This is a genomic window from Halomonas sp., assembly GCF_052095695.1.
Lineage (GTDB): Bacteria > Pseudomonadota > Gammaproteobacteria > Pseudomonadales > Halomonadaceae > Vreelandella.
Genome location: NZ_JBQDLQ010000028.1, coordinates 1 through 41,292, shown reverse-complemented (window position 1 = coordinate 41,292; position 41,292 = coordinate 1). Strand labels below are relative to the sequence as shown.

Here is a 41,292-nt window from a genome sequence, read left to right as displayed (position 1 = left end):
GCTGCGCGAGGTCGATAAACAACATCGCCTGACTCGCCGACTAGCCTCGGTACTGCACGATCACCGAAATCCAGAACAAGTTCGCCTCCGGCGAGACACCATGGTTCGTCAACGGGTGTTTGGCGTGGCCGCTGGATACGGAGACCTGAACGATCATGAAGCCCTTCGCTTTGATCAGATGCTGCAAACGGCCGTTGGCGGCATTACGACCTATTTATGCAGCTCATTGCGGTGCAGTGAGAAATCCGGGCTAACCCGACAGCGAAAGAAAAAACAGAATTAGCGGAGGGGAGAGCAGCGAGAGGATAAACCCGCTGACCACGGCAATGGGCACGCAGGCTACGCCGCCGTGCTGCTGGATGACGGGCAGCGTGAAGTCCATCGAGGTGGCGCCGCCGTAGCCGATAGCAAGTGCGGTGTGGCGATGAATCACCAGCGGAATCAAGATAAAGGCGAGAAGCTCCCGGATGAGGTCGTTGAAGAACGCCACGCCGCCCATCAGCGGGCCTAGCTGGTCGCCGATAAGGATGGCGGAAAGCGAATACCAGCCAAAGCCTGATGCCATGGCAAGACCTTCATTCCAAGTCAGCGACAGCAGCGGGGCGGCAACTAAGCCGGCTAGCAACGAGCTGATCGCCAGCGTGACGGCAATCGCCAGCCCCATCTTGTTAAGCAGTATTTGTTTTAGCGGCATGCCGGAATTGCGCAGTTGGCAGCCAATCAATACCAGCAGCACATAGAGCACCCATTCAGCGAGTAGATCGGCGATGTTGAACAGCGTTTCGCCAACGTAGGGGCCTGCCAATAGGCCAACGGTAACGCCGCCGGCCACCACCGCGACCAGCAAAAGCGAGCCCTGCATAGCTGCCAATTTGCTGGTGGGGGCATTTTTTACCACCGGTGAATTAGCGGTATGCAGAGGCAAACGCTGCGATAGCCACCAAAGCGCCGATAGGTTAAATAGCGTGGTAATGCTAAACAGCAGCAGCGCATTGCCGCCTAAGCGGGAAAGCTGGCTGGTGAGATTTTCAAGCCCTGCCAAGCTAATGCCCATAAACAGCAGAATCAAATAAACCGAGCCGCTAACGGCCCGGTTTATTTTTCTCTGTACGCGGGTAGAACGAACCGCCACCAGATAGCCCAGTATCAGCGGGAGTAAAACAATCAGTAAACCCGAAAGCATTTAGAGTGCCGTGCCCCCGTTTGGATTGAAGTTCGTTAATGTTAGCTGTGTTTCTCGGCTACCCTCTTTTTGGTATACAGCTGAGAGAATCAGGCCGGGCCAGTCAGGGTGAAAGCTAAGTTTTAGCAGGCGATCAGGCTTCTCAATATCAATCAGAGATACTTCCAGTGCCTCAAACTCACCGGCGGGCAGTGCCATGCTTGTCGGATCGGTAATGAGCTGTTTCTCAACATAGTACTGAAAATGCTCATCGCGCCCTTTGTTATCCACAAACTCAATCTCGCAGGGCATGCTTTCGGTGCAGTTTTCGTGACCCGCCCGTCGCGAAAGGTCAAACAGCGCCGTTTGGCGATCCAAGCTGGGTATCTCACTCTCGTTTAGCTGATAGCTGTCGCCCATGCCCAGCAGGGAATAGCTGCTGTTATAAAGCAGCGAGTGAGCGGTGTCGTCGCGAAGTGAAAAGCGACTGAACTCATGGCCGCGCACGACGGCAATCGAAAAGCGCATATCGCTTAACCAATGACTACCCTCGTTAGACAGCCGATGCGTAATAGTGGCGCCAGGCCAGCCGTGAACTTCAAGCCGGTACTGGGCTTCAAAGGGCTGAGGATCTTTAAACGTTGGCTCGCTTTGCGCTAGCGCCACAGTGCTTGAACAAAGCCCTATTAGGCTGAGTGCTGCTCCTGCAAACCGCTGGGCAGCGGGTCGTGCTAAGACATTGACCAAAGGCCCTTCCTCCAAAAAAACGTACCGCCTTAAGAGCCTTTCGCTAGTACTTGGTTCATCGTTCGCCAGTATATCGGGGCTGGGAGCGTGCGTCAGTAGCCCGCGTCAGGATTAACCGTCGCAAGGTGATCGCCCGCTTCAAAGGCGTGTAAATAGGAAATCACTTGGTCGATGGCATCGTTAAGCGGCGTAGGGCCAGCCATATGAGGCGTGACGATAACGTTAGGATGCTGCCAGAGGGAATTAGTGGCGGGCAGCGGTTCTTCGTGGAACACGTCCAGGAGCGCACCCCGGATATGGCCCGGCTGGCCAGCGTGCCCCAGCGCTTCGAGCAGCGCCTGTTCATCAATCAAGCTGCCGCGGCCGGGGTTAATAATACTGGCCCCTTTAGGCAGCAGGGCCAGCCGCTCGGCGTTAAGAATGTGTTGAGTGGCGGACGTGTCGGGGAGAATAGTGACAAGGCTCTGCACCTGACCAAGCAGTTCTGTTAGCCCATCGTCGCCGTGAAAACAGCGCACCCCGCTGATCTGCTTGGGTGAACGGCTCCAGCCCAGCACCGGGAAGCCCGCTTGCTGCAAGGCACTGGCCACGAAGCTGCCAATCGCGCCCAGGCCTAATACGCCCACTGGCCACTGGGACTTTTCCACCACCTCTTGCGGTTGCCAAGTGGCGCTTTGTTGCTGTTCTGCGTAACGATCCATGCTGCGGTAGAAATGCAGCACGCCATATAACGCATAGTCCGCGATCAGGTCGCCCATGCCTGCATCGCGAAGTTTTACAATCGGTACGTTGCTGGGAAGCCCGGGCGTTTTAAGCAGATGGTCCACCCCCGCCCCTAAATTGATAATGCCTTTGAGTTGGGTCTGCTCTTGCAATAAATGAGCAGGTGCTTTCCAAACTGCCAGGTAGTCAGCATTTTGGCGCTCTTGCTCGGGTGCTTCGCTGGTCAGTACGGTGGCGTGGGGTAACGCTTCAGAAAGCGCTGTTTGCCACTGCTCAGCCTCATCAATGTGTACGACAATTTTCATTTCGTCTCCGGTTATCTAAGCATGTGATGACTCAGGCTATCATGGTGAGCGACCAATACCGTTGCAAGCTCGCATAGCCCGAAGAGTGCGCATGGTACGAATAATGTGATCATATCCACTTTTTGTCATAAAGCCTTTGACCGCCAACCAAGGGTCGGTGCTAGTATCGGGTCAAGACGACATTGGCGGGGCTGCTGCGGCGGTAGTCAGGTCGATCCTGTGGCTCAGCGTTGCATGTCTTTTTAGGCACAGCGCTGGTTCTTGGTGATCTTTAATGGCGAATTGCCCGATGACTCAGGTTTCCCTGCCTTTCACACGCGAAGAGTACGCTAGTCGCCTGTGGAAAGTGCGCGCCGAAATGGCCAGTCGTGGTATTGACGTATTAATCGTCAGTGATCCTTCTAATATGGCTTGGCTGACCGGCTACGACGGCTGGTCGTTTTATGTGCATCAGTGTGTACTGGTGGGCCTTGATGGCGAGCCTGTATGGTTCGGGCGGCGCATGGATGCCAACGGCGCTCTGCGTACCTGTTGGATCGATCCTAACAACATTACTTACTACCCGGATTACTATGTACAAAATCCGGATATGCATCCCATGGAGTATTTGGCGCAGTCGATCATGCCTGATCGCGGCTGGCACCTGGGTGTGGTGGGCATGGAGATGGATAACTACTACTTCTCTGCCAAGGCCTATTTAAGCCTGCTCAAAGAGCTTCCCCACGCGCGCTTTATGGATGCCAATGCGCTGGTGAATTGGTGCCGAGCGATAAAGTCACCCCAGGAAGTGGCTTATATGCGCATTGCCGCCAAAATTGTCGAAGGCATGCACTCACGTATTTTAGAAGTCATCGAGCCCGGCCTGCCCAAGAGCAAACTGGTGTCAGAGATTTATCGGGTCGGCATTGAAGGCTTTGTGGATGAAAACGGCAAAGTATTTGGCGGTGATTATCCCGCCATTGTGCCTATGCTGCCTACCGGCAAAGATGCGGCTGCGCCTCATTTAACCTGGGATGATACGCCGTTTCGTAAGGGCGAAGGCACCTTCTTCGAGATTGCCGGAGTGTTTAAACGCTACCATGCGCCCATGTCACGCACGGTATTTCTGGGCACGCCGCCCACCGATTTTATCCGCGCTGAATCGGCGCTCTTAGAAGGCATTGAGAAAGGCCTCGCCGTCGCTAAACCGGGTAACCGCACCGCAGATATCGCCATGGCGCTGGGGGCTGCGATGGACAAATACGGTTTTGACCGTGGCGGCGCCCGCTGTGGTTATCCCATCGGTATCTCATATCCGCCTGATTGGGGCGAGCGCACCATGAGCCTACGCCCATCGGATGACACTATCCTGCTGCCCGGGATGACATTTCACTTTATGCCGGGGCTTTGGGTAGAGGACTGGGGGCTAGAAATTACCGAGAGTATTTTAATTACCGACGATGGTTGTGAAACGCTGGCCAATTTTCCGCGCCAGCTATTTGTGAAGTAGTCATTAATGAGCGTCGAGGTTAAATAAATCGTAGCCCGCCAAATAAAGGAATGTTTCATGACGATGCGATCAAGCCCTATTGCCGCCACCGTTGATTTTGATGCTGATGGCGTACAGCACGGTTTTTTAAAACTGCCGATTTCCACTGATGAGTCCGCCTGGGGCGCGGTGATGATCCCCATCACTGTGGTAAAAAATGGTGAGGGTCCGACGGCGCTGCTGACAGGTGGCAACCACGGCGATGAGTACGAAGGCATTACCTCGCTGCTCAAGCTCTCTTCATCGTTGCAGGCGCAAGACGTAATGGGGCGCGTGATTATCGTTCCGTGCATGAACACGCCCGCGGTTATGGCGGGTAAGCGCACGTCGCCGATGGACAAGGGTAACCTTAATCGCAGCTTTCCCGGCGACCCTAACGGTAGCGTGACGCCGCAAATTGCCGACTACTTCACGCGCGTGCTGGTGCCGATGGCGGACGTAGTGCTTGATCTGCACTCCGGCGGCCGCACGCTGGATATTCTGCCGTTTGGCGCCTCTCACGTGCTGGATAATAAGGCCCAGCAGCAGTCCGCTTTGGAAGGTGCAAAAGCCTTCGGCGCTCCGTACGCAATGGTAATGTTTGAGCTGGATGCGGAAAAACTTTTCGACACCGCCTGTGAACGACAAGGCAAAGTGTTTGTGGCCACTGAGCTTGGTGGCGGCGGTACGTCTACGCCTCAAAGCATTGCGATTGCCGAGCGCGGCGTGCGTAATTTCTTAATTCACTATGGCTTGGTAGAAGGCACGGTTGATATGCCGCCAGAAGGGCAGGTTTATCTGGATATGCCCGATGCTAGCTGCTACGTACAGAGTCAGCACTCCGGCGTACTTGAGCTGTTGGTCGCGTTAGGGGATGACGTTAAGAAAGGGCAAACGATTGCCTACGTATACGATATGACTCGCAGCGGCACTGACCCGGTTGCTTACAAAGCTGAGCGCGACGGTATCTTGATGGCACGTCGTGCGCCTTCGTTAATCAATATGGGGGACACCCTGGCGGTGATTGCCGATGTTGTTGAACGCCTGGAGGCGTAACGCCCGGCATGATGAAACTTGACCGTTTTGACCTGAAAATTCTCGACATTCTCTCCCAAGACGGGCGAATCACTAAGTCGAAGCTGGCTGAGGCGATTAATCTATCGATCAGCCCCTGTTGGGAACGTGTAAAACGCCTTGAAAAGGCCGGCATTATTGAAGGCTACAGCGCGCGTATCAATAGCGAGGTGCAGGGGCCTCGCAACACAGTATGGGTGCAGATCGAACTGAAACAGCATAACGCTGAGAGTTTTGCTCGCTTTGAAGCGCTGGTAATGGAGACGCCAGACGTCACTGAATGCGTGGCGGTTGGCGGCGGTGTGGATTACCTAGTGAAGTTTGAAGCCCGAACTATAGATAGCTACCAGCGGCTGATGGATAAGTGGCTAGTGTCCGAAGCTGGTATCGAACGTTACTTTACGTATATTGTGACCAAAACCGTCAAACACGCTCCTATCGGTATTGATACTGATGGGGTCATTTAATAAGCGCTTGCTTTGTATGGTGAGCCACCAAAAAAAACCACTGTTAAGCGCTCACTGACAAAAAAAGTAGCGCGATAAGCCTTGGTTTTCAAAAACACTTCGTGGCTACTCTCCGTTAACCTGTAGGCATTCGATGGCAAGGCTGAAAAGCGCTTGCTGACAATGCCACAGCTATTGCAGCGCTAGGTTAGCCAGGCTGCATGAGGAGAGGTTTCCATGACCACACTATCGACCACGCTCGCCAAGCGCCTGGAAGATCCGCGACTGTTTCGGCAGTACGCCTATGTGAACGGTAAATGGACCCACGGCGAAGGCGGTCGGGAAGAGGCGGTGTATGACCCTGCTACCAATGACACTATTGGTCATATCCCACTGCTTGAAGCCGCGCAGATTACGGCCGCTGTTGATGCTGCTGACGCTGCTTTCGTGCAGTGGCGGGCGCTACGAGCCGATGAGCGCTGCGAGCGTTTGCTAGCTTGGTATGACCTGATTCAAGCCAACCGTGAAGACCTTGCTACGATCATGACGCTGGAGCAGGGCAAGCCTTTGCCCGATGCTCGCGGTGAGGTCGAGTACGGTGCAAGCTTTGTGCGTTGGTTCGCCGAAGAGGGTAAGCGCACCTACGGTGAAACTATTCCTAGCCATATTCCGAACGCGTCGTTGGGCACTATTAAAGAGCCTGTCGGCATCGTGGCGATGATTACGCCCTGGAACTTTCCGCTAGCGATGATTACGCGTAAAGCCGCGGCAGCGCTGGCGGCTGGCTGCCCTGTGATCGTCAAGCCTGCCAATGAAACGCCGTTCTCGGCGCTGGCATTGGCGGAGCTTGCTGAGCGGGCGGGAATTCCGGCCGGTATTTTTAACGTTGTACTGGGTGACCCAGCGGAAGTCTCGAAAATCCTCTGCGCCGAGTCACGTATTCGCGCGCTCTCATTCACCGGTTCAACTCGTGTGGGGCGTCTGCTGATCGAACAGAGTGCGCATACCGTTAAGCGGCTTTCTTTGGAGCTGGGTGGCAACGCGCCGTTTATTGTTGGTCCAGATATGGATCCAAAGCAGGCTGCCTACGCGGCGATTGATGCCAAGTTCCAAACGGCAGGGCAAGACTGTCTGGCGGCCAACCGTATTCTGGTACACGAGTCGATCCATGATGAATTCGTAGAGCAGTTCACTCAGCGTATGGCGGCACTCACCGTAGGCAATGGCCTGCACGGTGAGATAGATCTTGGCCCGCTAATTCATCGTCAGGCGGTGGAAAAAGCCGCTGCGATTGTTGATGACGCTGTTTCTAAAGGCGCCACCATGATTGGCGGTGATCAAAGCAAGGCGCCCGGTGAGAACTTCTTTATGCCGGTATTGCTAACCGGCGTCACGGCGAAGATGAAGGTGTGGCGGGAGGAAAACTTTGCCCCCGTGGCAGGCATTACCGCCTACAGCACGGACGATGAAGTCATTGAAATGGCCAACGACACTGAGTACGGGCTTGCCGCCTATGTCTACACCCATGATATACGCCGTATATGGAAGCTGATGCGGGCGCTGGAGTACGGCATGGTCAGCGTCAACTCAGTGAAGATGACCGGCCCGCCGGTGCCTTTCGGTGGCGTTAAACAGTCTGGTCTTGGTCGTGAGGGCGGCGCTACCGGTATCGATGAGTATCTCGAAACCAAATATTACTGCCTTGGCGCGCTGGGATCCGTCTCGGGTAGCTAGCTGTCAAGCCGCAAATAATTTAAAACACCCTCCCCACAGGTCGGGGAGGTTTACTGTATAGAGAGAACGCTATGAGCTTGCATCAGGATTTGATCGAACGTGATCGTAAAGTCACTTTCCACGCGTCTACCCACCTGCGTGATTTCGCCCATGGCGATTCGCCGGGCCGTGTGATTACCGGTGGTAAAGGTATCAACATCGTGGATAAAGATGGCCGTGAATTTATCGACGGCTTTGCCGGGCTTTACTGCGTCAACATTGGTTATGGCCGCACTGAAGTCGCCGAGGCAATCTACAAGCAAGCCTTAGAGCTCTCTTACTACCATACTTATGTGGGTCACTCTAACGAGCCGCAAATTGAGCTTTCCGAGCGTATTCTGAAAATTGCCGGTATGAACATGTCCAAGGTTTACTACGGCATGTCCGGCTCAGATGCCAACGAAACCCAGCTCAAGATCGTGCGCTACTACAACAACGTGCTGGGCCGCCCGCAGAAGAAAAAAGTCATCTCGCGCATGCGCGGTTATCACGGCTCGGGCATCGCCTCTGGCTCGCTGACCGGCCTGAAAGCGTTCCACGACCACTTCGATCTGCCGATTGATACCATTCGTCACACCGAAGCGCCGCACTACTATCTACGTGCTGCCGAGCAACACGGTATGACCGAGCTTGAGTTCTCCGCGTTCTGTGCCAATAAGCTAGAAGCGATGATTTTGGAAGAGGGCCCGGATACCGTCGCCGCCTTTATCGGCGAACCGGTGCTCGGCACTGGCGGTATCGTACCGCCGCCAGAGGGCTACTGGGATGCCATTCAAACCGTGCTAGCGAAGTACGACGTGCTGCTGATTGCTGACGAAGTCGTCTGTGGCTTTGGCCGAACCGGCTCTGATTTCGGCAGCCACCACTACAACATGAAGCCTGATCTGGTGACTATCGCCAAAGGTTTAACCAGTGCTTATCAGCCGCTTTCTGGTGTGATTGTCGGTGAGAAAGTGTGGCAAGTGCTCGAGCAGGGCACCGGCGAATACGGCCCTATAGGCCACGGCTGGACCTACTCTGGCCACGCGCTAGGCTGTGCCGCGGCGCTTGCCAACCTGGATATCATCGAGCGTGAAAACTTGGTGGGTAACGCCGCTGAAACCGGGGCTTACTTCCAGCAGCAGCTTAAAGCTAACTTCGAAGGTCACCCGCTGTTAGGCGACGTGCGTGGCGTTGGCCTAATGGCGGCGCTTGAGTTCTCGCCCGATGCCCGTGAGCGCTTGCACTTTGACCCGGCATTAAAAGTAGGCCCTCGCGTAGCCGCCGGCGCCATGGAAGAGAACTTGATTGCCCGTGCCATGCCCCAGGGCGATATTCTCGGCTTTGCACCGCCGCTGACCATTAGCCGTGGCGAAGTGGACGAAATGATTGGCCGCGCCAAGCGGGCGATTGATCGTATCACTGACGAGCTTACCCGCTCCGGTGATCTAAAAACCGGCCAACAAGAGGCTGCGTTTACGGTTTAATCACCTGTGTTAACATTTACATCGCCGCTGCCTATGCAGCGGCGTTTTTGTTATTGAAAGTGTCGACTATGCTGAAGGTAGCTTACCTTCAATTGATAGTTAAGGAGTGGCAATGCAACCGGTATTAGCCTTTGATATTTACGGCACGCTGATTGATACCCTGGGTGTCACGGTTGAGCTAGAACGGCGCTTGAAGGATGCTTCTAAAGCAAGCGAGTTTGCTCGCCGGTGGCGGGAAAAACAGCTGGAGTACAGCTTTCGTCACGGTTTGATGGGCGCCTATGTGCCGTTTTCGGAGTGTACCCGCGAAGCGCTGGTCTTCATCGATAGGGCGCTACAGACGGGCCTTTCGGATAACGACCATGACCATCTGATGGCGGTTTATAGCGAGCTGCCCGCTTTTGAGGACGTGGTTCCCGCCCTCGATCAACTTCGTGATGCGGGCATACGCTGCGTGGCGTTTTCGAACGGTACCGCTGAGGCCGTGTCCAAGTTGTTGACTCGCGCGGGCGTTGAGAGCCATATGGATGACGTGATCAGCGCGGATGAAGTAAAGCGCTTCAAGCCGGACCCCGCCGTGTATTCCCATTTGCGTAGCCGCTTAGAAACCCGCCCAGAACATACTTGGCTAATTTCCAGCAATCCATTCGACGTGATTGGCGCCACTCATGCCGGTTTGCGCAGTGCCTGGATCCGGCGCAGCTCTGATGCACCCTTCGACCCCTGGGGCATCGAGCCTGATATGACGGTCACCGATCTAGAAGCATTGGCAGAACGCATTATCCGCTAGGCTGTCAACCAGCCACATGACAGCGCATAATGACGCACGCTAAACGATCTAGGATATAGAAATGTCAGAGAAAATTTATTGTGTTGCCGGTTTTAAGCCCAAGCCGGGCAAAGAAGAAGCAGTATTCAAAGCGCTTCAATCATTAGAGCCGAACACGCACCGTGAAGACGCCTGCATTCACTACACAGTGACGCGTCAGATCGACAATCCCTTCGCTCAGGGCTCCGGCTACCCGATCGTTTTTCATGAAATTTGGGCCAGTCGTGAAGAGTTTGAAGCCCACTGTCAGCGTAAAGAGATTCAGGATTTCTTTGCTAAGCACGTTGAATCGCCGGATGGCGATATTGAAGATGCCAACGTGTGCGTATATACCGATGAACCCTTGAATTTTGACGCGCCTAAGGTTTAATTTTAGCGTGCAGATCAGGCCTAACAGTAACGCTGAAAAGGAGTCAAAATGACTGAGAAAAAAATGAACGTCGAGAGCTTTAACCTGGATCACACCAAGGTGAAAGCCCCTTACGTGCGGCTAGCGGATATCAAAGAAGGCCAGAACGGCGACCGTATCCATAAATACGATTTGCGGATCTGCCAGCCTAATAAAGAGCACATGGAGATGCCCGCACTGCACTCTCTTGAGCATTTAATGGCCGAGCTATCACGCAATCACACGGATAAAGTGGTCGATATCAGCCCGATGGGCTGCCAAACCGGCTTCTATATCGCGATGATTAATCACGATGATTACGACGGTGTACTGGCCATCATCGAACAAACGCTGAGCGATGTACTCGTCGCGACCGACGTACCTGCCTGCAATGAAATGCAGTGCGGCTGGGCCGCTAGCCATAGCTTGGAAGGCGCCCAAGAGCTGGCGCGTAACCTGCTGGCCAAACGCAGCGAATGGACCGAAGTGTTCGCTTGATCAGCGGTTGGTCGTGCAAACTAGAACGCCTCACTTGCAGAGGCGCTTTTCTAGCTTTAGCAAGGCGTATTATCGGCGGGTGAAATAACCGTTGACTTCCTAATATGTTGGTTTTATAAACACCAAACAACCCCTCACGTTAGGCCCCCATGTTCCTCCTGATCTCGATTGCCACGCTTTCGATTGCTCTCTCTTTTGTATGTTCCATCCTTGAAGCAGCGCTACTCTCTATTACGCCTAGCCATATCGCTAAGCTAAAAGAAGATAATCCGAAATTACACGCCTCGCTGACGAAGCTAAAAACGAATATCGACCGGCCACTGGCGGCTATTTTGACGCTCAACACGATTGCCCATACCGTTGGCGCAACGGCGGTGGGTGCTCAGGCCGCGGTGGTGTTCGGTGAAGCTTCAATAGCCTTGGTGTCGGCGGTGATGACGATGCTGATTCTGGTGCTTTCGGAGATCATTCCGAAGACTATTGGCGCGACTTACTGGCGTGGTTTATCTCCTTTTCTACCGCGCTTTTTGAAGCCGATGATTCTCTGCTTGCTACCCTTTATATGGATGTCGGAGCAGATTACGCGCCGGCTAGGTAAGTCAGAGCACGACGTTGATCTGCGCGATGAAATTAAAGTGCTGGCCCGGGTAGGTCTTGAAGAAAATGTTCTGGATGCGGACGAGTCGCGCACCATTATTAATGTGCTTAATTTGCACGATATTGCTGTAAACAACGCTATGACCCCGCGCACGGTGTGCCAAACAGTGCTGCCGAGCATGACAGTTGAAGTGTTTGACGAGCAGCATGGTAAAGCGCCGTTTACCCGCTTCCCGGTGATGGATAACGGCGAGCAGGCCTTTGGCTATGTGCATAAATCAGACATGTACCATGCCGATGACACTAAAACCATGCGCGAACTGATGCACCCGATTGGCAGCGTGGATGTATCGCAGAATGTAGAGCAAGTATTTACATCGATGTTGAAAGATCACCTGCACATGCGCGTGGTTTACGATGATCACGGCACCTTTGTCGGTTTGATTACCTTAGAGGATATTATTGAAACGATCCTCGGCCGGGACATTGTGGATGAGACCGACCACGTCGATAACCTGCGCCAGTATGCCAAACAGCGCTGGCTAAAGCGCATTAAAACTGAAGATAAAATTAAAAAATAACCTAATAAACAGATGGTTAAATGTGTGATGTTTGTAATGACGGTGCTTTCGAGCACCGTTTTTCTATGCTGGATACGGTGATTGAGAGCCGAGGTATGCGCGCTAGTTGAAAATATCAGGAACCCTGTAAAGATATTGACTGTCTTAGCGCTAAATGTTCTATATTAGGTGTGTTGAAAGATCTATAAAGAATTAAGGTGCTAAATACCCCCTAAACTAAAGATCTACTAAGGAGTAGCGCATGTCATTACGTATCAATGCAATTGTCCCCGATTTTAAAGCGGACTCTAGCCAAGGCCCGATTAGCTTTCATGAATGGATTGGCGACAGCTGGGCGATTTTGTTTTCACACCCTAAAGATTTTACGCCGGTGTGCACCACCGAATTTGGTGCCGTTGCGCAGCTAAGCGCTGAGTGGGAAAAGCGCGGTACGAAAGTGATTGGTGTCTCGGTGGATGGCGTTGAAGATCATAAGCGCTGGGCGACAGATATTGAGACCTACAGCGGCAGCCAAGTCGGCTTTCCGATCATCGCCGATGATAGCCTGAACGTTTCTAAACTGTTCGATATGCTACCAGCAGAAGCCTATTTGCCCGATGGCCGTACGCCAGCAGATAGCGCCACGGTGCGCTCGGTATTTATCATTGGTCCGGATAAGCAGCTAAAGCTGTCGATGACTTATCCGATGTCAGTAGGGCGCAACTTTGCAGAAATTCTGCGCGCTCTAGATGCATTGCAGGCCACAGCGAAACACGGTGTTGCTACGCCAGCCGACTGGACCGTGGGCCAAGATGTCATTATTCCGCCGAGCGTTTCGGATGAAGATGCCAAGCAGAAGTTTGGTGAGTTTAGTGCCGTATTGCCGTATCTGCGGAAGACTACTCTGCGCTAGCAAGTAATGGCGCTGTGTTATCTATAACGGTGGTACTGCGTTAAACGACAACGTATTGTGCGCGTCTACTTCTTTATTGATCGCTCACCGGGCTCGTGCTGTCCATGGAAAATACGTTGTTGTTAGGATTTTTAGGTAGCTTAGTCGCCGGCCTTTTAACCGCCGTAGGGGCACTGCCGGTGCTGCTTGGCAAAACGCCTAGTCGCGGCTTTCGTGACCTTGCGTTGGGCTTTGCCGCCGGGGTTATGCTGGCGGCGTCGTTCTTTTCGCTGATTATTCCCGCACTGGATGCTGCCGAGATTTATTATTCCGGTGGCCCGGTGCCGGCGGCGATTGTCTGTATCGCTATCTTGCTTGGTATGGGCGCCATCGCGCTGCTGAACGAGCATTTACCTCACGAGCATTTTGCCCAAGGTCGAGAAGGGCCAGAAGCTGCATCGCTGCGTCGGGTCTGGCTGTTTGTATTCGCTATTACTATCCACAACTTGCCAGAAGGTATGGCGGTAGGAGTTGGTTTTGGTGCTAATGGGCTGGAAGGCGGTATGCCGCTGGCCATCGGTATTGGGCTCCAGAACATGCCGGAAGGCCTTGCCGTCGCGGTGGCCTTAATGGGAGAGGGTTACTCGAAGTGGCGTTCCTGGTCGATTGCCGCGCTGACCGGTCTAATCGAGCCCATTGGTGGCCTTTTCGGCGCGAGTATCATCAGCGTTTCTCAAATTCTGCTGCCCTGGGGCCTGGCGTTTGCCGCCGGCGCCATGCTGTACGTCATCAGCCATGAAATCATTCCTGAAACGCATCGTTGTGGCCATCAGAAAAAAGCTACCTTTGGCTTGGCAGTGGGCCTCGTCATTATGCTGTTTTTAGATGTATGGCTGGGCTAGTTAAGCGCTAGCGTAAGACATCGGCACCGCCGTGTGGCCCCGCTTGGTGGCATAGGCGGTGGTCGCTGAGTACATCAATAATATGGCAATGGCCAATATTGCCTCCTTCGCACTGATGGATCATGCGAGTGAGCTCATCGCGTACCGCGGTCAGCCTTGCGAGCCGTGCCTCAACCTCGGCTAGGTGGCGCTTTGCCAGGGTGTCCACTTCTTCGCAGGGCATCGTAGGGTGGTCTGCCATTTGCAGCAACTCGCGTACCGCCTCAACTGAAAAACCAAAGTCACGGGCGTGACGAATGAACGTCAGCCTGCGGATAGCGGTGGCTGTATAGCGGCGCTGGTTGCCTTCATTGCGCGGCGCTGAAGGCAGCAGCCCGATACCTTCGTAGTAGCGCACTGTTTCGGGCTTGCAGCCTGACTGGCGTGCCAGCTCACCAATGCCAATATATTGCTTTGTGTTCGCCGGTGGTGGATTCTGATCTTGCATTGCTTGACCCTCTAGTCGCTATAGGTATTAAGCTCTTAAGATAGACGAATCTGGAGCACTATGCGATGAGCGACACCCCACTAGCTAAAAATCAACCGGTCACCTTACGCGTGCAAGGCATGGACTGCGGTGGCTGCGAGCGTAAAGTGGAGTCAGCGTTAAAGCGCTTACGTTACGTTGAGTCGGTCTCAGCGAGCGCCGTGGCAGGGTCGGTTCAGTTGACCGCTCAAGACGGAGACGTTTTATTGCGCCAAGAGATTGAGTCTACGATTACGGCCTTGGGCTACCGCATTATTGACGAAACGAGTGCGGCTGATGATGCTGGGGAAGATACTCCTTGGTGGCAGTCGCCCAAAGGGCGTTTAGTGATCGTGAGTGGTGCCTTGCTGGCGCTGGCTTGGGTGCTGAAGTTTATGTGGCCTGATTTAGGCACATGGCCCTTTGTAGCCGCGACCGTTGTTGGCCTTGTGCCGATTGTGCAGCGCGCGTGGCAAGCGCTCAGATTAGGCAATCCTTTTACTATTGAAATGCTAATGAGCATTGCCGCGCTGGGGGCATTGGCGATCAACGCCGCCGCCGAAGCCGCTGTAGTTGTGTTTTTGTTTGCGGTGGGCGAGATGCTGGAGGGCGTTGCCGCTGCCCAGGCGCGGCGCAGTATTTCAGCGCTATCAAAGCTGACCCCTTCTACCGCGCGCCTATTAGAGCAAGGTGACGCGTGTGAGGTCTCCGCTGCCTCTCTTGTGCCCGGCCAGCGGGTGCAAGTCCGCCCCGGCGATCGGCTGCCCTGCGATGGGACAATTGTCGCAGGTCGTTCGCATATTGATGAGTCGCCGGTGAACGGGGAGTCGATGCCGCGAGAGCGGGAGCAGGGCGAGTCAGTGTTTGCCGGCACCGTGAATCTTGATGGCGTGCTAGAAGTTGAGGTAACCCGTAGCGCTGAAAATAACACTATCGCCCGCGTGATTAAGCTAGTGGAAGAAGCTCAGGCGGCTAAAGCTCCGGTCGCGCGCTTTATTGATCGCTTTGCGTTTTTCTATATGCCTGCAGTCGTTGCCGTGGCGCTGCTGGTTGCGATTGTGCCGCCGCTTGTCTCGTCGATGCTCTGGTCAGAGTCTATTTATCGTGCGCTAGCCCTGCTGCTAATCGCTTGCCCATGTGCGCTGGTGATTTCGACGCCTGCGGCGATTGCTGCGGGGCTGTCGGTGGGCGCAAGAAACGGCCTACTAATGAAAGGCGGCGCGGTACTGGAACAGCTAGGCAAGCTCAAGCGGGTGGCGCTAGATAAAACCGGCACGCTTACCGCAGGAATGCCCACTGTTACTGATGTGGAAGGGCTTGACGCTGGCAGTAGTGGTGCCAATGTTCTACGCCTAGCCGCCGCGCTTGAGCAAGGGTCGAGCCATCCGCTCGCCATTGCGATTGGTAACTATGCCCGACATCAAGGTGTGCTGATACCCGCGGTTCAGGCGGGGCATGCCTTATCAGGGCAGGGTGTTGCCGGGCAGGTAGAAGGGCGAGAATTAATGCTGGTTAGCCCGCGCTATCTGCAGCGCTTTGCTGCCCGCCCCAGTGGTTGGGATGCACGTATCGAGGCGCTGGAAACCCAGGGCAAAAGTCTTGCCGTACTGCTGGAGAATGAGCAGCCCTTAGGCTTAATCGCTTTGCGTGACGAGCCTCGCGAAGATGCACGCAGCGGCCTTCAAGCGTTAGAGCGCCTGGGCGTGTCTGTCGTTATGCTCAGTGGTGACAATGCCCGCACGGTGGCAGCCATCGGTGAACAGCTGGGCATTGAGGCCGAAGGCGAACTGATGCCTGAAGGTAAGGCCCAGCGAGTGCGTCAGTGGCAGGCCCAAGGGCTGGGGCCGGTCGGTAAAGTAGGCGATGGTATTAACGATGCGCCGGCGCTCGCCGCGGCTGAGGTGGGCATTGCCATGGGCAGTGGCACCGACGTGGCGCTTGAAACCGCCGATGCGGCGCTGCTTAAAAACCGTGTAAGAGGGATTGCCGAAATGATCTCACTCTCACGGGCGACCATGCGTAACGTCAAAATCAATGTGGTGCTGGCACTGGGTTTTAAAGCATTTTTTCTAGTCTCTACCGCGATGGGCATCACCGGGATGTGGATTGCCGTTATGGCTGACACCGGGGCAACCGTTCTGGTTACCCTCAATGCGCTGTACTTATTACGCTATCGTTTTCACGACATTAGCTAGCGCTAACATACTCCACCAGCACTTGGGCGAGGAAGTCGGTGGCGCTGCTTGCTCGCCAATGTTTGCCCTGGGTGCAGTGAGTGGGAATTGCTGGTAAGATTTCGGTCTATCCACAGGCACCATGGATAGGCATTTTCTTAGCAGCCAGGCATAACGGTAATGACCCGCTCAAACATGACCCGCCTAGAGATAGTATTGGCGCTACCTACGTCAGGGCTGATGACTCCGCCCTAGGTTTCCCTCCCCGTTCGATACGTCCCGGCAAATCTTGCTGTTACGGCGTTGCGGCAAGCTATTGCCATTTTTTCCGCCTTTTGGCGGGTTTAATTATTCGATTCCGTCGTTAATGACGTTAGTAACCCCAGCGTGCGACGTTTGTTGTGCGCGTATTGCGGCGTCTTTTCGGCCAGCGGATCGGCTTATCTAGTATTTCAACGGTGGACTCACATGGCTCTTTTTCGTAAGCAAGAGTGGTTTTCCAATATCAAAGGCGACACGCTTTCGGGCATCGTGGTCGCTCTCGCGCTTATTCCTGAGGCAATTGCTTTCTCCATTATTGCCGGCGTGGATCCTAAAGTGGGTCTTTACGCTTCTTTCTGTATCGCGGTGGTGATTGCGTTTGCCGGCGGTCGGCCAGGGATGATTTCAGCGGCTACCGGCGCCATGGCGCTTTTAATGGTAACGCTGGTCAAAGAACATGGGCTTGAATATCTGCTGGCGGCAACGCTGCTAACCGGCGTGCTGCAAATTGTGGCAGGCTACCTAAAGCTTGCGGACCTAATGCGCTTTGTATCGCGCTCGGTGGTCACCGGGTTCGTCAACGCGCTGGCCATTCTCATTTTTATGGCGCAGCTGCCTGAGCTGACTAACGTGACGTGGCATGTATACGTCATGACTGCCGCGGGCTTGGGCATTATCTATCTGTTTCCTTACGTGCCGATGATCGGCAAAGCTATCCCGTCTCCGCTGGTATGTATTGTGGTACTTACCATCGTTTATATGCTGACTGGCATGGATATGCGCAGCGTTGGTGATATGGGTGAACTGCCGGATACCTTGCCCATATTCCTGTGGCCAGACGTGCCGCTAACGCTAGACACGCTGTGGATTATTTTACCTTACGCGCTAATGCTGAGCGTGGTGGGCTTATTGGAGTCGATGATGACCGCCACGATTGTCGATGATTTGACCGATACGCCAAGTAATAAAAATCGCGAATGTAAGGGGCAAGGGCTGGCCAATATTGGTGCCGGCTTGATGGGAGGAATGGCCGGCTGTGCGATGATTGGTCAGTCGGTGATTAACATTAAATCCGGCGGTCGGACTCGGCTGTCTACACTGATTGCTGGCGTTGTGCTGCTAATGATGGTGGTGTTTCTAGCCGACTGGGTCTCGCAAATTCCCATGGCCGCGTTAGTCGCGGTCATGATTATGGTCTCCATCGGAACCTTTAGCTGGGAATCGATTCGCGATCTTAGAAAGAATCCTATAAGCACCAATATCGTGATGCTGGCGACCGTTGCCGTAACGGTCAGTACGCACAATCTAGCCATCGGCGTATTTGTGGGCGTACTGCTGGCTGCGCTGTTCTTTGCTAATAAAGTGGGCAATATTCTGTATATCGGTTCCAAAGAAACGAAGGCCGACAGGTCGCGCGAATATCAGGTAGTGGGCCAGGTGTTCTTTGCCTCTTCAGAGCGATTTATAAATGCATTCGATCTCAAGGAAAGCATTGATAGCGTTACGATTGATCTTTCTAAAGCGCATTTTTGGGATGTGACTGCTGTGCAGGCGCTTGATCGGGTTGTCATTAAGTTTCGCCGAGAGGGCACAGACGTCGCGCTTGTTGGGTTGTCTGAAGCAAGTGCAACCGTCGTTGACCGCTATGCTATTCACAACGATCCGGTAGCCGTTGAGAAGCTAATGGGCGGCCACTAAGCCAACAGGGAGAACACAATGACTGATCAAGTAATGGCCGCCATTGACGGCTCGTCGTTTTCTGAGGGCGTTTGCGACTATGCCGTTTGGGTGAGCCAGGCGCTAGCATCGCCTTTGAACCTGCTACACGTAGTCGACAATCATTCCTCGGTGACAGGCAACAAGGATTTCTCAGGTAACTTACATCTTGGCGACCGTGAGAGATTGCTGGAAGAGCTTTCGGCGGTTGATGAGCAGCGCGCTAAAGTGAATCGTGAGCTGGGTCAACAAATGTTAGCGAGCGCCAAAGCGCGGGCCATTGAGGGTGGCGTGACGGAGCCCGTTACTCGGCAGCTTAACGGTACGCTAGTCGAAACTCTCGTCGGCCTGGAACAAGAGATGCGCCTACTCGTGATTGGTAAACGCGGCGCAGCGGGTCATCCTGCGAGCGGGCACTTAGGCGCTAATCTTGAGCAGGTGGTGCGTGAAATGCACCGGCCAATTCTGATGGTGCCTAAAACCTATCAGCGGCCCGAAAAGATATTGATGGCGTTTGACGGCAGCAAAACGGCTCGTAAGGGCATCGAGATGCTGGCGAAAAGTCCGCTATTTAACGGCATTACCTGCCATATTTTGATTGTTGGCGCAGGCACCGCAGAAAACCGCGCTCAGTTAACCTGGGCGCAGGCTACGCTGCGTGAAGCGGGGCATGAAGCGCAAGGGGCGATCCGCCCGGGCGAAGTGGATAAAACCCTGCAGGGCTATGAAAAAGAGCACGGCATTGATCTGCTCGTCATGGGCGCCTACGGCCATTCACGTATTCGAAATTTGTTGATAGGCAGCACCACAACGGCCATGCTGCGCGGCAGCCGCATTCCCATTTTAATACTGCGTTAAAGCATTCTTTTTAAGCCGGCTTCGTATGCGTGGGCCGGTTTTTTTGCCCGCTATTTGGGGGCCGGCAAAAGTTTACTAGGCACCCAGCGTAGGTAGGCCACCATGCCAAACAGTTCTACCAACGATTGAAATACAATGACCACGACCGCGGCCTGCCAAGCATTCGGCAGCGACAGCGCGATAGGTAACATGACAAAAGAGTTGCGCGTACCGAAGCTAAAGGCCAGCGTTCTGGCGCTCGCGAGTGGCAGTCTAAACAGGCGGCCAAGCCCTTTACCCAACAGTGCCGCAAAGATTAAAAAGCCTATAAAAATAAACACAACCTGCAATAGCACTGAGCTTAGCCCAATCACCGTATTAATCTGCGAGGCCGCGATAATAAATACCACGAGCGCCAGGAGCGGCACCGGCAGCAGCCCAAGATGTTGAACGGCACGTTTGGCGCTAGGGTGGCGGTGGGCGATATGCTCGGTTAGCCAGGCTAGCGCTAACGGTAGGAGGATAAGACCGAAAAAGGCACTGAGCAGCGGTTTAGAAAGTGCTAGCTGGAACCACTCACGGCCTAAAAAAAGCCACAGATACGCAGGCAATGCGATCATTTGCACCAGCAGCAACAGCGGCGTGGCGACAACCGCTTGGGCGGTATTGCCCTTGCCTAAATGTGTGAAGGTAATAAACCAATCGGTGCAGGGCACCAGTAGCACCAGCAGCACACCCGCCATCACGGCGGGGAAGAGCGGAATCCACATAACGATAAGGGCTAAAAAAGCGGGAATAGCAACAAAATTACCGATCATCAGCGCTGCCATAAAGCGCTTGTCTTTAACGCTGCTGGCAATGTGCAGCAGCGGGACTTGCGTGAAGGTGGCGTAAAGCAGTGTTCCCAGCAAGGGCCACAGCCATGGTTCAAGGGGCCCGACATTGTTCGGCGCGGCGATGCCAAGCGCTAACCCTAAGCCAATAAATAACAGATATAGCCAGGACTGGTGCTTTTCCATCGTGTCGCGCATTACGAACGGCGCCCTTGTGGTGCCATGCGCTCGCCCAGTAGCGCTGCCCCGAGCCAAAGCGGAACGCTCACCGCTACATAAAGCAAGGCCAACGTGACATGGTGTGTTTGGATAAGATGAAGGGTTTCCAAACTGAACAGTGAAAAAGTTGTAAATCCGCCGCAAAAACCCGCAATAAGAAAAGGTTGCCAGCGTGCAATACGCCCATGTGAATGCCGAGAGGCGGTCGCTGCCAGCCAGCCGATTAACCAAGAGCCCGCCGCATTAACCACCAGTGTACCCAGCGGAAAGTAACTGCCCAATGTGGCCAGCGCGCTGAGTGAGACAGCATAGCGCAACGCACAGCCAATGCCACAGCCTAGCCCAACCGCTAAATAGCGCATCAGCATGGCATTCATAGGCTGCTTCCGGCTAGCTGCCAGCCGACGTACACGCCAACTAGCCCCAGTAGCACTGTAGCCGCAATATTAACGGCGGCATGAGCTGAGTCGCCGCGCTGCCAAAGCTCAAGCGTTTGCAGGCTAAAAGCGGATACCGTGGTGTAACCGCCCAGCACGCCGACCACTAAGACCAGCCATAGCGAGTTGTCGGCTGCAGCGTCCGGCAAGCCAAGCGTGCCGAGTAGCCAGCCAGCGGCGATTGAGCCACTTAGATTGACGGCCAGTGTGCCCCATGGAAAAGCGCTGCCTAAATGCTTAGCAAGAAAGCTGGAAATAGCAAACCGCCCCATGCCGCCAATGGCTCCGCCCAGTGCCACCAGCAGTATGTTTACGATTGCCTGCCCCATACCGCCTCCTTAGCCACCTACGTTGTTAGGTGGCTAAGTTTAGCATGCGCATCCCGCTATATATGCAACGGCTGATATAGAGCGTGGTGCTAACGCCTGCAGGTGAAAAATAACTAAGCCAATTCACGCTCAGTTTTATGGGAGGCGGCCGCATTGGCTGGATTAGTCGCTAGATTGATACCTGAAATCAGTGCTTTCAGCGAAGCGCTGACCGTATCGCTATCTTCGGCAACGGCGCAGACACGCTGACCATCGATATTCAGCTGTACAAAGGCAATGGCGTTAGCCTCACTGCTGGCACCCAACGAGTGTTCGCTGTAATCGAGAATACTCACGCTACTGCCTGAGTGGATTTGCCATGCATCGGTGAAGGCCGACATGGCACCATTGCCTTTGCCAGAAAGGCGTAGCGGCTTTTCACCCTCGCGCAGCGTGACTTCAATGCCTTCTTGCTGGCCTTTAGAAAGGCGATAATCGCCCAGCGAGAGTGGTGCTTCCTGGGTGAATTGATCGAACATTACTTGGCGAATCATGGCGCTTGATAGCTCACTGGCGCGCTGTTCACTTTCCTGCTGCACATAGGGAGCCAAGGCCAACATCATCCAGCGGGGCAGATTAATGCCATAATCGCGCTCAAGCAGGAACGCCATGCCGCCTTTACCTGACTGGCTGTTGACGCGAATGACCGCCTGATAATCGCGGCCAATGTCGTGAGGGTCGATGGGCAGATAGGCCACTTGCCACGGCTCGTCGGGTTTTTGGTGCTTTAGGGATTTGCGAATCGCATCCTGATGACTGCCTGAAAAGGCGGTGTAAACCATCTCACCCACCCAGGGGTGGCGTGGGTGTATCGCAATGCCCGTACACTCGTTGACTACCTGAATGATTTCATCAGGGTTAGATAAGTCAAGCTCAGGGTCAATGCCCTGGCTGTAAAGGTTCATCGCCAGCGTGACGATATCCATGTTGCCCGTGCGCTCGCCGTTACCCAACAGCGTGCCTTCTACACGTTCAGCACCGGCTAGTAGGGCGAGCTCGGCGGAGGCCGCTGCACCGCCGCGATCATTGTGGGTGTGTACAGAAACGATCACGCTGTCGCGACGACTGATGTTCTGGCAGAAATACTCAATTTGATCGGCATGGTGATGAGGGCCCGCCACTTCCACCGTGGTGGGAAGGTTGAGAATGCACTTGTTATCAGGCGTTGGCTGCCATACATCCATTACCGCTTCGCAGATCTCCAGTGAGAAATCGATCTCAGTGCTGGAGAAGCTTTCCGGGGTATATTCAAAACACCACTGAATATCAGGGTAGCGATCGGCATAGGTTTTAACCCACGTAGCTCCCTGAACGGCGATATCGACAATGCCTGCGCGATCCATTTCAAATACGCGTTCGCGCTGAATAGTCGAGGTCGAGTTATACAGGTGAACAATGGCGCGTTTTGCGCCCACCAGTGAAGCAAACGTCTTTTCAATTAAGTGTTCGCGACACTGCACCAGTACCGCAATGGTGACATCGTCAGGAATCTGGTCTTCATCGATCAGCCAGCGCACGAAGTCGTAGTCGGGCTGGCTAGCCGAAGGAAAACCTACCATGACCTCTTTGATGCCTACTTTTACGATCTGGTGCCAGAGGCGCTGCTTTTGCTCAACGGTCATCGGTTCAAGCAACGCCTGGTTGCCGTCGCGTAGATCTTCACTCACCCAAATCGGCGCATGGTCAAGATCACGATCTGGCCATTGGCGATTGAAGGCGGGAACGCGGGGGGCAGGGCGATATTTGCGATGATCGAAAGCAGACATAGTGATCTTCCTGAAAGTAACCGTTAAATGGATATCGGCTGCGGGTAACGTAAGCCGTTGTTCATCAGTGCTAAGCATCACGGGGGTACTGAAAAGCCGCACTGACGTCGTGACTGCTTTTGGCAGCATACACAGTGTAAATGATCTGCGGCGATAGTTTGTTGCGAAGATGTGTGCGTAGAGAGGATAATTGGCAACTTATATCTTTAAACAATGCTTATTTGGCAGGAGATGCTGGTTATGGCCGTGACGCCGCTTGCTCTGGATCGTTTTGACCGACATATATTAAATATTGTTCAGCAGGAAGGGCGTATCAGTAATCAGGAATTAGCCGATCGTATCGGACTTTCGCCCTCGCCCTGTTTACGCCGGGTACGTGCGTTGGAAGAAAACGGTTTGATACGCCAGTATCGCGCAGAAGTTGACGCGCGTCAGCTTGGCTACCAGCTAATGGCGCTCTTACATATTTCCATGGACCAACACACGCCTGAACGCTTTGATAACTTCGAGCGCCACATCCGTGAGGTTCCTAACGTCGTTGAGTGCTTGATCATTACCGGCCAAGCCGCGGACTTTCAGCTCAAGTTATTAGTGCGCGATATGGACGATTATCAGCACCTGCTGTTGCACGTGATTAACCGTATTGAGGGCGTGACGGGCGCGCATACCAGCTTTGTGCTGCGGCGTGTCTTTGAGCACCGGCCGGTGCCGACGGACCATCTTGGGTAAGGCGCCATGGTCAATGGCAAGCTCGTCAGTTTAAACTACTTTTTTGACTGCTTTTTTCAACCTGCTAGGAGTTTTCACTATGACTATTCAGCGTCACGATACGAAAGCCCGCATGAGCCGTGCTGTTATTCACCAGGGTGTTGCCTATCTGTGTGGCCAAGTATGTGGCCCCGAGGTTCGCAACGGCGATATTACGGCCCAAACAGAAAGCATGCTGGCGCGTGTAGACGCACTGTTGAAAGAGATTAAGAGCAGTCGTGAGCAACTGCTGAGCGCCACCATTTATCTAAAAGAGGGTAGTGACTTTGCCGCCATGAACGACGTGTGGGATGCCTGGGTGCCAGAGGGTTACGCACCGGCCCGCACTTGCGTGTGCGCACCGATGCCGGCCGATGAACTGAAAGTTGAAATTACCGTTACCGTCGCTGTGAGCTGATAACGCTTAGCGGCTAACGGCCACCGCTCACTGTTATTTGGCCGCTTTTTCGATTGGAAAGCGGGTGTCTCGCAGGCTGTCTTTGATTTTTTTGAGATGCGGCAAAAAGTCTTCCCCACGCCTTAACGTCACGCCGGTGGCTAGTGCGTCAATCAGCGTTAATTGAATAACCCGCGAGGTCATCGGCATGTAATGGTCGGTGTCCTCTGGGGTAGCGACGTCCAGTGTGGCCGTACATTCTTGACCCAGCGGCGATTTGGGGGCCGTAATGCCAAGAACGACTGCCCCTGCTGCGCGGGCCAGGCGAGCAATGTCGACCAGTTCCCGAGTGCGTCCGGTGTAGGAAATAATCACCACCACGTCACCGGTATGGCAGGCAGCAGCCACCATGCGCTGCATAAGCACGTCGATGTAGGCCATTACCGGCAGGTTAAAGCGGAAGAACTTGTGCTGCGCATCTTGGGCAACCGCGCCAGAAGCACCTAACCCAAAAAAATGAATTTGCTTAGCCTGGGTGAGGTAGTCAACCATGCGCTCTACGGCGGTGATGTCGATCTCGCGCTGGGCTTCATCGAGCGCTGCAATCGTGGCGCCGAAAATCTTATGCGTGTACTGGGTCGCAGAGTCGCCGGGTTCTACTGCACGGGTGACATAAGGTGTACCGCCCGCAAGGCTCTGGGCGAGCTTGATTTTGAAATCGGGATAGCCTTTGGCACCAAAATTGCGACAAAAACGATTAACCGTAGGCTCACTGACGCTGGCTGACTGAGCTAAGCTTGCGATGCTAAGGCTGGTCGCTAGCGTAGGATCTTCAAGAATGACATTCGCGACTTTGCGCTCCGAGCGGTTGAGTTCTTCCAGTCGTTCGCGTAGGCGGTCCAGCAAGTCATGAGCCATAAACGGTCTCCGGGTCAGTAGTGGAAAAAGGCGGCTTCTATTCGTAACACCAGGTGACAAATTCTTCAGTAGGCAGCGGGCGGGCGTAAAAGTAACCCTGTGCGGCTTCACAGCCCATGGTGCGTAAATATGCCGTTTCAATGCCTTCTGCTACTACGTCGCAGCCCACGCTGTGGGCAAGCTGTGTGATGGTGCGCGCTAATTGGCGGTCCTTCTCACTGGTGGCCAAATCCATTACAAAGGCGCGATCAATTTTTAACGTCGAGAAGGGCAAGGTCTTAATGTAGGCCAGCTATGAATAGCCTGTGCCAAAGTCGTCGATAGCAACAGCAATATTAACCTCTGAGAGTTTCGAAAGCTGCACTTTGGCGTTGTGTATGTCATTCATTAAGCCTAATTCGGTCAATTCCTGCGCGATAAAGCGTTCGGGAATAGCGTGCTTGGCCAGCTGCGCTAGCAAGCATTCGGTAAAATCTTTACGCGCCAGCTGCCTAGCCGCCACATTGACCGCAATATGAAAATCATCGCTTAAAAGTTCGCGTGCCCGCCAGGCCACTATGTACTGCATGGTTTCTTCAAGCACCCACTCGCCAATCGCGAGGATAATGGCCACAAATAATAGCCCCGTATCGCCCCTCCCATTGATGCTTCTCTGAGTCGCTGAGTTAGGGCGCGGCGATTAGGGAGCTGAGTAGTAGGGGCGGTAAGCGATTGGCGGTCGAGCTCTTTGGTGCGATTTAAACCATTGGCGCTCTTTATTGACTAACGAGACCAGCGCGATAGGAACGTAAAACAGGTCGCGGGCTAGTTGTGTCATGCGCTCAAACACCTGGTCTTTAGGCGTGTCGAGTACATGAAGAGCATGCAAAGCCGCCAAACGCTGTGTTTCATTATGAGGGGGTGGCGGGGGCTTGCATGATGATTCCGCGGCAGTGAATGAGTAAAAATACCACAAGGTCGCTATATCAATAGCCTATTACCTTGTGGTCATTAACAAATAAGCTCTAGCCTAGCCCAATGAGTTTCATGAGCCAGCGCCGGTACGGTGGATAGAGCATGTGACTAGGCGTGCGTTTAGCTTGATAAAATACGCCGCGTAAATGACTAAAGCGCTCAAAGCCGTGACGGCCATGATAAGCGCCCATACCACTTTCGCCTACGCCGCCAAACGGCAGGGAAGGCACCGCGTGATGAAGGAGCGTTGCGTTAAACACCAGGGCGCCGGAATGAGTGGTGCGCAATAGCTGCTGTTGCAAGCCCTTATCGTGTGTGAATGCATACAGCGCCAGCGGGTGTGGCCCAGCATTGACGTAGCGTATTGCCGCGGCCATATCGCTAACGCCAATGACTGGTAGGCAGCGGCCAAAAATTTCTTCGCGCATGACCTGCAGTTCTTGGTGAGGATCAATAATCAGTGCAGGTGCATGGGCGCCATGATCAATGATCCTGCAGCCGTGGTCGCGGGCTTCATGCAGCATATGGTCGAGGCGGTCTTGGTGCGTCGCATTGATCGCATGCGTGATGGCATGATCATTAGGACGCTGCTGCACAATCGCATTGCTTAACGCCGTCACCAAGGCGCTAAGGTGGCGGCTTTCAACCAGCACGTAATCAGGGGCGATACAGGTTTGCCCAGCATTCATGCCTTTGCCGAAGATAATCGCTCCGGCGGCTTGGTCCAGATCCACATCGCCGGCCACAATCGCCGGCGATTTACCGCCTAGCTCCAGCGTCGTTGGGGTTAAATTTCGCGCGGCTGCTTGGGCTACCTGGCGCCCAACGGCGCTGGAGCCGGTAAACACCAGGTGGTCAAACGGCAGTTCGCTAAAGCGACGCGCCATCTCGACGCCGCCTTCTACCACGCACAACTCTTCGGGTGTGAAGTATTGCGGGACTAAGCGCTTGAGCAGAGCGCTGGTGCTGGCAGTGTGCTCGCTGGGCTTGAGCATAGCGACGTTGCCAGCGGCAAACGCGTCCACGATGGGCATTAACGCCAAGCTCCAAGGATAGTTCCAGGGCGACATCACGCCAATCACGCCCAGCGGCTGAGGTGCAATACGTGCGCGAGCGGGTAGCAGCCGCCATGGCATACTTGCCATGCCAGGTCGCATCCAGCGCCATAAGTGGCGCCTGGCATAGCGAATCGCATGCAGCACCGCGCTGATTTCAGCCATGCGTATTTCAACGTCACTGCGTTGGCCGAAATCCGTCTGAACCGCCCGTATAATGTCTAGCTGATGATGCTTAGTCATACGGGCTAAGCGCGCTAGCCGGTCACGCCGAACCTTAAGTGTCGGGTAGGGTAGTTGGTCCGCAGCTTGGCGCTGTGTTTGAAAACCTCCCGTTAGATCGCGCGTCATGGCCCCTCCTTGTGCGCCGCTTTCGGCGTGGGGTGATTAAACCGTTCATATAAAGCGTCTATTTAAACAGTTAGTGTAAAGTGGCACTGGCAAGGGCTTGCAGAGTGGACTGTGCGCTAGCCCTTTGCGCTTGCAAGCCCTGCACTCAACGGAGATGCTATGTCGTCACGTCCGCTTTCGCTCACCATTCTACCCACTATGGCGGCCGTAACGGCAAGCCAGTGGGATTCATTGGTAGATGACGATCAGCCATTTTTGCGCCACGCTTTTTTGCATGCTTTAGAGGCCAGTGGCTCCGTCAGCATGGCGACTGGTTGGGAGCCTTGCCATCTGAGTGTCTGGCAAGATAATCAGCTAGTTGCGGCGATGCCGATGTACCGTAAACATCATTCCAACGGTGAGTATGTATTTGATTGGGGCTGGGCGGAAGCCTTAGAGCGCGCCGGTGGCCGCTACTATCCTAAAGCACTCAGTGCCGTGCCGTTCACGCCAGTGCCGGGGGTGCGCACGCTGATCGCAAAGCGGGTCGATGCCGGAGCCGTGCGTGATTGTTTAGCGCAGGCGTGGCGTGAGCAGTGCGAGAGTCAGGCGCTTTCCAGCTGGCATTTGTTATTTGCCAACGAGGCTGACGTCGCTGCCTGGCAGGTGCAGTGTCCTGATCTCATCACCCGTGAAGGCGTGCAGTTTCAATGGCGTGACCGCGGCTTTGGTGACTTTGATGGCTTTCTTGCGACGCTAACCTCTAAGCGGCGCAAGATGATCAAGCGTGAGCGCCGCCTGGTCGCAGACCAGGGCTTAAGCGTGGCACGGCTAGAGGGTGATGCCATTACGTCAGCGGCGATGGCGTATTTCTTTCGCTGCTATACGATGACTTACCATGAGCGTGGACGCGCGCCGTATCTCAACCATGATTTTTTTGAGCGCCTGCGCCAAACCATGCCGGAGGCGTTGGTATTAGTTCAGGCGCACAGTGAGGGGCGCCCGGTCGCGGCGGCGCTTTATTTTCGTGGCACCGATTCGCTCTACGGGCGCTACTGGGGAAGCGAGGTCGTCGCTGACTGCCTGCATTTTGAAGCCTGTTATTACCAGGGCATCGAGTACTGTTTGCAGCATGGCCTGACGCTGTTTGATCCCGGCACGCAGGGTGAGCACAAATTGGTGCGCGGCTTTACACCGCAGCGAGTGGCCTCACTGCATTACATCAGCCACCCTGGGCTTGCCGCCGGCGTTGGGCAGTTTTGCCACGAAGAGAGTGAGCACGTGCGCGCCTATCGCGAGTCGGCTCATGATGCGCTCCCCTTTAAATAAACGACGGCTCGCTGGTGCTGCGCCTTAATGGCATAATGCGTTTTTAAATTTAGCGGACCGACACGGGAGAGCAGCGATGCATAAATGGCTAGTGATGGCGCTGCTCGCGGTGATCGCACTGCTTCAGTATGAGCTATGGCTGGGCAACGGCGGCTGGCGAGATTTGCAGATTGTTGAACACCGAGTAGCGGTACAGGAAGCGACCAATCTGCCTATGCGTGAGCGCAATGCGCGGCTTGCGGCTGAGGTGATGGATTTGAAAACCGGCCTGGATGCGATCGAAGAGCGGGCGCGCAGCGATATGGGAATGGTGCGTACCGACGAGCAGTTTTTCTGGGTGCCCGGTGTGGCGATCAAAAATGAGCTGATCGGCATTAACGCTGGCTTAATCGCTCCGCAAGAGCCGCCGCCGTGAGTCAGACGTGGCTGATAGTGCCTGCCGCGGGCCAGGGGCGCCGCATGGGCGCCAGTAAACCCAAACAGTATTTAACCATGTCTGACCAGCCGATACTGGCACATACGCTAAAGCGCCTACATGGCGCGTTTCCAAGCGCTCGGCTGGCGCTGTGCCTGGGTAATGACGACCGTTGGTTTACCCCTGACTGGGTGCCGTTTGCCGATTGGCAGCGTGTGCCGGGTGGCAGTGAGCGGATGGACAGCGTATTGAATGCACTGCATGCCATCGACGCTCAGGATGACGATATCGTGATGGTGCATGACGTGGCGCGGCCCTGCATCACGCACGTTGACTTACTGGCACTTTATCGCGCCGCGGTCAATCATCCCGGTGGTGCGCTGCTAGCGATGCCCGTTGCCGACACTATGAAGCGTGGTAATGATCAAGGCCGGAGCGTACGTACGGAGTCTCGCGATGGGCTGTGGCATGCGCTCACGCCTCAAGGGTTTCGCTATGCCTTGCTGCTTCGTGCCTTGGAAACGGCTCGCTGCCACAACACGGTAGTGACCGATGAAGCCTCGGCGGTTGAAGCGCTGGGTGAAAATCCTCAATTAGTCAGCGGCCGACGCGATAATTTGAAAATAACGCATCCAGATGATTTAGCCCTGGCTACCGCGATCCTTGCGTCCCAGGCGCTTGCCTCCCAAATCGATGAAACGTCAGAAAGGTGCCTGTAATGCGTATTGGCCATGGATTTGATGTACACCGCTTCGGCCCCGGCGACCACTTAATGATAGGCGGCGTCCAACTGCCGTTTGAGCAGGGTTTTGTTGCCCACTCTGATGGTGACGTGTTGCTACACGCCATTAGCGATGCACTGCTAGGCGCGTGCGCACTGGGTGATATTGGTCGCCACTTTCCAGATACCGATCCCGCCTGGGCGGGGGCTGATAGTCGTGACCTGCTGCGTCATGTGGTGAGCCTTGTAAGAGGGCAGGGCTACGACGTGGTTAACCTTGATGCCACGCTGATGGCGCAGACGCCCAAAATGGCGCCGCATATCGAAGCCATGCGCGCCGTTATCGCTAACGATATTAATATTGCGCTTGGCCAGGTTAACGTTAAAGCCACCACCACCGAACGGCTGGGCTTTACCGGGCGCGGCGAAGGCATCGCTGCGGAAGCCGTGGTGCTGCTAAACCGAATAGAGATGCTTAATGATTAATATGCCGACATGGCAGCGCTATCTTGATGCTCAGTTCGGCCCTCCACAGCCAGGTCAGTACCGCGCTCAGCCAGAAGATTTCTGGGTGGATGAGCAGCTTGATTTTATTCCAGAAGCCCATGGCGAGCATCTTTGGCTGAGAGTAGAAAAGCGTAATCAAACGACATTAGATGTCGTCAATACGCTGAGCCGGCTGTGCGGCGTTACGCCCCGCGATATTGGTTATTCCGGTATGAAAGACCGCATCGCTGTGACGCGACAGTGGCTAAGCGTGCATCTGCCAGGTCGCGATGCGCCGGCGGGTTTGGAGCAATCGCTTAATTCGCTGGGCGTTACGGTCGTCGAGCAGGTGCGCCACCCGCGTAAACTCAAACGTGGCGTTCACCGCACGAATAGATTCGTGCTACGGATCAGCGGTGAGGCGATTTATCAGGAGGGCTTTATTTGCCGCTGGGGAACGCTTTGCCAGCATGGCGTGCCCAACTATTTCGGCCCCCAGCGTTTTGGTCCCGATGGGCGCAACCTTCAGCGTGCCGAAGCATTACTTAACCGGGGTTGGCGAAAGCGCGACGACCGGCAGGGTATGATGCTGTCTACCGCGCGCAGCTTCTTATTTAATGAGCTGCTCAGTGAACGCTTGGCGGATGGTACCTGGTGTCAGCCCCTTGCCGGCGACACCCTAATGCTGGACGGTACGCAAAGCGTGTTTAGCATTGATCAAGCCGATGACGCGCTGAGCGCCCGTGCCGCCGCGTTAGATGTTCACCCCACTGGGATTTTGTGGGGCGTTGGCGAGCCGAGTCAGGGCGAGATCGCCGGCTACGAGTCACGGCTGTTGCAACAATATCCGGCGCTGTGTGAAGGCTTGGAGCGCAGTGGCGTAAAGCAAGCTCGCCGTGCGCTGCGTATGCGTTTATTAGAGCCGCAGCTTACATGGGAAGCCGAGGCCGTTCGGCTTTCCTTTGCCTTGCCGCGGGGGAGTTTCGCTACCGCCGTCCTGAGTGAACTGATCGCGGTCAGCTGACGGGGATGACTGAACAACGGCCATTGCCGGTATATCGAGGAGAGCTACAATGCGGCGACTGCTGCTTTCAAATGATGATGGTGTCCATGCCCCCGGTCTGCGTGCGTTGCATGATGTGCTGTTGGCTCACGCTAATATTCGCGTAGTGGCGCCTGATCGCGACCGAAGTGGCGCCAGTAATTCGCTTACGCTGTCGCGGCCGCTCTCATTGACGGCGCTGGATAATGGCTTTTATAGCGTTGATGGCACCCCCGCAGACTGTGTTTATTTAGGTGTTCACGGCGTATGGGAACAAAAGCCTGATTTAGTGATTGCAGGGATTAATCACGGTAGTAATCTTGGCGACGACGTGCTTTATTCAGGAACGGTCGCGGCCGCCATGGAAGGGCGTAACCTGGGTATGACGGCGGTTGCGATATCGCTATGCGGCGAACGTCATTTCGCCACGGCCGCAAGAGTCGCCTCCACGCTGATAGGCGCGGCGGAGCAGCTTTCGCTGCCACCTCGTACGCTACTCAACGTTAATGTGCCCGACATACCCTGGGAAGATATTAAAGGCGTGAAGGTGACGCGCCTTGGGTATCGCGGGCCGACAGATAAGCCGTTAGAAGTAAAGGATCCGCGTGGGCGGACGCGTTACTGGATCGCACCCGTGGCGGCGAATGCGGATGACGGTGAAGATACCGACTTTGCCGCAATCGAGGCGGGCTATGTGTCGATTACGCCGCTGCAAACCGATCTTACGCGTCATCCAGCGTTAAACGATGTTCAAAATTGGTTGAATGTTTTTGCCTAACTTATTGCCCGATGAGCTGCGCGGTCGTGGAATGACCTCCCAGCGTACGCGTGACCGCATGGTTGAGCGCCTTATGCAGCAGGGGATCAATGATGCCCGAGTGCTGGATGTGATGGCGAATGAACCGCGTCATTTGTTTGTTGATGAGGCGCTGGCTCACCGCGCTTATGAAGACACTGCCCTGCCCATTGGTTACGGGCAAACGTTGTCGCAGCCATGGATTGTGGCGCGCATGACGGAGCTTGTGCTGCGTGCAGCGCCGCGTCGCGTGTTGGAACTGGGCACTGGCTCTGGCTACCAAACATTAATACTATCGCGCTTAGTGGAGCAGCTGTATTCCATCGAGCGTATTAATGCACTGCATGAACGTGCCGTGGAGCGTTTGCGTCGGCTAGCGGCACCGGCAACATTGGCGGTTGCCGACGGTGGTTACGGCTGGCCAGAGGTCGCGCCATTTGACGTTATTTTGCTCACCGCCTGCGCACAAACGTTGCCCGCTTCATTGTTAGAGCAGTTGACTCACGACGGCGTGCTGATTGCGCCGTTGGAAGAACCCGATGGCAGCCAATGGCTTACCCAGGTAAAGCGAATTGGTGGTGCCTTTGAAAAACGTCGGCTTGAACCCGTTCGTTTTGTACCTTTACTGCAAGGAGTAGTGGATTGAAGCGGCGACCCTTGGGGATATTTTTGCGTGGTGCTGGAATGGGCGCTGCCGATGCGGTTCCCGGCGTATCGGGAGGCACGATTGCATTTATTAGCGGAATTTATGAAGAGCTGATTGAAACGATTAAGCGGTTTAGCCCAAGCGCTATTGGCGTATGGCGGCGAGGGGGCTGGCGAGCCCTGAGTATGCATTTAAATCTGGCCTTTCTAGTGCCGCTATTAGCCGGCGTTGGGATCAGCCTGTTTAGCGTCGCACATTTAGCGTTATGGTTGATGGAAGCGTATCCGCTGTTATTAGACGGCTTCTTTTTTGGCTTAGTGGCGGCCTCGGCATTAGTGGTGGGGCAAGCGAGCAGCGGCTGGAAGCTATGGTACGTATTGCCACTATTGGTTGGCCTATTGTTGGCCCAAGCGTTGCCAGGCATGATGCCGCTGGTCTTGCTGATTGGCAATGAGGTAGTGGTGGTGATGGTCGCAGGCAGTATCGCCATCTGCGCTATGCTGTTGCCGGGCGTGTCAGGCAGCTTTCTATTGCTGTCAATGGGACTCTACGGCACCATCATGGGGGCGATACGTAGCCTGGATCTCGGTATTATTGTGCTGTTTGGAATGGGATGTGTGGTCGGGCTGGCGCTTTTTTCGCGGCTGTTATCATGGCTTCTGCAGCGCCATCACACCTCAACCATGCAACTGCTACTGGGCTTTATCGTCGGCTCGTTACCGGTGCTCTGGCCATGGCGTGAACTGCTGCGCTATCAAATAGGTCCCGAAGGACAAATGATCCCTCTTGAACACCGCTATTTATTACCCGCTGACTATGCCGTATTGACCGGTGCCTCGGCACAAGTAGTTGGCGTTGTCGCGCTAATGGCTTTTGGTGCACTGATCGTGGTGTTACTCAATCGCCATGCAGACCGCCAGCCAATCGATAACAAGCCTGGCGCTGAAAAGGAGTAAGACCTACATGCGTAAAGATTATATACATAAAGTGCTTATGCTATCGGCGCTGACCCTGGCCATTGCCGGTTGCGCTAGCCAGCAGGGCGGCTCGCCTCAAGTCCGTGATTTGAGCGACGCGCGTAATGCAGTAGAAAGTTCGCCTCAATACACGGTGAAAGCGGGCGATACGCTGTACGGCATTGCATGGCAGCATAATTTAGACTATCGCCAGCTGGCGGCGATGAATAATATCGCCGCGCCCTACCAAATCCGCCCAGGGCAAACAATTGCTCTGCGTGAAGGGGCGTCAACATCCGTGGCCAGCAGCCAGCCAGCGGCGACGCCCTCAAGTGATGGTGGTGCTGTAGCGACCGGCTTGAGCTCTCAGACTGCCTCCGTCGCTCGCGATGACCAGGAGCTGGATTGGCTGCTGCCCGATGAGTCTGCGATTCAGCGCAATCAGCGACTGACCGCTGAGCGCAATGCCGTAGACGCGGCAGAGCAAGTCGCTGAAGGATCGACAGGCACCTCGCCAACAGTTGCCTCTACACCTGAGCCGGAAGTCGTCGCCGCTGTTGCTGAGCCGGAGTCATCACCTGCACCCGCTGAACAGCCGGCACCTCAACCTGAGGCTAAGCCAGAGCCCAAGCCAGAGCCAGAGCCAGAGCCCAAGCCAGAAGCTGCGCCGGCCACGCAAACAGCGAGTGTCGATCGTTCCTCACGGACCTATACGCCTGCCGAAAACATCGCGTGGCAATGGCCCACGAATGGCAATGTGGTAGGAGAGTTTGGGCAGGGTGATAGCATCACCGCCGGGATTGATATCCGAGGCGAAAAGGGGCAACCTGTCAAAGCAGCGGGTCCCGGCATTGTGGTTTATGCGGGCAGTGGCGTCAGGGGCTACGGTAACCTCATTCTTCTCAAGCATAACGATCAGTTCCTAAGCGCCTATGCACATAACGATAGCCTACGCGTCAGCGAAAACGATGTAGTGGAAGCTGGTGAGGTGATCGCCGCCATGGGGGATAGCGACGCCGAAAATGTCAGGCTGCATTTCGAAGTGCGCCGTGATGGGCAGCCGCAAAATCCTTTGGAGTTTTTGCCTTCCCGCTAACCCTCTCGCGGGCAACGTGAGACACAAGTGTTTTGCTTGAAAGTTACCCGAATGACTGTATTCGAGCGTCATATAACAATCGTCACATAACTATATAGTGAGCGCATTCGTGCGTTCACCTTTGGTCTTCTAAATGGCGGATAGGCGACATCAGGGGGTAGGGCCATGAGTATGTTGGAGAAAGATCTACAGGAGGTTGACCTGGATGCTGTGGAAGAAGCGCTTGACGATGCCGATAATGAGATTACGGTAGAAGAAGATGCTTTTGAAAAAGCGTTAGGGCGTGAGGATCGTCAATCGACCCAAAGCTTGGATGCTACGCAAATCTATCTCAACGAAATTGGTTTTTCGCCATTATTGGCGCCTGAAGAAGAAGTTTATTACGGCCGCTTAGCGCGTAAGGGTGACCCGATGGGGCGCTCGCGAATGATTGAGTCCAATCTGCGGCTGGTGGTCAAAATCGCACGTCGCTATCTCAATCGTGGCCTAACGTTGCTGGATCTGATTGAAGAGGGCAACTTAGGCTTGATTCGCGCGGTAGAAAAGTTTGACCCTGAGCGCGGCTTTCGGTTTTCGACCTATGCCACCTGGTGGATTCGTCAAACCATCGAGCGTGCGCTGATGAACCAGACGCGCACGATTCGCTTGCCGATTCATGTCGTCAAAGAGCTGAATATTTACCTGCGGGCGGCGCGTGAGTTAACGCAGAAATTTGACCATGAAGCCACTGCGGAAGAAATCGCCGACCATCTTGATAAGCCTGTCGAGGCGGTGAAGAAAATGCTCGGCCTTAATGAGCGCGTGTCATCGGTTGATTACCCAATGGGTGGCGAAAGCGATAAACCTCTTATTGATACGTTGGCTGATGATGAGGTGCAAGGCCCGGAAGCCTGCCTGGTTGACGGCGATGTTAAAGAGCATGTCGATCTTTGGCTGGATGAGCTTAGCGAAAAGCAGCGTGAAGTGGTCGTGCGTCGCTTTGGGCTGCGCGGTCATGAGTCGGCAACCCTTGAAGAGGTAGGGGCTGAAATTGGCCTAACCCGCGAACGTGTTCGTCAGATTCAAGTCGAGGCGCTTAAGAAGCTGCGCCGTTCGCTAGAAAAGCAGGGTCTTTCTCTGGAAGCTTTGTTCGAGACATAAGCAAGCTAACCACAGTTTAGTAACGTTATTTCGCTAAGCCGGGCAAGTGCCATTAGGTGCTTGCTCGGCTTTTTAATGCTAATTTTTTACAATGAAATCACGTCAGTGAGAAAATACATGCGCCCACTCGTCGCTGAGATTGATCTGGATGCGTTACGCCATAACTATCAGCTGGCATGTCGCTGTGCGCCTCAAAGCCGCTCAGTAGCGGTTATTAAAGCCGATGCCTACGGTCATGGCGCATTAACGTGCGCCCGTGCGCTGGAGAGCCTTGCGCCTGCATTTGCGGTCGCCTGCATAGAAGAAGCCTTGGCGCTGCGCGAAGGCGGTATTACGCAGCCGATCGTCCTACTTGAAGGAATATTCACTGCCGATGAGCTGCCCCTGGTGGACGCCCATGGCTTTTGGATTGCTGTTCACAGCCAATGGCAAGTCGATGCGCTGCTAGCCGCTCGCCCCGATCAGCCAATTTCTGTGTGGGTGAAAGTTGACTCAGGTATGCACCGTTTGGGCTTTGCGCCCGATGAGGCCGCAGATGTTTGGCGTCAACTTAAGGCCGCGCCTAGCGTAGCGGCGCTGCATTTGATGAGCCATTTCGCCAGCGCGGATGCTGTTGATAATCGCTATTTCAATCAACAGATGGGGCAACTGCAGGCGCTGGCCAGTGCGCTGGATGCGCCACTGTGTTTAGCTAACTCACCGGCGACGTTGGCGTGGCCGGTTGCGCATGGTGACTGGAATCGCCCCGGCGTGATGCTTTACGGCAGCGATCCCTTAGAAGTCGCCAATGAGGTCACCCAGCAGCTGCAGCCGGTAATGACCCTGCGTTCAAAAATCATTGCCCTGCGGGAGCTTGAAGAGGGTGAGCCGGTAGGCTATGGCGGTAGATGGCGGGCGCAGCGGCGCTCGCGAATTGCCGTTGTCGCCTGCGGCTATGGCGATGGCTATGACCGCCATGCGGTAGACGGTACGCCGGTGCTGGTGAACGGCCAGCGCTGCCCCATTGCTGGCAAAGTCTCTATGGATATGCTCACCGTTGATGTCACCGACGTTCCAGATGTGTCGATTGGCAGTGACGTGGTGCTGTGGGGGCTAGCCCAAAATGGTGAAGTGCTGCGGGTTGATGAAATTGCCCGCTATTGCGATACGATTAGCTATACGCTGCTAACGGGCGTGCTGCCCCGGGTACCGCGGCGTTATTATGAGCGTTCTGTTTAAACGGTTATTTTTATGTCCAAAACACATTATCCGCGCTCTTTCGCGCACCCCTATTACTGGCCTACCTGGTTTTCCATCGGCGCCATGTACCTTGTCGCCTGGCTTCCATGGCGGCTGAAAATGGCCATTGGCAAAGCGCTTGGGCTTATCGCATGGCGGGCCGCTAAGCGGCGCAGGCATATTACCCGTACCAATATCAAACTGTGTTTTCCCGAAAAGAGTGCTGACGAGCAGCACCAGTTGGTTAAAGACACGTTTATCGCGAACGGTGTTGGTCTGATTGAAACGGCGACCGGCTGGTGTCGTGAGGCAGAAGGCTTGCGGCACCGCGTGGCTTATATCGGACAAGAGCATCTTGCGCGGGCAAAAGCGCAAGGGAAAGGCGTGCTGGTCATCGGGATTCATTTCTCGACGCTGGATTTAGGCGGTGCCTTACACTCGCTATTTTTCCCCGCCGACGTGGTGTATCGGCCGCATAATAACCCACTTTTTGAGCGCTTTATGACGCGTGCCCGCTCGCGTATTTTTGGGCAGGCGATTGATCGTCATGACCTGCGAGGCGTGGTAAGGCGTATTAGGGCTGGGCACATTGTATGGTATTCGCCCGACCAGGATTTTGGTCGTGATGTCAGCGTATTTGCGCCATTATTTGGGCAGCAGGCATCGACCATTCGTCTTACCGCTAAAATTGCGCGCATGACCGGTGCGCCCGTGGTGCCGCTGATGTTTCACCGTAATCCGGATAATCGGACCTATACTATTGAGTGCCTGCCCGCCTTTGATGGTTTCCCTAGCGGCGATGAGCAAGCAGATGCAGCAAGGGTTAATCAGTTTATCGAGCTTGCTATCCGCAAGCATCCGGAGCAGTACCTCTGGTTGCATCGGCGGTTTAAGACGCGCCCTGAGGGCGAACCCAGCCTGTATTAATCAGCAAGTAACGCGAAAAAAAACCGGCGAAAGCCGGTTTTTGACGTTTGGTCGCCACGTTTAATCCAGATTGCGGGAGTAAAAGATTTCCAGCATTTCTTTACGCAGGCGGCTCTCAATATCACGCGCTTCTTCAAACGTGATATCGCGGCGGGAGGTGCCGAACAGGTAGTTATCCAGCTCAAAGTCTTTGAGCAGCATTTTGGTATGGAACATATTTTCTTGATACACGTTAACGTCCATCATTTGATACGCATGCTTAGTGTCTTCAGCAAGGTAGTCTTGGATGGAAGTAATCGCATGGTCAATGAACAATTTTTTGCCATCTACGTCGCGCGTAAAGCCACGTACACGGTAGTCCATAGTAACAATATCTGAATCAAAGCTATGGATTAGGTAGTTAAGCGCCTTTAGCGGGCTGATATGGCCACAGGTGGAAACATCGATATCTAAGCGAAAGGTGCTGATGCCGTTGTCAGGATGCGACTCCGGGTAGCTGTGAACCGTGACGTGGCTCTTATCCAGATGGCCGACCACTGTTTCTGGGAGCGGACCAGGGCCGGGCTTGATCTGATCCGGAGCGGCTTCATCTAGCTCATGCTCGGCAATCAGAATCGTCACGCTAGCGCCGTGAGGCTCATAGTCTTGACGGGCAATATTCAGCACGTGAGCGCCGATAATATTGGTGACATCCTTGAGAATCTGCGTCAAACGTTCAGCATTATAAAGCTCATCGATATAGTCGATGTACGCCTCTCGCTGCTCTTCAGTTTTGGCATAGCAGATGTCATAAATGTTGAAGCTCAGCGAGCTGGTCAGGTTGTTAAACCCGTGGAGTCGGAGACTGTCTGTCATGCCCGAACCTCCTCAATAATCTCAAAAGAGTGAGTGATGTCGACGCCGCCATTGCTCAACATGATCGACGCGCTGCAGTATTTTTCAGCGGAGAGCCCAACAGCACGCTCAACTTGTTTCTCTTTCAGGCCGCGCCCGGTCACCACAAAATGCACGTGGATCTTGGTAAATACAGCGGGCACGTCATCCGCGCGTTCAGCGTCAAGTTCCGCTACGCAGTCAGTGACATCAGCACGTGCCTTATCAAGAATATTAAGGACATCAAAAGCAGTGCAGCTGCCCATACCCATCAGTAACATTTCCATGGGGCGAGGGCCGGTGTCGCGGCCGCCGTGATCCGGCGGGCCATCGATCACAACGCTATGGCCACTGCCGGATTCCGCCACAAATTGTCGCCCGTCGGTCCATTTTACCCGTGCTTTCACGTGGCTCTCCTCATCTAGGCGCGAAAGGTAAGTCGCGCAGCATAACATTTCTTGGCTCGCGCGCCTCTCTTCACTGTTTCTCTGAATCATTGTCTTCGCGACTATCGTTTAACGATAGTCGCTTCACGACGTTGGGGTATGGCGACTAGCAGCGTGTAACTGATTGTCCAGCGCTGCAAGTCGCTGCGGTGTTCCTACATCGACCCAATGGCCTGTGTAATGCTCACCGCTCACGTGGCTGTCATTGATAGCTGTTTTAAGCAGCGGTGCCAAAGCAAAGGCGCCCGGTGCATAACCGGCCAGTAGCGCTGGATGAATCACGCTAATGCCGGCGAAGGTTAAGCGCGGTGTGCTGGTTTGATTGACGCGTCCGGCCGAAAGCGCAAAATCTCCATCAACATGATGAGCAGGATTGTCGACGAGCACTAGGTGTGCCAGGTCGTCGCCCTTTAGCGCTTGCGGACTAGGAAGTGCTTCGCACCATACATCGCCATTGATCAGTAGGAACGGGGTCTCACCAAGCAGCGGCAGAGCCTGCTGGATACCTCCACCGGTTTCCAAGGGCGACGTTTCGCGGCTCCAATGAATGCGAAGTCCATAAGTGTCACCATCGCCCAGTGCCTCAATGATTTGCTCGGCACGATAGCTCACATTTATAACAACGTCTTGAATGCCAGCACTACGAAGCCGTTCAAGATGATGGACAATTAGCGGTTTGCCTGCGACCGGCAGCAGCGGCTTGGGGCAGTGATCGGTCAATGGACGCATCCGCTTACCGAGCCCTGCGGCTAAAATCATCGCTTTCATGTGGCTTTTTTCATCTGTATTCGTATCCATGGCTATTAATGAGCTTCTGCTAGCCGCTGAATAATCGCAGGGCGTAAAGTGGCATTGACCCAGTGAGCAAAGGCCACCTGTTCGGGCAGGGCTAAAAGGCTATCTTCAAGATGATCCAGAAAGTGAGGTAGGCGCTCAAGGTAGCCACTTTTTTGATCGCGTAGCGTTAACCGGCAGAAAATGCCCAGTACTTTCAATGAGCGCTGTGCAGCCATCGCGTGGCACTGGGTCAAAAACAAGTCCGAGCCTACGCAGCTTGAAAGCCTGCCGTCATGACGCGCTTGGTGATAAAATTCATCAACGAAGCTTGCAAACTGCTCGCCCGTGAAGCGGCAATAGCGCCCTCTAAGAAGAGAAATAAGATCGTAGCTGAGCGGGCCAGCCACAGCGTCCTGAAAATCGATCATATAAAGACGCTGCTGGTGTACCATCAGGTTCATCGCGTCAAAATCACGGTGTACGCTTACCACTGGCTGCGCCAGGGCATGCTGTATAAGCTGCTCACGCACTGCCTGCCAGCTTTCTGGCGGTGGTACCGCTAGCCAGGTGCTGAGACACCATTGCGGAAACAAATCGAGCTCGCGGGCGAGTAGCGCCGTATCATAGGCGGGTAATAACGCTGAGTTAGCGCGGTTTTGCAGCTCGGCGATGAGCGTCAGGGCCTGTGAATGATAAGCCTGTGTCGTCGCATTGTCGGTAAACACGTCTTGTAGCGGCGTATTGCCCAAGTCGTCTAGCAGCAGAAAACCCTCGGCTAGATTAGCCGCGTGTACTTGGGGCACCGGCAGCCCGGCGCTATGCCAGCGCTTAGCAATGCTGACAAAAGGCTGCGAGTCTTCTTGCTCAGGAGGGGCATCCATAAGCACTTGGGTGCTGCCGTCGGGTAGCGTTAGGCGAAAATAGCGCCTAAAACTCGCATCTCCTACGGCAGAAGAGAGAGAAATATCGGCCTCAGAAAGGCCGTTTTGTTGGGCAGCCCACGTGGTGAGGGCGTTAATCCGATATGAGGACATGCAA

At 54.6% G+C, this 41,292-nt stretch carries 43 protein-coding genes and 1 pseudogene; 29 read left to right on the top strand and 15 right to left on the bottom strand.

Annotated features, from left to right (window positions below; translation table 11 throughout):
* Nucleotides 1-283, top strand: a 283-nt coding sequence (locus ACTH5D_RS07820) for a transposase (protein WP_441669923.1), incomplete at its 5' end; no start/stop codon positions are given.
* Here the strand turns inward: ACTH5D_RS07820 and ACTH5D_RS07815 are convergent.
* From ACTH5D_RS07815 to ACTH5D_RS07805, 3 genes are all read right to left on the bottom strand, one after another.
* Nucleotides 251-1,183, bottom strand: a complete 933-nt coding sequence (locus ACTH5D_RS07815; protein WP_441669921.1) for a lysine exporter LysO family protein — start codon at nt 1,181-1,183, stop codon at nt 251-253. The genes ACTH5D_RS07820 and ACTH5D_RS07815 overlap by 33 nt on opposite strands.
* Nucleotides 1,184-1,909 carry a hypothetical protein gene (locus tag ACTH5D_RS07810; RefSeq protein ID WP_441669919.1) on the bottom strand — a complete coding sequence of 242 codons (726 nt, stop codon included), beginning with the start codon at nt 1,907-1,909 and terminating at the stop codon, nt 1,184-1,186.
* A gap of 92 nt (nt 1,910-2,001) precedes the next feature.
* Nucleotides 2,002-2,937, bottom strand: coding sequence for a 2-hydroxyacid dehydrogenase (locus ACTH5D_RS07805; protein WP_441669917.1), 936 nt, complete (start codon nt 2,935-2,937; stop codon nt 2,002-2,004).
* 289 nt (nt 2,938-3,226) lie between these two features.
* On the opposite strand from ACTH5D_RS07805, the gene doeA reads away from it, so the two are divergent.
* The 11 genes from doeA to ACTH5D_RS07750 all read left to right on the top strand — a co-directional run bounded on the left by doeA (nt 3,227) and on the right by ACTH5D_RS07750 (nt 13,869).
* Nucleotides 3,227-4,426 carry an ectoine hydrolase DoeA gene (gene doeA, locus ACTH5D_RS07800; protein ID WP_441669915.1) on the top strand — a complete coding sequence of 400 codons (1,200 nt, stop codon included), beginning with the start codon at nt 3,227-3,229 and terminating at the stop codon, nt 4,424-4,426.
* A 57-nt stretch (nt 4,427-4,483) separates the two neighbouring features.
* Nucleotides 4,484-5,500: a N(2)-acetyl-L-2,4-diaminobutanoate deacetylase DoeB gene (doeB, locus tag ACTH5D_RS07795; protein ID WP_441669913.1), complete on the top strand. Its 1,017-nt coding sequence runs from the start codon at nt 4,484-4,486 to the stop codon at nt 5,498-5,500.
* An 8-nt stretch (nt 5,501-5,508) separates the two neighbouring features.
* Nucleotides 5,509-5,985 (top strand): Lrp/AsnC family transcriptional regulator, encoded by a 477-nt coding sequence (locus ACTH5D_RS07790; protein ID WP_441669911.1) that lies wholly within the window; start codon nt 5,509-5,511, stop codon nt 5,983-5,985.
* A gap of 216 nt (nt 5,986-6,201) precedes the next feature.
* On the top strand, nt 6,202-7,698 hold the full coding sequence (locus ACTH5D_RS07785) for an NAD-dependent succinate-semialdehyde dehydrogenase (RefSeq protein WP_441669909.1): 1,497 nt from the start codon (nt 6,202-6,204) through the stop codon (nt 7,696-7,698).
* Nucleotides 7,699-7,769: 71 nt separating this feature from the next.
* The gene (locus tag ACTH5D_RS07780; protein WP_441669907.1) at nt 7,770-9,203 is read left to right on the top strand and encodes an aminotransferase; all 1,434 of its coding nucleotides are present in this window, start codon (nt 7,770-7,772) and stop codon (nt 9,201-9,203) included.
* A 112-nt stretch (nt 9,204-9,315) separates the two neighbouring features.
* Nucleotides 9,316-9,993 (top strand): haloacid dehalogenase type II, encoded by a 678-nt coding sequence (locus ACTH5D_RS07775; RefSeq protein ID WP_441669905.1) that lies wholly within the window; start codon nt 9,316-9,318, stop codon nt 9,991-9,993.
* Between the two features lie 61 nt (nt 9,994-10,054).
* Nucleotides 10,055-10,402 carry a putative quinol monooxygenase gene (locus ACTH5D_RS07770; protein ID WP_441669903.1) on the top strand — a complete coding sequence of 116 codons (348 nt, stop codon included), beginning with the start codon at nt 10,055-10,057 and terminating at the stop codon, nt 10,400-10,402.
* 48 nt (nt 10,403-10,450) lie between these two features.
* The gene (locus ACTH5D_RS07765) at nt 10,451-10,918 is read left to right on the top strand and encodes an S-ribosylhomocysteine lyase (RefSeq protein WP_441669901.1); all 468 of its coding nucleotides are present in this window, start codon (nt 10,451-10,453) and stop codon (nt 10,916-10,918) included.
* 149 nt (nt 10,919-11,067) lie between these two features.
* Nucleotides 11,068-12,096, top strand: coding sequence for a CNNM domain-containing protein (locus tag ACTH5D_RS07760; RefSeq protein ID WP_441669899.1), 1,029 nt, complete (start codon nt 11,068-11,070; stop codon nt 12,094-12,096).
* A gap of 241 nt (nt 12,097-12,337) precedes the next feature.
* Nucleotides 12,338-12,988, top strand: a complete 651-nt coding sequence (locus ACTH5D_RS07755) for a peroxiredoxin (protein WP_441669897.1) — start codon at nt 12,338-12,340, stop codon at nt 12,986-12,988.
* A 104-nt stretch (nt 12,989-13,092) separates the two neighbouring features.
* The gene (locus ACTH5D_RS07750; RefSeq protein ID WP_441669895.1) at nt 13,093-13,869 is read left to right on the top strand and encodes a ZIP family metal transporter; all 777 of its coding nucleotides are present in this window, start codon (nt 13,093-13,095) and stop codon (nt 13,867-13,869) included.
* 7 nt (nt 13,870-13,876) lie between these two features.
* Here ACTH5D_RS07750 and ACTH5D_RS07745 read toward each other — a convergent pair whose 3' ends face one another.
* Nucleotides 13,877-14,356, bottom strand: a complete 480-nt coding sequence (locus tag ACTH5D_RS07745; protein WP_441669893.1) for a MerR family transcriptional regulator — start codon at nt 14,354-14,356, stop codon at nt 13,877-13,879.
* Nucleotides 14,357-14,421: 65 nt separating this feature from the next.
* On the opposite strand from ACTH5D_RS07745, the gene ACTH5D_RS07740 reads away from it, so the two are divergent.
* From ACTH5D_RS07740 to ACTH5D_RS07730, 3 genes are all read left to right on the top strand, one after another.
* A complete protein-coding gene (locus ACTH5D_RS07740) occupies nt 14,422-16,569 on the top strand; it encodes a heavy metal translocating P-type ATPase (RefSeq protein WP_441669891.1) in 2,148 nt (715 codons plus the stop codon).
* A gap of 447 nt (nt 16,570-17,016) precedes the next feature.
* Nucleotides 17,017-18,507 carry a SulP family inorganic anion transporter gene (locus ACTH5D_RS07735; protein ID WP_441669889.1) on the top strand — a complete coding sequence of 497 codons (1,491 nt, stop codon included), beginning with the start codon at nt 17,017-17,019 and terminating at the stop codon, nt 18,505-18,507.
* A gap of 18 nt (nt 18,508-18,525) precedes the next feature.
* Nucleotides 18,526-19,383, top strand: coding sequence for a universal stress protein (locus ACTH5D_RS07730; protein WP_441669887.1), 858 nt, complete (start codon nt 18,526-18,528; stop codon nt 19,381-19,383).
* Between the two features lie 50 nt (nt 19,384-19,433).
* Here ACTH5D_RS07730 and ACTH5D_RS07725 read toward each other — a convergent pair whose 3' ends face one another.
* The 4 genes from ACTH5D_RS07725 to ACTH5D_RS07710 all read right to left on the bottom strand — a co-directional run bounded on the left by ACTH5D_RS07725 (nt 19,434) and on the right by ACTH5D_RS07710 (nt 22,985).
* A complete protein-coding gene (locus tag ACTH5D_RS07725; RefSeq protein ID WP_441669885.1) occupies nt 19,434-20,393 on the bottom strand; it encodes an arsenic resistance protein in 960 nt (319 codons plus the stop codon).
* Nucleotides 20,393-20,791, bottom strand: a complete 399-nt coding sequence (locus tag ACTH5D_RS07720) for a fluoride efflux transporter FluC (protein ID WP_441669883.1) — start codon at nt 20,789-20,791, stop codon at nt 20,393-20,395. Before ACTH5D_RS07720 ends, ACTH5D_RS07725 begins: the two co-directional genes overlap by 1 nt.
* Complete coding sequence (gene crcB / locus ACTH5D_RS07715) at nt 20,788-21,180, bottom strand: fluoride efflux transporter CrcB (RefSeq protein ID WP_441669881.1); 393 nt, start codon at nt 21,178-21,180, stop codon at nt 20,788-20,790. Before crcB ends, ACTH5D_RS07720 begins: the two co-directional genes overlap by 4 nt.
* Nucleotides 21,181-21,293: 113 nt before the next feature.
* A complete protein-coding gene (locus ACTH5D_RS07710) occupies nt 21,294-22,985 on the bottom strand; it encodes a 2-isopropylmalate synthase (RefSeq protein ID WP_441669879.1) in 1,692 nt (563 codons plus the stop codon).
* A gap of 240 nt (nt 22,986-23,225) precedes the next feature.
* On the opposite strand from ACTH5D_RS07710, the gene ACTH5D_RS07705 reads away from it, so the two are divergent.
* Nucleotides 23,226-23,714, top strand: a complete 489-nt coding sequence (locus ACTH5D_RS07705) for an Lrp/AsnC family transcriptional regulator (RefSeq protein WP_441669877.1) — start codon at nt 23,226-23,228, stop codon at nt 23,712-23,714.
* Nucleotides 23,715-23,793: 79 nt separating this feature from the next.
* On the top strand, nt 23,794-24,150 hold the full coding sequence (locus ACTH5D_RS07700; RefSeq protein ID WP_441669875.1) for a RidA family protein: 357 nt from the start codon (nt 23,794-23,796) through the stop codon (nt 24,148-24,150).
* Between the two features lie 33 nt (nt 24,151-24,183).
* Here the strand turns inward: ACTH5D_RS07700 and ACTH5D_RS07695 are convergent, their stop codons facing one another.
* From ACTH5D_RS07695 to ACTH5D_RS07685, 3 genes and pseudogenes are all read right to left on the bottom strand, one after another.
* A complete protein-coding gene (locus ACTH5D_RS07695; RefSeq protein ID WP_441669873.1) occupies nt 24,184-25,047 on the bottom strand; it encodes a MurR/RpiR family transcriptional regulator in 864 nt (287 codons plus the stop codon).
* A gap of 37 nt (nt 25,048-25,084) precedes the next feature.
* Nucleotides 25,085-25,660: pseudogene (locus ACTH5D_RS07690) on the bottom strand (EAL domain-containing protein).
* 391 nt (nt 25,661-26,051) lie between these two features.
* A complete protein-coding gene (locus tag ACTH5D_RS07685; RefSeq protein ID WP_441669871.1) occupies nt 26,052-27,407 on the bottom strand; it encodes an aldehyde dehydrogenase family protein in 1,356 nt (451 codons plus the stop codon).
* Nucleotides 27,408-27,566: 159 nt separating this feature from the next.
* Here ACTH5D_RS07685 and ACTH5D_RS07680 point away from each other — a divergent pair, with 159 nt between their 5' ends.
* From ACTH5D_RS07680 to lpxL, 12 genes are all read left to right on the top strand, one after another.
* Nucleotides 27,567-28,715: a GNAT family N-acetyltransferase gene (locus tag ACTH5D_RS07680; RefSeq protein WP_441669869.1), complete on the top strand. Its 1,149-nt coding sequence runs from the start codon at nt 27,567-27,569 to the stop codon at nt 28,713-28,715.
* 76 nt (nt 28,716-28,791) lie between these two features.
* Nucleotides 28,792-29,130 carry a cell division protein FtsB gene (gene ftsB / locus ACTH5D_RS07675; RefSeq protein ID WP_441669867.1) on the top strand — a complete coding sequence of 113 codons (339 nt, stop codon included), beginning with the start codon at nt 28,792-28,794 and terminating at the stop codon, nt 29,128-29,130.
* The gene (gene ispD, locus ACTH5D_RS07670; RefSeq protein WP_441669865.1) at nt 29,127-29,849 is read left to right on the top strand and encodes a 2-C-methyl-D-erythritol 4-phosphate cytidylyltransferase; all 723 of its coding nucleotides are present in this window, start codon (nt 29,127-29,129) and stop codon (nt 29,847-29,849) included. The genes ftsB and ispD overlap by 4 nt, the downstream gene beginning before the upstream one ends.
* Entirely contained in the window at nt 29,849-30,337 is a 489-nt protein-coding gene (gene ispF, locus ACTH5D_RS07665; RefSeq protein WP_441669863.1) for a 2-C-methyl-D-erythritol 2,4-cyclodiphosphate synthase, read from the top strand. Before ispD ends, ispF begins: the two co-directional genes overlap by 1 nt.
* Nucleotides 30,330-31,361, top strand: a complete 1,032-nt coding sequence (truD, locus tag ACTH5D_RS07660; protein WP_441669861.1) for a tRNA pseudouridine(13) synthase TruD — start codon at nt 30,330-30,332, stop codon at nt 31,359-31,361. Before ispF ends, truD begins: the two co-directional genes overlap by 8 nt.
* Nucleotides 31,362-31,410: 49 nt before the next feature.
* Complete coding sequence (gene surE, locus ACTH5D_RS07655) at nt 31,411-32,157, top strand: 5'/3'-nucleotidase SurE (protein WP_441669859.1); 747 nt, start codon at nt 31,411-31,413, stop codon at nt 32,155-32,157.
* A complete protein-coding gene (locus ACTH5D_RS07650) occupies nt 32,144-32,821 on the top strand; it encodes a protein-L-isoaspartate(D-aspartate) O-methyltransferase (RefSeq protein WP_441669857.1) in 678 nt (225 codons plus the stop codon). The genes surE and ACTH5D_RS07650 overlap by 14 nt, the downstream gene beginning before the upstream one ends.
* Nucleotides 32,818-33,777 (top strand): DUF368 domain-containing protein, encoded by a 960-nt coding sequence (locus ACTH5D_RS07645; RefSeq protein WP_441669855.1) that lies wholly within the window; start codon nt 32,818-32,820, stop codon nt 33,775-33,777. Before ACTH5D_RS07650 ends, ACTH5D_RS07645 begins: the two co-directional genes overlap by 4 nt.
* A 7-nt stretch (nt 33,778-33,784) precedes the next feature.
* Nucleotides 33,785-34,873: a peptidoglycan DD-metalloendopeptidase family protein gene (locus ACTH5D_RS07640; protein ID WP_441669853.1), complete on the top strand. Its 1,089-nt coding sequence runs from the start codon at nt 33,785-33,787 to the stop codon at nt 34,871-34,873.
* 165 nt (nt 34,874-35,038) lie between these two features.
* The gene (gene rpoS / locus ACTH5D_RS07635) at nt 35,039-36,013 is read left to right on the top strand and encodes an RNA polymerase sigma factor RpoS (protein WP_441669851.1); all 975 of its coding nucleotides are present in this window, start codon (nt 35,039-35,041) and stop codon (nt 36,011-36,013) included.
* 117 nt (nt 36,014-36,130) lie between these two features.
* Entirely contained in the window at nt 36,131-37,231 is a 1,101-nt protein-coding gene (gene alr, locus ACTH5D_RS07630; protein ID WP_441669849.1) for an alanine racemase, read from the top strand.
* A 12-nt stretch (nt 37,232-37,243) separates the two neighbouring features.
* Nucleotides 37,244-38,158 (top strand): LpxL/LpxP family Kdo(2)-lipid IV(A) lauroyl/palmitoleoyl acyltransferase, encoded by a 915-nt coding sequence (gene lpxL / locus ACTH5D_RS07625; RefSeq protein ID WP_441669847.1) that lies wholly within the window; start codon nt 37,244-37,246, stop codon nt 38,156-38,158.
* 60 nt (nt 38,159-38,218) lie between these two features.
* Here lpxL and speD read toward each other — a convergent pair whose 3' ends face one another.
* From speD to ACTH5D_RS07605, 4 genes are all read right to left on the bottom strand, one after another.
* Nucleotides 38,219-39,013 carry an adenosylmethionine decarboxylase gene (gene speD / locus ACTH5D_RS07620; protein WP_096278497.1) on the bottom strand — a complete coding sequence of 265 codons (795 nt, stop codon included), beginning with the start codon at nt 39,011-39,013 and terminating at the stop codon, nt 38,219-38,221.
* Nucleotides 39,010-39,438, bottom strand: coding sequence for an OsmC family protein (locus ACTH5D_RS07615; RefSeq protein ID WP_096278500.1), 429 nt, complete (start codon nt 39,436-39,438; stop codon nt 39,010-39,012). The genes speD and ACTH5D_RS07615 overlap by 4 nt, the downstream gene beginning before the upstream one ends.
* Nucleotides 39,439-39,561: 123 nt before the next feature.
* Nucleotides 39,562-40,245 carry an N-acetylmuramate alpha-1-phosphate uridylyltransferase MurU gene (gene murU, locus ACTH5D_RS07610; RefSeq protein ID WP_441669844.1) on the bottom strand — a complete coding sequence of 228 codons (684 nt, stop codon included), beginning with the start codon at nt 40,243-40,245 and terminating at the stop codon, nt 39,562-39,564.
* A 35-nt stretch (nt 40,246-40,280) separates the two neighbouring features.
* Complete coding sequence (locus ACTH5D_RS07605) at nt 40,281-41,288, bottom strand: aminoglycoside phosphotransferase family protein (RefSeq protein WP_441669925.1); 1,008 nt, start codon at nt 41,286-41,288, stop codon at nt 40,281-40,283.
* Nucleotides 41,289-41,292: the final 4 nt, after the last annotated feature.

Bases quoted from the DNA above. Each gene is read 5' to 3' on its own strand.
- ACTH5D_RS07815 (WP_441669921.1), bottom strand. From the start codon at position 1,183: ATGCTTTCGGGTTTACTGATTGTTTTACTCCCGCTGATACTGGGCTAT.
- ACTH5D_RS07805 (WP_441669917.1), bottom strand. From the start codon at position 2,937: ATGAAAATTGTCGTACACATTGATGAGGCTGAGCAGTGGCAAACAGCG.
- doeA (WP_441669915.1), top strand. From the start codon at position 3,227: ATGACTCAGGTTTCCCTGCCTTTCACACGCGAAGAGTACGCTAGTCGC.
- doeB (WP_441669913.1), top strand. From the start codon at position 4,484: ATGACGATGCGATCAAGCCCTATTGCCGCCACCGTTGATTTTGATGCT.
- ACTH5D_RS07790 (WP_441669911.1), top strand. From the start codon at position 5,509: ATGATGAAACTTGACCGTTTTGACCTGAAAATTCTCGACATTCTCTCC.
- ACTH5D_RS07785 (WP_441669909.1), top strand. From the start codon at position 6,202: ATGACCACACTATCGACCACGCTCGCCAAGCGCCTGGAAGATCCGCGA.
- ACTH5D_RS07780 (WP_441669907.1), top strand. From the start codon at position 7,770: ATGAGCTTGCATCAGGATTTGATCGAACGTGATCGTAAAGTCACTTTC.
- ACTH5D_RS07775 (WP_441669905.1), top strand. From the start codon at position 9,316: ATGCAACCGGTATTAGCCTTTGATATTTACGGCACGCTGATTGATACC.
- ACTH5D_RS07770 (WP_441669903.1), top strand. From the start codon at position 10,055: ATGTCAGAGAAAATTTATTGTGTTGCCGGTTTTAAGCCCAAGCCGGGC.
- ACTH5D_RS07765 (WP_441669901.1), top strand. From the start codon at position 10,451: ATGACTGAGAAAAAAATGAACGTCGAGAGCTTTAACCTGGATCACACC.
- ACTH5D_RS07760 (WP_441669899.1), top strand. From the start codon at position 11,068: ATGTTCCTCCTGATCTCGATTGCCACGCTTTCGATTGCTCTCTCTTTT.
- ACTH5D_RS07755 (WP_441669897.1), top strand. From the start codon at position 12,338: ATGTCATTACGTATCAATGCAATTGTCCCCGATTTTAAAGCGGACTCT.
- ACTH5D_RS07750 (WP_441669895.1), top strand. From the start codon at position 13,093: ATGGAAAATACGTTGTTGTTAGGATTTTTAGGTAGCTTAGTCGCCGGC.
- ACTH5D_RS07745 (WP_441669893.1), bottom strand. From the start codon at position 14,356: ATGCAAGATCAGAATCCACCACCGGCGAACACAAAGCAATATATTGGC.
- ACTH5D_RS07740 (WP_441669891.1), top strand. From the start codon at position 14,422: ATGAGCGACACCCCACTAGCTAAAAATCAACCGGTCACCTTACGCGTG.
- ACTH5D_RS07735 (WP_441669889.1), top strand. From the start codon at position 17,017: ATGGCTCTTTTTCGTAAGCAAGAGTGGTTTTCCAATATCAAAGGCGAC.
- ACTH5D_RS07730 (WP_441669887.1), top strand. From the start codon at position 18,526: ATGACTGATCAAGTAATGGCCGCCATTGACGGCTCGTCGTTTTCTGAG.
- ACTH5D_RS07725 (WP_441669885.1), bottom strand. From the start codon at position 20,393: ATGCGCGACACGATGGAAAAGCACCAGTCCTGGCTATATCTGTTATTT.
- ACTH5D_RS07720 (WP_441669883.1), bottom strand. From the start codon at position 20,791: ATGAATGCCATGCTGATGCGCTATTTAGCGGTTGGGCTAGGCTGTGGC.
- crcB (WP_441669881.1), bottom strand. From the start codon at position 21,180: ATGGGGCAGGCAATCGTAAACATACTGCTGGTGGCACTGGGCGGAGCC.
- ACTH5D_RS07710 (WP_441669879.1), bottom strand. From the start codon at position 22,985: ATGTCTGCTTTCGATCATCGCAAATATCGCCCTGCCCCCCGCGTTCCC.
- ACTH5D_RS07705 (WP_441669877.1), top strand. From the start codon at position 23,226: ATGGCCGTGACGCCGCTTGCTCTGGATCGTTTTGACCGACATATATTA.
- ACTH5D_RS07700 (WP_441669875.1), top strand. From the start codon at position 23,794: ATGACTATTCAGCGTCACGATACGAAAGCCCGCATGAGCCGTGCTGTT.
- ACTH5D_RS07695 (WP_441669873.1), bottom strand. From the start codon at position 25,047: ATGGCTCATGACTTGCTGGACCGCCTACGCGAACGACTGGAAGAACTC.
- ACTH5D_RS07685 (WP_441669871.1), bottom strand. From the start codon at position 27,407: ATGACGCGCGATCTAACGGGAGGTTTTCAAACACAGCGCCAAGCTGCG.
- ACTH5D_RS07680 (WP_441669869.1), top strand. From the start codon at position 27,567: ATGTCGTCACGTCCGCTTTCGCTCACCATTCTACCCACTATGGCGGCC.
- ftsB (WP_441669867.1), top strand. From the start codon at position 28,792: ATGCATAAATGGCTAGTGATGGCGCTGCTCGCGGTGATCGCACTGCTT.
- ispF (WP_441669863.1), top strand. From the start codon at position 29,849: ATGCGTATTGGCCATGGATTTGATGTACACCGCTTCGGCCCCGGCGAC.
- truD (WP_441669861.1), top strand. From the start codon at position 30,330: ATGATTAATATGCCGACATGGCAGCGCTATCTTGATGCTCAGTTCGGC.
- surE (WP_441669859.1), top strand. From the start codon at position 31,411: ATGCGGCGACTGCTGCTTTCAAATGATGATGGTGTCCATGCCCCCGGT.
- ACTH5D_RS07650 (WP_441669857.1), top strand. From the start codon at position 32,144: ATGTTTTTGCCTAACTTATTGCCCGATGAGCTGCGCGGTCGTGGAATG.
- ACTH5D_RS07640 (WP_441669853.1), top strand. From the start codon at position 33,785: ATGCGTAAAGATTATATACATAAAGTGCTTATGCTATCGGCGCTGACC.
- rpoS (WP_441669851.1), top strand. From the start codon at position 35,039: ATGAGTATGTTGGAGAAAGATCTACAGGAGGTTGACCTGGATGCTGTG.
- alr (WP_441669849.1), top strand. From the start codon at position 36,131: ATGCGCCCACTCGTCGCTGAGATTGATCTGGATGCGTTACGCCATAAC.
- lpxL (WP_441669847.1), top strand. From the start codon at position 37,244: ATGTCCAAAACACATTATCCGCGCTCTTTCGCGCACCCCTATTACTGG.
- speD (WP_096278497.1), bottom strand. From the start codon at position 39,013: ATGACAGACAGTCTCCGACTCCACGGGTTTAACAACCTGACCAGCTCG.
- murU (WP_441669844.1), bottom strand. From the start codon at position 40,245: ATGAAAGCGATGATTTTAGCCGCAGGGCTCGGTAAGCGGATGCGTCCA.
- ACTH5D_RS07605 (WP_441669925.1), bottom strand. From the start codon at position 41,288: ATGTCCTCATATCGGATTAACGCCCTCACCACGTGGGCTGCCCAACAA.